Origin of the sequence: Streptosporangium canum (assembly GCF_900113865.1) — a bacterium.
Lineage (GTDB): Bacteria > Actinomycetota > Actinomycetes > Streptosporangiales > Streptosporangiaceae > Streptosporangium > Streptosporangium canum.
Window position 1 is genome coordinate 353,501 of sequence record NZ_FOQY01000004.1, and the last position, 57,671, is coordinate 411,171.

Genomic DNA, 57,671 nt, shown 5'->3' on the forward strand with positions numbered 1-57,671 from the left:
CGGGTTGTCCAGCTCCGGGGTGACCAGGCCGATCAGCCCGTTGCTGCGCTGACGCAACCGCTGCGGCCGCTCGTAACCCATCAGGTCCAGCGCGGTCAGCACCGCCTGCCTGGTCCCGTGTGACACGCCGGGCTTGCCGTTGAGCACCCTGCTGACCGTGGCCTCACTCACCCCCGCCTGCGCGGCGATGTCGGCCAGCCGGATACCCACGCCGTCGGGGCGGGACCGGGAGGTATGCGTGAGTTCACCGTCCATCAGAGGTACCCCACCATGCGGCTGAATTGGGCGCAAGCTGAACGACATTCGGCGCCCTGGAGTGAAATTCGTTTCCGAAACTTTTCGCAAACTGTAACATCCCCACTCTCCCGGACGGCCGTGGCGCTCATTTGGGAGGGCCGAACCCCTGATGCGCGACATAGCTACTCATCAGAAAAACTGAAGTAACCAGCAGATGTGCAATTTCCAACGACATCTATGGACACATGGGCAAGTGGCGCGATGTACTACCTCATCAATCACACGGCTGGATCCGGGCAGCGGAACCCGGGAGGAACGAGCGCGCATGAGTACCGTCGTCCTCGACAATGTGAGCAAGGTCTACCCCGGTGGGTACCTGGCGGTTGACCGCATGAACCTGCGCGCCGAAAACGGGGAGTTCCTCGTCCTGCTGGGGCCGTCCGGCTGCGGCAAGTCCACCCTACTCCGGATGATCGCGGGCCTGGAGGAGGTGACCTCCGGAGACCTCTGGCTGGGCGGCACGCTCGCCAACGACCTCGCCCCGCGTGACCGGGACGTCGCCATGGTCTTCCAGAACGGCGCGCTCTACCCGCACCGCACGGTACGCGGCAACATGGCCTTCCCCCTGGAGATCGCGAAGGCGGACCCGGCGATGGTCAGGGAACGCGTGACGGAACTGTCCAAGGCGCTGCACATCGACGAGACCCTCGAACGTCGCCCTGGAACGCTCTCAGGCGGCCAGCGCCAGCGCGTCGCGATGGGCAGGGCGATCGTCCGCCAGCCCTCGCTCTTCCTGATGGACGAGCCGCTGTCCAACCTCGACGCGGGCATGCGCACCGAGCTCCGCATGGAGATCTCCTCCCTGGTCCGCTCCCTCGGCGTGACCACGGTCTACGTGACGCACGACCAGGTCGAGGCCCTGACCCTGGCCGACCGGATCGCCATCATGAACCGCGGCGTGCTCCAGGACCTCGGCACCCCCGGCCAGGTCTACAACGACCCGGCCACCGCCTTCACCGCCGCCTTCCTCAGCTCCCAGCAGCTCAACCTGCTCGCGGCCACCGTGCGCACCCCGCAGAACCAGTTCATCCTGCTGGACTTCGGGGTGCACCAGATCACGATCCCCTGGACCGATCCCAGGGCCTACGCCATCTCCCAGCACGTCGGCCGCCAGATCATCGTGGGCCTGCGCCCGGACTGCCTGGCCCCGGTCCCCGAGACGTTCGAAGGCCCCGTCTTCCTCGGCCGTGTCCGGGCCCTGGAATACCACGGCCACGAGTGGCTCGCCTACGTCGAGAGCGGCATCCCCACCGTGCCCGTCCCCGAGCCTCCGGACCCCCGCCACAAGGCCCGCGACCTGGCGGCCACCGCTCCGGGCAGCCGGGCCCGCGCGGTCCTCAGGCGTCTGATCCCGGGCGCCGGGCTCGACCCCGCCCCCATTCAGGCGCAGGAGCAGGTCGGCGCCGGCACCCACCGCCGGGCCGACCTCATCGTCCGCGTCGGCTCCCGCCCCGTCTGGCGGGCCGGTGAGCCGGCCCGGGTGGGCGTCGACGTCACCCGCCTGATGCTCTTCGCCCTCGACGGCTCCCGCATCGACCCGCCGCACCGCTGACCGGCCGGCACGGCGCCGTACGCCCTCCGGCGCGGGCCCGCCGCGCGGATCAGCGGCCGAGGATGGCGACGATCTCCACGATGCGGATGGCACGGTCCAGCTCCGCCCGGTGGAAGGCCGGCCCGTCGGTGCGGGCGAGGATCAGGTGCAGGCCCGCGTCGGGCACGGGCAGGCTCATCAGGCAGTGCCGGCCCGCGGCGAGGGTCAGGGGGCGCAGGGGGGTGAGGTCGCCCGCCTTGACGCCGGCGAGGCCGCCGGTCTCGTCGAGCGAGGCGGGGGCCTGCCAGCTGCGATGGACGAGCTCACCGGTCCCGGAGGACACCGTGACCGCCCACTCGGCGCTCACCAGGCCGGGCGCGGCGTCCACGAGGGTGGCGAAGGCCCTGCCGGGGTCGGCCGCGACGTGCTTCAGCAGGTCGTAGTCGGGGGCGGCGCCGGGGATCTCACGGGTGGGCCAGACGGCCTCGACGCGTATGCCGGGGATGACCGACAGGCGGTCCCGGACCGTGTCGGCGTCGGCGGCGCCGGGCCAGGAGACGGTGAAGTCGTCCACGGCCCGGCCGGTCTCCCGTTCCAGCACCGTCACTTGGAGGATGTCCGCCCCCAGCGTGCCGAGCACCCGGGCGACCTGACCCAGGGCACCCGGGCGATCGGGAAAGGACACCCGTAGCCGCAACATCATTGTGGATCACCTCTCTTCGGACATCAGGGTGTCCTAGACAGGTTTCACGAAGGTTCCGGGGAGATGTCCAGGATAAGACCTGCCGCCGGAAAACATCAGCCCTGACATGCCTCCGCCCCGGTGTGGCGGGCCGTCGCGGGCAGCGGCGGCAGCGGGGAGCCGGGATCGGCCACGGCGGCCCGGACGTACTCCTGGAAGGCCCCGGCGAGCTCGGCGGCCGTCGCGGGGTCGTAGCCGTAGTGGTTGTAGACCACGGCGGCCAGCATGGAGCCGTCCCGCTGCTCCTCGACGATCAGCTCCGGGGCGCTGAGGTCGACCTCGCCCGGGTTGGCGCCCCACTCCAGCCCCTCCTGCTCACGGGGGAAGGGGAAGGCCTCGGACATGAGGCCGGGGAAGTGCGGGGCGCCGAAGCTCTCGTAGTGGATCCGCGAGGGGAAGGGCACCCGGAGCCGGGCGTCCTGGTAGGCGTGGAACTGGTGCGCCACCGCCCCCACGGACACCTCCCGGACCCGGTCGACCAGCTCGCCGTAGGAGGGGTCGCCCGAGGCGTCCAGGCGCAGGATGAGCGACTGGACCAGGCAGCCGATCAGCGTCTCGTGCTCGGGCGCGGTACGGCCGGGCACGGGCGACATCACCACCAGATCGGTCATCCCCGTCCACTGGCGCAGCAGCCAGGTCCAGCACGCGGCCACGGCCATGAACGTGGTCGCGCCGCGCGCCCGGGCGGTCTCCCGCAGCCGGCCGGCCAGCTCCGCGTCGATCTCGAAGGCGTGCCTGCGGCGGGAGAACAGGGTGGTCTCCCTGCGGCCGGGGAAGGGCGTCAGCTCGCGGGGGGCGCCCTCCAGGGCCTGGTCCCAGTACACCTGGTTGCGCGGCCACTGCTCGCGGGTGAAGGCGCAGTAGTCGGCGTAGGACAGGGGCAGCGGGCGCAGCGGGCTGGGGTAGCCCGTGCGCAGGGCCGAGTAGACGATGCCCAGCTCCCGGAGCATGACGCCCAGGGAGAAGCCGTCGAAGGCGAAGTGGTGCACGGCGAGGACCAGCACATGGTCGTCCTCGCCGAGACGCACGACGAGGGCCTGCACGAGGGGGCCGCGCAGAACGTCGTCGAGACGCATGCGCTCGTGCCAGACGATCCGCTCGGCGTCGCGCTCGCGCTCCTGCGGCGTCCGCCCCTCGGCTACGGCCTCGGCCACCTCGGGCGGCAGTTCGTCGGCGACGACCACCTCCCCCGACGCGGTGACGACGCTGCGCAGCGGCTCGTGCCGCGCGATCACCGCCTCCAGCGCGCGGGTGAGGACGGCCACGTCGAAGGCGTCGCGGATCCGGATCGCGGTGGCGCAGGACCCGATGTCGCGGACGGGCTCGCTCTCGAACATCCAGTACAGGAAGTCCTCCTGCTGGGTGCTGAGCGGCGCTCCCCCGCCGGTCGCGGGCCCGGCGGCGGCCGAGGGCCCCGCGGCGCGGGCGTCGTCGATCCAGCGGGCCTGCCCGGCCAGCTCCGGCCGGTCGAAGACGAGGGCCGGCGTGACGGGCACCCCCAGGCGGGCGCCGACCAGGCCGGCGAGCTGGGCGGCCCGGAAGGAGTCGCCGCCCAGCTCGAAGAAGTTGTCGCCGGGGGCGACGTCGGGCACGCGGAGCACCTGGCGCCACAGGGCGACGAGCTCCGTCTCGGTGGTCGGGGCGGTCACGGGGTGCTCCGTTCGATCAGGCTGGGGCCGTGGGCGGCCAGGTCGCGCCGGACGGCGCGGACGAGGTCGGCGCACTCCTTGAGCGCGGGCACCGACAGCAGCAGGTCGCCGGTGCCGGGGAAGCGCCACAGCAGGTCCTCCAGCAGGTAGCGCCAGTAGGCCGGGCGCAGCTCGGGGAACTGGCGCAGCAGCCGCTTCTGGTTCCAGGTGTGGTGGAAGCGGTCGGCGTAGGAGGGGCCGTCCCACTCCTCCGTCTCCACGATCCAGAAACGCTCGGTGACGGGGCGCAGGTCCACCCCGAGGGAGCGGGCGACCGCGGGGGCGATGCGCTGCTCGGCGAAGGTCTGGCGGACGATGGGGGCGGTGTCCGACGGCCCGGCGTTGCCGGTCATGAACGCCATGGACGCCTCGGCGTACTCGGCGCGGTGGCGGTCGTCGAGGAAGACCGAGACCGCCATGTTGGCCGCCGGGGTGTCGAAGGTCCAGCGCGACAGGTCCAGGCCGGCCTGGTTGGGGACCTCCGGGACCGGCGGGTAGACGGCGTTGCCCACCGACTCCCAGTGCGCGAAGACGAACCCGCCGCGTTCCAGCCCGTCGACGGGGCGGCGCAGGTAGAGGTCGGTGTCGACGACGGCGAACGGGGCGGCGCGCAGCCGGGCCGCGTAGCTCTTGCCCGCCGCGAAGTAGAACAGCGGGTCCACGTCGAGGGCGTCGAGGGCGTCGAGGGCGGTGTCGATCCGGTCGTAGAGCGCGTCCAGCCCCTGCGCCGCCGCGTAGGAGGCGCCCAGCTCGTCGGTCACCAGCTCGACGCCGCCGTGGAAGGCCCGCCAGGCGTGGGCGCTGTGGACGCAGGTGAGGATCTCCTCGACCGGCATGCCGTAGGGGCCGTTCTCCAGGACCCGGTCCCGGTGGCGGCGGAGGCCGGCCCGGTGCGGGCCGGTCCAGTTGACGTGGAGGGCGGGTACGGTCAGGGACACGGGACGGCTTCCTTCCGCTCGGTCGTGCCGGTTCTGTCGTTCAGCGCCTGGATCCCGACGAGATCGTCGGCGACGGCGTCGGGGACCTCGTCGTCGAACCGGGACAGCGTCCGGCTGCGCAGCGCGACGAGGGCGATCAGGGCGACCAGCAGGCCGCACACCACGTACATGAACGCGATACCGCGGCCGGGCCCGACGCCGACGACGGCGCCGGCCGTGCCGGCCAGGAGCCCGCCGGGCATGAACATCGGCTCCAGGAGACGCTCGCCGAGCGGCGCGATCACGGCCACGCCGAGCGGGATGGTCGACAGCGCGACCATCTGGTTGAGGGCGAAGACCCGCCCGTGGAAGCGCTGGGCCACCTTGACCTGGACGATGGTCGCGTAGACGCCGTTGACGAGCGCGAGCGAGCACGCCACCCCGAAGGCGCCGAACCCGACGAAGAGCAGTGACCCGTGCGCGCCGGTCACCAGGCAGCAGGCCGCGAGCGCCAGGGTCCCCAGGAGGACGCCGTGCATGCGCCGGTGCGCCGGTCCGCCCCACACGCTCATGACCAGCCCGCCGGTCACCGCTCCCGCCCCGCCGAGGAGCGCGACGTATCCGGCGTCGGCGAGCGTGCCGAAGGACAGCGTCAGCGGCGAGAACAGCAGGAAGACCGGCGAGAGCACCAGGTTGAAGAGGGCGAAGAAGACGAGCATGGCCCGGAAGCCGCGCTGTCCCATCTGGAGCCGGAACCCTCCGGCGATCTCCGCGCCGACGGACTCGCGGCGCTCGCCCGCCAGCCTGGCCGGGAAGCCGACGCACAGCAGCACGATCACCCCCGCGACGTATCCGGCGACGTCGAGCGCGAGGATCCCCTCCAGGCCGACGGCCGCCAGCAGTCCCACCGCGACGAGCGGCGCGACGAACTGCGCGACGCCGGTGGTCATCTGGACCACCCCGTTGGCATGGCCGAGATAGCGCTTGGGCACGAGCTGCGGTACGGCCGAGACGTAGGCCAGCCGCTGGAAGGTCAGCGCGATCGACAGGGCGGTGAGCAGCGGATACAGGTGCCAGACCGCCAGCTCGCCGGTCCACAGCAGCGTCCCGGTGAGCAGCTGCACGGCGAGCGCCGCGATGTTGCCGCCGAGCATGACCGCCCGCCTGCTCGCCCGGTCCACCACCGCCCCGGCCAGCGGGGCCACCAGGATGCCCGGGATCAGCGCGAGCACCTGGAGCACGGCGAACTGGGTGAGGGAGCGATTGTCCAGATAGGTGGAAATCGGGATCGCGAACTCGGTCAGCGTGGCGCCGACGATGGTGACGAGCTGGCCGATCGCGACCGCCAGGAACCGGCCCAGGCTGGGCTCGGGGGCCGCCGTCCCCCGCCGCGCGGGCGCGGAGGGGGCCGAGGAGTCGGAGCGGCCGGCCACGCGCCAGGTGGGGGTGGCGGGCTCCGGCACGGCGGGCGCGGTGAGAGCCGGATGGACCGTGGTGACGATCTCCGCCAGCTCCTCGGCCCGGTATTTGAGGAAGTAGTGGCCGCCCTCGTCGAGTACGGCCAGCGCCGTGCGCGGCGAGAGGAAGTCCCACTCGGTGTAGCGCTCGGCGTGGAACTCGGTGTTGGGGTCGCGCTCGCCGACCACCGAGATGATCGGGGCGCTCAGCGGCTCCGCGCCCTCCTCGACCAGGCGGGTGAAGTACTCCTCCGCCTGCCTGGAGTCGTGCCGCATGTTGCGCACGACGAACGCCAGCTGCTCCTCGGTCAGGCCGGACAGGTCGGCGCCCATGCCGGTCAGCCAGTTCACCTGGCCCCGGTCGCCGCGCAGCCGTTCCAGCCCGGTGAACCGCGCCCAGCGGCCCAGCACGCCTCGGGTGGGCCTGGCGAAGGGGAACAGGCCGCCGAGGTAGACCGCGTCGAGCAGCCGTCCGGCGGCCTCGACCCGGCGGGCGATCTCGACGGTGAGCGCGCCGCCCACCCCGCAGTGCCCATACAGCACCAGCGGCCCGGTCACCTTCCGGAGGATCTCCGCGGCGCACTCGGCGGCGACCTCGGCGAGGGGGCGCGGCTCCTCGGCCAGGCCGAGGTCGTGGCCCGGCACGGCCACCGCGTGCAGCGCGCATCCGGCGGGCAGGGCGTCGGCGAGCGGCTGGTAGACCACCGCGCTGCCGCCGCCGTACGGCACGCACACCAGCGTCAGCCCGGGTGCGGCGATCCTGGGCGTCAGCTCGTACAGCAGGCCGCGCGGCCCGTCGTCGCCCGCCGCCACCAGGGTGGCCAGGCCTCGCGCGGTCGGGTGCTGGAACAGGTCCATCACGCTGACCGGCCGCATCCCGTCCAGCCGGCGGCGCAGCCGGGCGACCACCTGCACGGCGAGCAGGGAGTGCCCGCCCAGGTCGAAGAAGTCGTCCGCGGCGCCGACCCGGTCCAGGCCGAGCACCTCGCCGAAGGCCGACGCGACGGCCTCCTCCACCATCCCGGAGGGCGCCTCGAACGCCGCCTCCCGGTCGGGCCGGGCCGTCTCGGGCTCGGGCAGGGCGGCGCGGTCGACCTTGCCGTGCGACTTCAGCGGCAGCCGGTCCAGCCAGACGTAGCGGGTCGGCACCATGTAGTCGGGCAGTACGGCCTGCAGCAGCCTGCGCAGCTCCCCCACCCCGGGCCGGGGCGCCGGCCCGTCGGCGGCGACCAGGTAGGCGGCCAGTTCCAGTGCCCCCGGCCCGCCGCGCGCGTCGACGACGGCGTGGGCGACGCCCGGCAGGGCGCGCAGGGCCTCGTCGACCTCGCCCAGCTCGACCCGGTAGCCGCGGATCTTCACCTGGAGGTCACGGCGGCCGAGGAACTCGAGGTTGCCGTCCGGCAGCCAGCGAGCCAGGTCGCCGGTGCGGTAGAGCCGGTCGCCGGGCCCGCCGTACGGGTCGGGCAGGAACTTCTCGGCGGTCAGGTCCGGGCGGCCGAGATACCCGCGGGCCAGCCGGTCCCCGCCGAGGCACAGCTCGCCGGCCACGCCGATGGGCACCGGCCGCATCCGCCCGTCCAGGACGTAGGTCCGCGCGTGGCCGAGCGGCCGCCCGATCGGGGTGACCGGCCCGCGGACGTCGTCGCCGGCTCCCACCTCGTAGGTGGTGACGCCGACCGTGGCCTCGGTCGGGCCGTAGTGGTTGACCACCCGGCAGACGCCGAGGGCGGCCAGCTCGCGGGTCCACTCCCAGGCCGACCCCTCGCCGCCGAGGATGAGCAGGCGGCGGGGCAGGAGCCGGCGCGGGTCGACCTCCGCGGTGAGGGCGCCCAGGTGGGACGGGGTGATCTTCAGGTAGTCGATCCGGGCCCGGTCCGCGTAGTCGGCGAGGTCGGGGCCGGAGATCCGGGACGGCACCAGGTGGAGGCACCCTCCGGTCGCCAGCGCCAGGTAGAAGATCGTGATTCCGAAGTCGAAGGAGAGCGACTGGAGCAGGGCGTACCCGGCCCCGTCCACCACCTCGAACCGCTCGTGCGCGTCGGCCAGGTAGTTGAGCACCTGCCGGTGCTGTACGGCCACGCCCTTGGGGCGGCCGGTCGAGCCCGAGGTGTAGATGACGTAGGCCAGGTCGTCCGGGCCCGCCTCCCCCGGCGGGAGGAGGCCGCTGATCTCCTCCCGCCCGTCGGGGAGGACCGCGGTCCCCTCCGCTCCGTCGAGGAGGACGGTGATCCCGGCGGACACGCGATCGGCCAGCGCGCGGGTGGTCACCAGCACCCCGGCCCCCGAGTCGGCGACCATGTGGGCCAGCCGGTCGGCGGGCTGTTCGGGGTCGAGAGGCACGTACGCGCCGCCCGCCTTCAGCACGGCCGGCACGGCCACGGCCAGGTCGAGCGACTGCTCCAGGCAGATCGCCACCCGGCGGCCGGGGCCGGCCCCGTGGCCGCGCAGGACCGCCGCCAGCCGGTCGGCGCGGGCGTCCAGCTCCCCGTAGGTCAGCGCGTCGTCGCCGAAGACGACCGCGACGGCCTCGGGCGTCCGGGCGGCCGCCCGCTCCACCAGCCCGTGCAGGGTGGTGACACCCCGCAACGGCCCGGAGCCCCGGAGCCCGCCGCCCTGAGGCGGGCCGGAGTCCTGGAGCGGGTCGGCGTCCTGGCGCGGGCCGGAACCGTCCGGGGACATCGGGCCGCCGGAGGCGTCGGCGCGCCCCGGAGGGCCGGGCCTGCTCCAGTGCTCCAGGATGAGCCGGCGCTCGTCGTCGTCGAGCAGTTCCAGCTCCGACAGCCGGGTGCCCGGGTCGGCGACGGCGCAGCGCAGCAGGGCCTCGAAGCGGGCGGCCAGCCGCTCGACCGTCGCCGGCTCGAACAGGTCGCTGTTGTAGGCGAAGTGCGCCCGCAGCTCCCCCTCTTCCTGCGCGATCTCCAGGGACAGGTCGAACTTGGCCAGGGCGAACCCGCCGTCGAACAGCTCGGTGGTGATCCCCGGCAGGGACGGGCCGGCCTGGGACTGGTTGTGCAGGACGAGCTGCGCCTGGAAGAGCGGGGTGCGCGACAGGTCCCGGTCGATGCCGAGCTCGTTCACCAGCGTGTCGAAGGGCGTGCTCTGCCGCTGGTAGGCCTCCAGCGCGGCGGCCCGGGTGCGGCGCATGAGGTCGCGGAAGGACGGGTCGCCGGACAGGTCGCCGCGGAGCACGAGGGTGTTGACGACGAAGCCGATCATCCCCTCCAGCTCGGGCCGGTCGCGCGCCGCGACCTGGGTGCCCACGCAGACGTCGTCCTGGCCGGTGTGGCGGGCCAGGAGGGCCTGGAAGGCGGCGGTGAGCGTCATGAACAGCGTGCATCGCTCGGTCCTGGCCAGCCGGGCGACCTCCGCCGCCAGCGGGCCGGGGATGCGGCGCGCGACGTAGGCGCCGTTGGCCGTCCGGACCCGGGGCCGGGGCCGGTCCGTGGGCAGCGCCAGCACCGGCGGGTCGGCGAGCCTGGTCCGCCAGTACGCCAGGTCCTCCTCGCGGCCGGGGTCCTGCCGGCATGCCAGCGCGTAGTCGGCGTACTGCAGGGCGGGCGGCGGGAGCGGCGAGGGCAGCCCGGCGGCGAAGGCCCCGTACAGGGCGGTCAGCTCCGCGCGGAGCACCCCCAGCGACCAGCCGTCCACCGCGATGTGGTGGATGACGAGGCACAGGACGTGGTCGTCGGCGGCCAGCCGGATGAGGGCGGCCCGCAGCACGGGACCGCCGTCGAGGTCGAATCCCCGGTTGGTCAGCTCGGCCACCAGGTCCCGGGCCCGTCGCTCCGGCCCGCCGGACGCGTCCCGGGCCTGCCCCTCCGGCCCGCCGGAGAGGTCCACGTACCGCAGGCCGGGCCCGGCCGGATCGGCGACCTGGACCGGGCGGCCGTCCTGGCTCGGGTATCGGGTCCGCAGCACCGCGTGCCTGGCCACGACCTCGTCGAACGCGCGGACCAGCGCGCCGGGGTCGAGCGGCCCGCGGAGCCGTTCGGAGACGTAGACGTTGTAGGAGGCGTCACCGGGGGTGAGCTGGTACAGGAACCAGAGCCGTTCCTGACCGGGTGAGAGCGGGACGCCGTCCGTGCGGGCGGCGTCGGGGAGTCGTGTCTGCACCGGCTCAGTTCTTCCCGGTCAGGCGCTCGACGGCGGCGGTGACGGCGCTGATCGTGGGCTCGTCGTAGTAGATGTGGAGCGGCAGGTCCGCGCCCAGGCGCAGGCGGACCCGGGAGGCGATCTGGGTGATGGTCAGCGAGTGCCCGCCCAGCTCGAACAGGTCCTCCTGCGGGCCGACGGCCTCGACCCCCAGCACGTCGCACCAGATCTCGTGGAGCTCGGCCGCCACCCCGGTGTAGGAGTGCGGCCCGGCCACGCCGGGCGCGGTCCCGTGCGGGCCGGCCCCGCTCTCCCTGAGGTCCGGCGCGGGCAGCGCGGACCGGTCGAGCTTGCCGTTGGGGGTCAGCGGCAGCCGGGGCAGGGCGACGAAGCCGGCCGGGACCATGTAGGAGGGCAGCGTCTGCGCGCAGTGCTCGCGCACGTCGCCGGGGACCTGCCCGCACTCCAGGTAGGCGACGATCCGCCGCTCCCCCTTGTCGTCCTCCCGGGCGACCACGGCCGCGCGGGGGATGCCGGGGTGTTCGAGCAGCCTGGACTCGATCTCCCCCGGTTCGATCCGGTGTCCGCGGAGCTTGATCTGGTCGTCGAGGCGTCCGATGAACTCGATCTGCCCGTCGGCCCGTCTGACCACCCGGTCACCGGTGCGGTACAGCCGCCCGGGCCCGAACGGGTCGGCGGCGAACCGCTCGGCGGTCAGCTCGGGGCGGTTGCGGTAGCCGTCGGCGACGCCGTCACCGGCGATGCACAGCTCGCCGGGCACGCCCAGCGGCAGCAGCCCGAGCCGCTCGTCCAGCACGTGCACCCGGGTGTTGGCCAGCGGAACGCCGATCGGCACGGTCGTGACGGGCTCGGCGATCTCCGCGCTCATCGACCAGATCGTCGTCTCGGTGGGGCCGTAGACGTTGATCAGACGGCCGGTCCGGCTGAGGATCTCGCGGGCCAGCGGGGCGGGGAGGGCCTCACCGCCGGCCAGGGCGGTCACCCGGCGCAGGTCGAACCCGGCGTCGAGCAGCATCCGCCAGCCGGACGGGGTCGCCTGCACGTGGCTCACCCCCTCGGCGGCCAGCCGTACGAGCTCGCGCCCGTCCCTGGCCGCGGCGTCCGGGGCGATGACGACCCGTCCGCCGGTCACCAGCGGCAGGTAGAGCTCCAGCGCCGAGATGTCGAACGACAGCGCGGTGTGGGCGAGCCAGCCGTCCCCCGGCCGGGAACCGAGCCGGTCACGCATGGCCAGCAGCAGGTTGGTCAGCGCCCGGTGCGGGATCTCGACGCCCTTGGGGCGGCCGGTGGAGCCGGAGGTGTAGATGACGTAGGCGAGGTCGCCGGGCTCCGGCCAGGCGAGTCCGCCCTCCCCCTGCCCTCCCGCGCCTTCCCCGGACCGTTCCGGGACGGAACCGTCCTCCCGTGGCTCTCCCGCGCTGGGCGCGCCTGCCCTGGACCGCGGGCCGGGGGCGTCGAGCGTGAGGACGGCCACGCCGGAGCCGGCCAGGCGGTCGTGCCCGCCGGGGCCGGCCAGGAGCAGGGCGGCTCCGGAGTCCTCCAGGACCAGGCGCAGGCGCTCGGTGGGATGGTCCGGGTCGAGCGGGAGATAGGCCCCGCCGGCCCGCGCCACGGCGAGCAGGCCGACCAGGGTGGTCAGTGAGCGTTCGGCGCGGACCGCGACCAGCGTCCCCCGTCCCACGCCGGCGCCGCGCAGCCGCCGGGCCAGGCCGTCCACGGCCGCGCCGAGCTCGGCGTAGGTCATCGTCTCCGCGCCGCACACGGCCGCGGTCGCGTCCGGGGTACGGCCGGCCTGGGCGGCCACCAGCTCGGGCAGGGTGAGCGGCGGATGGCCGGCGGCGGTGTCGTTCCACCGTGACAGCAGCCGCCCGGTCTCCTCCGCGTCGAGCATCGGCAGCTCGGCCAGCGGCATGTCGGGATCGGCGGCCACCGCGGCGAGCAGCGCGCGCCAGTGGGCGGCGACCCGCTCGGCGTCCTCGCGGGCCATGATCCGCGGGTTGTACTGGAGGATGACGCCGAACCGGTCGGGCCCGTCCACGATGTGCACGCGCATGGCGCCGCGGACGGTGTGGTTGAACAGCGCCCACTCCACGTGGGCGTCGACCCCGTGGAAGGCGGGCGCGGCCTCGCGCCTGCGGTAGCCGAGCGAGATCGGGGCGAGCGCGACACCGGGCTTGACCCCGCTGACCGCGCGCGACAGCGGCACCTCCCGGACCCGGAAGAGGCCGCGCAGGTCGGAGCGGAGCCCGTACCCGAAGCGCTGGTCCGCCACGAACCGGCGGAAGCCCCATTCGGGCCGGAGCCCGGCCGTGACGGGCAGCTCGTTGACGAAGGCGCCCAGGTGGTCGCGGGTCTCCGGCGAGCGGGTGCCCAGGTCGGCCGCGACCGTCGGCTCGGCGTTGCCGTACCGGTGCAGCAGCACGTGCAGCGAGGCCAGCACGATCTCGAACCTGCCGGCCCCGATCTCCTCCGACAGCCGGGCCAGCGCCTCCCGGGACTCCTGCGGCAGCGCGAACTCCACTGCCGCACCCTCGTCCACCGCGGGCACCGCTCCGGCCACGCCGGGCAGGATCACCTCGGCGGGCGGGCGCCACCGCGAGCTCCAGAACTCCCGGGCGAAGGAGAGTCCGGCCTCGACCCTGGCCGCGGCGCGCCCGGCGAGCCCGTCGTGGTCCAGCGCGGGCAGGTCGGCGGGGACTCCCGTCACCTCGGCCAGGTAGAGCTCGGCCAGGTCCCGTAGGAACACCGACGTGGACTCGCCGTCGAAGACGAGGTGGTGCGCCACGACCAGCAGCGTCGCCCGGCCCGCCGCCTCGACGTACAGGGTCATCCGCACGAGCGGACCGGCGGCCAGGTCGAAGGGGCGCAGGATCTCCGCCCTCATCAGGTCGTCACGCCGGGCGGCCGTGACGTCGGCGACCACCGGCACGGGCGGGGTGGCGGCGGGCACGACGTACGGCACGCCCTGCCGTTCCCGGACCGTGCTCGCCAGGATCGGGTGCCGGTCGATCAGCGCCCGGCAGGCGGCGGTCAGGGCGGGCACGTCGAGCGGGCCGTCGAAGGTGACGGAGAAGGGCATCGTGTAGACGGTCCCTACGCCGCCCAGCCGTTCGTTGAACCAGATTCCCTGCTGGGCGAGCGAGGCCGGGACGGGTGGGGAGTCGATCTCGGACGTCACTGACATCACTTCCGATCAGTGCTGAAAGCTCGGAGGGCCGAAAGGCCGCGGGAGCTCAGGAGACAGGGAGGTCGTCGCACAGGCGCTGGAACCGCCGGCCGAGACGCTCGGCGGCGGGTCCGGCGCAGACGCCGGACATGGATCCGTCCGGCTGTTCGGTGAGGGTGAGAAGGGGCCTGCCGTCGGCGGGTGCGGCCACCGGCAGCGGGTGGGGCTCGGACTTCAGGCCGGGCAGGTACGGCTCGGGTCTGAAGCCCTCGAAGAGGAAACGGGCGGTGTGCGGCCCGGACGGCGGGAACGGCCGGGTCGCGGCCGACTCCACCGTTCTCAGAAGGTCGGAAGGGTCGTCGAGGCCGCCGGGCAGCGCGATCCGGACGGGGACGTCCAGCGCGAGCGGGCCGACCATGCCGGCGTGGGCGGGCTCGGCCCGGCCGGGCTCGCGCACGAGCACCACCGGATCCGGCACCTCCCCCACCGGGGAGACCGCCGCCGCCCAGCAGACCAGCGCCACCGTGGCGGGCGTGGTCCGGCAGGCGGGAGGCGGACCAGGTCGGGCTCGATCTCCGGGGCGATCTCGGCGACGTGGGCGCCGCCGGCGGACGGGAAGGTCAGCCTGAGCGCCTCGTGGGCGGCGGCGACCTCGCGGAGCGCGCGCCGGAGCACCCCGGGGTCCACCGCGTCGCGGACCCGCATCGCCACCCGGACCGTCTCCTCCCGCGTCCGGGGTACGGCCAGGCGCGTCTCCTGGTCGGAGGTGAGCGGGACCCGCCGGCCCCGGGCGGCGAACAGGTCGCGCACCCCGGACTTGAGGATCTTGCCGATGTCGTTGCGGGGGAAGGAGTCGACCACGACGATCCGGGTGGGCAGCTCGTGGCGGGCCAGCCGGGTGGAGAGGAAGTCGCGGATCTCGTCCACCGGCACCGGGTGCGCCAGCCGTACCGCGGCGGCGGGCATGGCGCCCATCACCGGATGGGGCACGCCCACGACGGCGGCCTCGGCCACCGCCGGATGCTCGTGCAGGGCGGCCTCGATCTGGACGGTGGAGACCTTCAGCGCCCCTGACTTGATGACGTCGCTCTCCCTGTCGGACAGGTAGAGGTAGCCGTCGGCGTCGAGGTGACCGACGTCGCCCATCCGGACCCAGCCGTCGCGGAACACCAGCGCGCTGCCCTCCGGGTCGCCCACGTAGGAACGTGGGGCCGCCGGGGAGCGGAGCCAGACCTCGCCGGTCTCCCCCGACGGCAGGGTCCGGCCGTCGGGGCCGAGGATGCGCAGGTCGCCCAGGTCGGTGGCCCGGCCGAGCGAGGTGGGCCGGGCGGGATCGACGATCATGGTGGTCTGGGCGGGGACGGCCTCGGTCGAGGTGTAGTAGTTGACCAGGGTCGCCCCGGCGAAGGCCGCGGCGAGGTCCTGGGCCACCGACGGGTGAGCCGCCGGCGGTCTCGGGCGTCGTCGTCCACCAGCGGCCGGGGTCCTGGAGCGCCGGCGTGCCCGGACCGTGCAGCACGCCCGTGGCGGCGCAGCGTCCGAGGGTGTCGAGCACCTCGTGGCCGCTGAGGCGGGCGGAGAGCGGCACCGCCACGCCACCGGCCTTGAGCACCGCGCAGAAGGCGACCGCGAACTCGGTCCACTCGTCTCCGCCGAACAGCAGTCCGATCCGGTCCCCGTGACGGAGTCCCAGGTCGAGCAGGCCGCGGACGGCGGCGTCGGAGCGCCGTTCCCACTGGCCGAAGGTCAGGTCGCCGAGTCCGTCGGCGACGAGGGCGGGTCTGTCGGGATCGGTCTCCGCCCGCGCGGCGAGCAGCCGGGGGATCGTGAGCGGAGCCGGGTCGTGCACACTCATGCCGGCCTCCTGGGCGGGCGCGAGCGGGGGGGATCGAACGAGAGTGACGCCGGGCCGCGGGCGGCCCGGATGATCACCATACCGATGATGATCACCATACCGAGGAGAGCGACCGGCCGGATCGGCCGGTCTCCGGGAGGGGAAGGGGTCAGCGGAGGATCTTCGGGCCCGAGCCCGTCGAGCCCCGCACGATGAACTCCGGCTGGAAGATGAGCTCGGAATGCTGCATGGGCGCGCCGGAGACGGCCTCCAGCAGGGTGTGCACCGCGGCGGTCACCATCGACTGGACGGGCTGGCGCACGGTGGTCAGCGGCGGGTCGGTGAAGGCGATCAGCGGCGAGTCGTCGAACCCCACCACCGACACGTCCGCCGGAACCGACAACCCCCGATCCCGGCACGCCCGGATCGCCCCCAGCGCCATCAGATCCGAGGCGCACACGATGCCCGTACAGCCCCGCTCCAGCAACTGCGCCGCCGCCGCCTGACCCCCCTCCACCGAGAACAGCGAATGCGAGATCAACTCGTCCACCTCGCCCGCCCCCAGCAGCTGCGCCATCGCCTGCCGGTAACCCTCGATCTTGCGGATCACCGGCACGAACCGGCCCGGCCCGACGGCCAGGCCGATCCGCTCGTGCCCGAGATCCACCAGATGCTGTACGGCCAGCCGCGCGGCGGCCCGGTCGTCCGGGGAGATGAACGGCGCCGGGACGTCGCCGGCGTGCCCGTTGAGCAGGACGATCGGCACGCCCTGCCCGATGAGCTGGGTGTAGCGGTCGGAGCGCGCGGTGATGTCGGCGTGCAGCCCGGAGACGAAGATGATGCCGCTGACCCCGCGCTCCACGAGCAGCTCGGTGAACTCGTCCTCCACCGCCCCGCCGGGGAGCTGGGTGCACAGCAGCGGGGTGTAGCCGTGCTGGGTCAGCGCCTTCTCGAAGGCCTGGGCGAACGCCGGGAAGATCGGGTTGTCCAGCTCCGGGGTGACCAGGCCGATCAGCCCGTTGCTGCGCTGACGCAACCGCTGCGGCCGCTCGTAACCCATCAGGTCCAGCGCGGCCAGGACGGCCTGCCGGGTGACGGCGGAGACGCCGGGCTTGCCGTTGAGCACCCTGCTGACCGTGGCCTCACTCACCCCCGCCTGCGCGGCGATGTCGGCCAGCCTGGCCGCGCCGTTGCCCGGCGGTCCGCCGCTATACGCCATCGCGTTCCCACCAGACCGCGGAGTCGGGCGCGAGCCGTACCGCGTCGCCGTCGACGACCGGTTCCTCGCTGGCCAGCAGGACCCGTCCGGGCGCGGGCAGCTCGACCGGCTCGCCGGTCAGGTTGAGCGTGCAGGCGAAGCCGTCGCCCCGGGTGAAGGCCAGCGTGCCCTCGGGTGAGTCCAGCCAGGTCAGCGGCGCGTCGTCGAAGGAACGGCGGGCCCGCCTGATCTCCAGCGCCGTCCGGTAGAGGCGCAGCGTGGAGAGCGGGTCGCGGAGCTGGGACTGGACGCTGAGCGGGCCCCAGGAGGCGGGCATGGGCAGCCATGACTCCTCGATGCCCGGCAGGCTGAAGCCGAAGTGCGGCTCGACGTCGGCCCACGGGATGGGGACCCGGCAGCCGTCGCGGCCGTCGTCGGGGTTGCGCAGCCGCTGCGGGTCGCGCAGGAACTCCTCCGGCAGGTCGAGGACCTCCGGCAGGCCGAGCTCCTCGCCCTGGTAGAGGTAGGTGGAGCCGGGCAGGGAGAGCGTCAGCAGGGCCGCGGCGCGGGATCGGCGCAGACCGGTCTCGCCGCCGCCGTAGCGGGTCAGGTGCCGCTTGACGTCGTGGTTGGACAGCACCCAGGTGGTGGGCGCGCCGACCAGTCCGGCCGTGGCGAGCGACTCCTGGATCACCGTGCGGAACCTGGCCGCGTCCCACGGGGTGTTCAGGAAGTGGAAGTTGAACGCCTGGTGCAGCTCGTCGGGGCGGACGTAGTTGGCCAGCCGCTGCGGGGACGGCGCCCACGCCTCGGCGACGCCGATCCGCTCGCCCGGGTAGGAGTCGAGCAGCCTGCGCCAGCCGCGGTGGATCTCGTGCACGCCGTCCTGGTCGAAGAACGGGACCACGTCGGCGCCGATCATCCGGACCTGGTCGGGGTGGCCGACGTCGGGCAGGCCGTCGGCCTTGACCATGCCGTGCGCCACGTCGACGCGGAAGCCGTCCACGCCCAGGTCAAGCCAGAAGCGCAGGACCGATTCGAACTCCGCGTGAACCTCGGGGTTGTCCCAGTTCAGGTCGGGCTGTTCGGGGGCGAACAGGCGCAGGTACCACTCGCCGTCGGGCAGCCGGGTCCAGGCGGGGCCGCCGAAGACCGACTCCCAGTCGTTCGGCGGCAGTTCCCCGCTCTCCCCCTTGCCCTGGCGGAAGATGTACCGCTCCCGCTCGGGGCTGCCGGGCCCGGCGGCCAGGGCCTGCTGGAACCACACGTGCCGGTCGGAGGTGTGGTTGGGCACGACGTCGACGATCACCCGCAGGCCGTGCCGGTGCGCGTCGTCGATCAGGGCCTTGGCGTCGCCCAGCGACCCGAAGATCGGGTCGACGTCCCGGTAGTCCGCCACGTCGTAGCCGAAGTCGGCCATCGGCGAGGTGTAGAACGGGGTCAGCCAGACGGCGTCGACCCCCAGATCGGCCAGATACCGCAGTCGGCTCCGCACGCCCAGCAGGTCGCCGATCCCGTCGCCGTTGCCGTCGGCGAAGCTGCGCACGTAGACCTGGTAGATCACCGCGTCGCGCCACCACCGGGTGGCGGTCGCGCTGGCATGGTCCGCGTGGACGAGCTCGGTCATATTGGTCCCCCGATCAAGTGACATGTCAGGACGTGATAGCACGATGGTGTTACGACTTGGTGGCGCCGGCGGTGAGCCCGGCGACCAGGTGGCGCTGGACGAGCAGGAAGACGACCGCGGCGGGCAGCGCGATCAGCACGGCCGAGGCGGTCAGCAGGCCCCAGTCGGACCAGTGCTGGCCGACGAACTGCTGCAGGCCCGCCGCGAGGGTGCGCGTCTCCTCGCCCGTCATGAAGACCGAGGCGTAGGCGACCTCGCCCCAGGCGGTCATGAAGGAGTAGAACGCGGTGACCGCGATGCTGGGCCGGGCCAGCGGCAGGATGACCCGCCAGAAGGTGCCGAACGGGGTCAGCCCGTCGATCATGCCGGCCTGGTCGATCTCGCGCGGGATGGAGTCGAAGTAGCCCTTCATCATCCACGCGCAGAACGGGACCGCCACGGTCATGTAGGCGATGACCAGGCCCGGGATCTGGTTGAGCAGCCCGAGACCCGCCATCAGGTTGTAGAGCGGCACGATCAGGATCGCCACCGGGAACATCTGGGTGATCAGCAGCATCCACATGACGCCGCGGTAGCCGGGGAACCGGAAGCGGCTGATCGCGTACCCGGTCGTCGAGGCCAGGAACACGCCGATGACCGTGGTCAGCCCCGCGATGATCACGGAGTTGAGCAGCCAGTTCGGGAACTGCGTCTCGGTCAGCACCCGGGTGTAGTTGTCCAGCGACGAGTTGTCGAAGAACTTCAGCTCGCTGGAGAGCCAGCCGTCGCGTGGCTTGAGCGAGGTCAGGACCAGCCACACGATGGGGAACAGCGCGATGAGGGAGGCGACGATGAGCGTGCCGTGCAGCAGGATCGAGCTGCCGATGCCGCGCTCCTCGCGGCTGCGGGCGCGCCGGCGCCTCGCGGGACCTGCGGTGGCGGTGCTCACCAGACCTCCCCTTGCTTGCGCAGCGCGCGACGGTAGACCAGGGCCATCACGACGAGGAGCAGGAGGATGATCACTCCCCATGCCGCCGAGCCCGAGTAGTTGCGGATGCCGGTGAAGGCCTCGCGGTAGGCGTAGGTCACCAGGATCTCCGTGGAGCTGCCCGGGCCTCCGCCGGTGATCAGGAAGATCAGCGGGAACATGTTGAACGTCCAGATCGTGCCCAGCAGGACGACGGTGCTGGAGACGATGCGCAGACCGGGGACGGTGATGTGGCGGAAGCGCTGCCACGGCGTGGCGCCGTCCACCTCGGCCGCCTCGTAGAGCTCACCGGGGATCGACTGGAGCCCGCCGAGCATGGCCACCATCATGAACGGCACGCCCACCCAGACGTTGACCGCGATGACCGCGAGCTTCGCCGTGGTCGGGTCGTCGAGCCAGCCGACCGCGCCCAGGCCCGCCGCCTTCAGCATCGCGTTGATGACGCCGTAGTCGCTGTTGTAGAGGTAGCGCCAGATGAACGCGGCGACGAAGGACGGGATCGCCCACGGCAGGATCAGCATCAGCCGGTAGACCGAGCGCAAGCGCATCTTCCGGTTGAGCAGCAGGGCCAGGCCGAGGCCGAGGCCGTAGTGGAGCCCGACGCAGGCGACGGTCCAGACGACCGTCCAGATCAGCTTGTCCCAGAACAGGCCGCTGGTGAGGATGTCGACGTAGTTGTCGAGCCCGGTGAACCCGTAGGTTGAGGGGATCACGTTGACGCCGATCGTCCGGCCCATCGTGGCCTCGGTGGCGTCGGTCAGGGACAGGTAGACCCCCCGGACCAGCGGCCAGCCGATCAGCGCGGCGGTGACCACGACGACCGGGGCGACCATGGCCCAGGCGTACCAGTGCTGCGACATCGACCGCCGGACCGGGCCGGCCTTCTTGGGGCGGCCCCGGCCGCGGGCGCCGTCGGCGCCCGCGGCCCGGTCCCTGGCCGTGCCGGTCACACGCCCAGTGGAAGTCGCCACGGATCAGCTCCAGTCCTTGAAGATGCCGCGGTACTTCTCGTCCACCGTCTTGACCAGGTCCTCGGGCGAGGTCTTGCCGCCGACCAGGGACTGGTAACCCTCCAGGAGCGGCTGGAAGAGCTGGCCGCCCTCGGGAATCCACGGACGCGCGACCGCGGTGTCGATGATCGGCTTGAAGGTGGCGACGTCCTTGTTGCCCTGGACGTCGGGGTTGTCGTAGGCGGAGGCGCGGGTCGGCAGGAGGCTGATCTCCTTGGCGACCTTGGCCTGGGCCTCGGGGGTGCTCATGAAGCGGACGAACTCGTAGGAGGCGTCGAGGTTCTTGGAACCGGCGTAGATGGCGTAGTTCCAGCCGCCGGTGGGAGCGCCGGCCTTGACCGACCCCGCGGGGACGGGGGCGATGCCGAGGTTCTCCTTGTCCTTGAACTCCTTGCCCTGGTAGACCTCCGACAGCGCCCAGGGGCCGTTGTAGATCATCGCGGCCTTGCCGTCCTTGAGGGCGGTCATGGCGTTGGCGTAGCTGTCCTGGATCGCGGGCTTGGGCGCGGCGCCGGACTTGATCAGGTCGTCGACCGCCGCCATGGCCTTGACGTTGGCCGGGGAGTTGACGGCGATCTTCTTGTTCTGGACGTCGAGGAGGTCGCCGCCCTCGCCGTACATGAAGGGCAGCAGGAAGTAGGCGTCGACGTTGAGCGCGATGCCGTTGACGCCGGTCTTCTCCTTGACGTCGAGCGCGGCCTTCTTCAACTCCTCGACCGTGGTGGGCGCCTTGTCCCAGCCGGCCTCCTTGAGCAGCTTCTTGTTGTACAGCAGCGCCAGGGTGTCGGTGACCTGCGGTACCGCGTAGGCCTTGCCGTTGTACTTGGTGCTGCTCAGCGGGCTGGGCAGGAAGTCGGCCTCGTTCTCCACGGCGCGCGTGCCGTCCAGCGGCTGGAGGTAGCCGAGGGAGGCGAACTGGGAGGTCCAGGCGACCTCGGAGCGGATCACGTCCGGCGCCCCGGAGCCGGCCTGCGCCGCGGTCTGGAACTTGTTCTGCGCCTGGTCCGAGGGGACGTTGACGTACTTGACCTTGATATTGGGGTACTTCGCCTGGAACTCGTTGATGAGCGCCTGGAACGTCGGGCCCTCACTGTCCGGCCGGACGGTGTCCCACCAGGTGATCTCGCCGCTGATCTTCGACGGATCGGCCGCGGCGGACTGGGCGGGGGCCGCCGCCGAGCCACTGTCGCCGCCACCACAGGCGGAGACCGCCAGGGCGAGTGCCGCGACGATCGTCGCAGCCGGGAAGGCTCGCCGCATCATTTCTCCTCATAGCTCAGGGGACCGGTCCGGAGGGGGGAAGCCATCGGGCCGGGTTTGGAGTACGCCGGACGTTACGCCGACGTGAACCGCATTGGAAGAAGTTTCTGCAAGAGTCTGCAAAGTTGTTACATACTCCGCCAAGGGGACAGGAGGCGACAACCCCTCCATTGCCGGTGTCACTGAAGATACTTGCAGCTCAGACGGCACATCCGTCCCCGCGAGGGACTTCCGGCCGGGACGTTCCCCCTCTCTGACATCTCCCGAAATCATCACGATTCAGAAAATTTCGGCAAGGGATTGCATAGATCATGTCCAGTGAGTAACTTCCGGGCAACACCCTCGAAACAACTCAGCGGAGGCCCCCCGGTGGTCTGGCCACTCCTCCCACGACGCGCGAGAGCGACCCTCCTGTCGGGTGCCGTCCTCACCGCGGCCCTGATCATCCCCCTCACCGCACCCCTCTCCCCCGCCGCGGCGGCACGGCCACCGGCCCCGCCCGCCGGAGCCGTGGCGGCGCCCCAGCCGTCCGCCGCCCCCGTGATCTCCGAACTGAGCCGTACGGCGGCGCCCGCGGACCGCGACCTCGCCCGGGACGCGCTCCGCGCCGACCTGAGCCGCGAGCGCTTCTACTTCGCGATGACCGACCGGTTCGCCAACGGCGACACCGGCAACGACCGGGGCGGGCTGTCCGGCGACCGGAACGCCACCGGCTACGACCCCACGCACAAGGGCTTCTACCAGGGCGGCGACCTCAAGGGGCTGCTCGGGAAGCTCGACTACGTCAAGAACCTCGGCAGCACCGCGATCTGGATCACCCCGGCGTTCCGGAACCGCCCCGTCCAGGGCACGGGCGCGAACGCCTCGGCCGGCTACCACGGCTACTGGATCACCGACTTCACCCGGATCGACCCGCACCTGGGCACGAACGCCCAGATGAAACAGCTCGTACGCGAGGCGCACCGGCGCGGGATGAAGGTCTTCTTCGACATCATCACCAACCACACCGCCGACGTGATCGACTACCGGGAGAAGACCTCCTCCTACCGGTCGAAGGGGGCCTACCCCTACGTGGACGTCGACGGCAGGCCGTTCGACGACCGGCGATACGCCGGCGGGGACACCTTCCCCAAGGTCGGCACCGGCTCCTTCCCCTACACGCCGGTCGCGCCCGAGAACGCCAAGACCCCGTCCTGGCTGAACGACCCGACGATGTACCACAACCGGGGCGACTCCACCTTCAGCGGCGAGAACGACCAGTACGGCGACTTCTTCGGACTCGACGACCTGTGGACCGAACGGCCCGAGGTCGTCAGGGGCATGACCGACATCTACACGACCTGGGTGCGCGACACCGGTCTCGACGGCTTCCGCATCGACACCGCCAAGCACGTCGACATGGAGTTCTGGGAGAGGTTCTCCCCCGCCCTGCGCGGCTACGCGGCCGGACTCGGCAACAAGCGGTTCTTCATGTTCGGCGAGGTCTACTCCAGCGACCCTGCCTTCACCAGCCGCTACTCCACCCGCGGCGGGATGGACGCCACCCTGGACTTCCCGTTCCAGGAGGCCGCCCGCTCCTTCAGCGGCGGTACGGCCGGAGCCGCCAGGCTGGCCCGGCTCTTCGCCGGAGACGACCACCACACCGACGCCGACGGCAACGCGGCGTCGCTGCCGACCTTCCTCGGCAACCACGACATGGGCCGCATCGGCAGGTTCGTCGCCCAGGACAACCCCGGCGCCGCCGACTCCGAACTCCTGCGCAGGGACCTGCTCGCCCACGAGCTGATGTATCTCACCCGGGGCCAGCCTGTTGTCTACTACGGCGACGAGCAGGGCTTCACCGGCAAGGGAGGCGACCAGGACGCCCGCGCCTCCATGTTCGCCTCCCGGACCGGCAGCTACCTGAGCGACGACCTGATCGGCACCGACGCCACCCACGCCCAGGACAACTTCGTCCCCGGCCACCCGCTCTACCAGGGCATCTCCGCCCTGGCCAGGCTCCGTGACGCCCACCCGGCCCTGGCCGACGGCGCCCAGATCGAGCGCCTCGCCGAGGGCGGCGTCTACGCCTTCTCCAGGATCGACGCCAGGGCGCAGGTCGAATACGTCGTCGCGGTCAACAACGCCGAGCAGCCGGCGGCCGTGAACGTGCCGACCTTCTCGGCGGGCGCGGCCTTCACCAAGGTGTACGGCGAGGCCGCCGCGGCGCTCACGACGGGTGCGGACACCAGGCTGGCGGTGACCGTGCCGGCCCTGTCGTCGGTGGTCTACCGGGCCTCGGCACGGCTCGCCGCCCCGGCGGCGGCCCCGGCGGTCTCGATCGCCCTGCCCGGCGCCGAGATCAGGGGGACCGCCGAGGACGGCCGGATCCCCGTCACCGCGACCGTGCCGGGGACCGGCTTCGATCAGGTGACCTTCGCCGCCAAGGTGGGCGGCGGCTCCTGGCGGGTGCTCGGCACCGACGACGCGCCCAACGCCGTGCCGGGCGCGAGCCGTACCTTCCGCGTCTTCCACGACCTGCGCGACATCCCGGCGGGCACGGAGATCGCCTACAAGGCGGTCGTGAAGGACTCCGCCGGCAGGTTCGCCTCGGCGACCGCGACGGCCGCCGTCGGCCCCGAGCCCGCCCCGGAGGAGCCCGGCGCGGTCAAGCGCGACTGGCTGGTCGTGCACTACCAGCGCGAGGACGCGGACGGCTGGGGCCTGCACGTCTGGGGCGACGTCGACAAGCCGACCGAGTGGGGCAGCCCGCTCCCGCTGACCGGCGAGGACTCCTACGGCAGGTTCGCCTGGATCAAGCTGAAGCCCGGCGCCTCCAACGTCGGGATCATCGTCCACAAGGGCGACGAGAAGGACGGCGGCGACCGCGTCGTCAACCCGGCCAGGACCGGCGAGGTCTGGCTGGCGTCGGGCGACCCCGCCACCCACGCCTCCCGCGCGGCGGCCCAGGGCTACGCGACCGTCCACTACCGCCGCCCCGACGGGAACTACCAGGGCTGGGGCCTGCACCTGTGGGGCGACGGGCTCGCCGACGGAGTGCCCACCGAATGGGCCGCGCCGCGCCCGCCGGACGGCACCGACACCTACGGCGCGTTCTGGAAGCTCCCGCTGAAGAACGCCTCCGCCCCGGTGAACCACATCATCCACAAGGGTGACACCAAGGACCCCGGCCCCGACCAGACGTTCACCCCCGCCCTCCAGCCGGACGCCTACGTCGGCTCGGGCGTGGCGGAGGTCCATCCGACCCGGGCCGCGGCCGAGAACGTCGCGATACTGCATTACCACCGGCCGGACGGGAATTACCAGGGCTGGGGACTACACCTGTGGGGTGACGTGGCCACTCCCACCGAGTGGGCCACCCCGCTCCAGCCGGCGGGTGAGGACGGATTCGGAGTCCACTTCCGCGTCCCCCTGACCGATGGGGCGAAGAACGTGAGCTACATCATCCACAAGGGTGACGAGAAGGACCTGCCGGACAACCAGGCACTGGACCTCACCGCCGCGGGCCACGAGGTCTGGCGGGTGGCGGCCACCGAGGGCCACCTGCTGCCCCAGCCCCCGGCCCGCGGCGCGGACGCCGACCTGAGCAAGTCGGCGGCCCACTGGATCGACCGGGACACCGTCGCCTGGAAGGTCGAGCCGTCCGCCTCGCTCCACCACTCCCTGGCCTTCTCGGAGAAGGGCGACATCGCCTACGCCAAGGGGGACCTCACCGGCGACCTGCGGATCATCCGGCTGATCCCCGGCGCGCTCACCGACGCGCAGAGGGCCAAGTGGCCGCACCTGGCCGGCCACACCGCGCTGAAGGTGGACCCGCGCGACGCCGGCCTGATCGGCAAGGCGCTGCGCGGCCAGGTCGTGGCCGTCGAGCGGGACGCCTCGGGTGTCCTGCTCACCGCCACCGGCGTGCAGATCCCCGGCGTGCTCGACGACGTCTACGCCAAGGCGGCCGGCGCCGAGCTCGGCCCGGTCTGGCGCGGGACCCCCAGGCTGTCGGTCTGGGCGCCGACCGCCCGGAAGGTCGAGCTGGCGCTCCACCGCGACGCCGCGGGCGGCGGCCGTACCGTCCACGAGATGCGGCGCGACGACGAGACCGGCGTCTGGTCGGTGCGGGGCCTGCCCTCCTGGAAGGGGCGCTACTACACCTTCCTGGTCACGGTCTACTCCCCCGCGGCGGGCAAGGTCGTCACCAACGAGGTGACCGACCCCTACAGCCTGTCGCTGGCCGCCGACTCGGTCCGCAGCCAGGTGGTGGACCTGTCCGACCGGTCCCTGGCGCCCGGCGGCTGGTCCTCCCTGGCCAAGCCCGAGGCCGTGCCCCAGGACCGGGCGTCGGTCTACGAGCTGCACGTGCGTGACTTCTCCGCCTCCGACGCCTCGGTCCCGGCGGACCGGCGGGGCACCTACGCGGCGTTCGCCGGGGACGGCGCCGGGATGAAGGAGCTGCGCAAGCTCGCCGAGGACGGCCTGACCCACGTGCACCTGCTGCCGGTCTTCGACATCGCGACCGTCCCTGAGAGGAAGTCCGACCGCGCCGAGCCGGACTGCGACCTGGCCTCGATGCCCGCCGACTCCGACCAGCAGCAGGCCTGCGTCGCGAAGGTCGCCGCCAAGGACGCCTTCAACTGGGGATACGACCCGCGGCACTACACCGTGCCCGAGGGCTCCTACGCGTCCGACCCGGACGGCTCCGGCCGGATCAAGGAGTTCCGGGGCATGGTGGCGGGGCTGAACGGGGCCGGGCTGCGGGTGGTCATGGACGTGGTCTACAACCACACCCACGCCGCCGGCCAGGAGCCCACCTCGGTGCTCGACCGCATCGTGCCCGGCTACTACCACCGGCTGCTCGACGACGGCGCCGTGGCCGCCTCCACCTGCTGCGCCAACACCGCGCCGGAGCACGCGATGATGGGCAAGCTCGTCGTCGACTCCGTCGTCACCTGGGCCCGCGACTACAAGGTGGACGGCTTCCGGTTCGACCTGATGGGTCACCACCCGAAGGCGAACATGCTCGCGGTCCGCAAGGCCCTGGACGGGCTGACCCTCGCCAAGGACGGCGTGGACGGCAAGTCGATCATCATGTACGGCGAGGGCTGGAACTTCGGCGAGGTGGCCGACGACGCCCGCTTCGAGCAGGCCACCCAGCTCAACATGGCGGGCACCGGGATCGGCACCTTCAGCGACCGCCTGCGTGACGCGGTGCGCGGCGGCAGCCCCTTCGACGCCGACCCCCGGGTCCAGGGCTTCGGCTCGGGCCTGGCCGGCGCGCCCAACGGATCGCCGGCCAACGGCACGGCCGAGCAGCAGCGGGCCCGCCTCCTGGGCTACCAGGACCTGATCAAGGTGGGGCTCACCGGCAACCTGCGCGACTACACCTTCACCGCCTCCGGCGGCAGGCAGGTCAAGGGCTCGGAGGTCGACTACAACGGCTCCCCGGCCGGCTACACCGCCTCGCCCGGCGAGGTCGTGACCTACGTGGACGCCCACGACAACGAGACGCTGTTCGACGCCCTGGCCTACAAGCTGCCGCAGGCGACCACAATGGCCGACCGGGTGCGGATGCAGTCGCTCTCCCTGGCCACGGCCGTGCTGGCGCAGGGCACCTCCTTCGTCCACGCGGGCAGCGAGCGGCTGCGCTCGAAGTCGCTCGACCGCAACTCCTTCGACTCCGGCGACTGGTTCAACCGGCTGCTGTGGGACTGCTCGCAGGGCAACGGCTTCGGCGCGGGCCTGCCGCCCAGGGCCGACAACGAGGACAAGTGGGCCTACGCCAGGCCGCTGCTCGCCGACCCGGCGCTCCGGCCCGACTGCGCCTCGATCGGCTCCGCGCGGGCCAGGTACGGCGAGCTGCTGAAGATCCGATCCTCCTCGCCCGCCTTCGCGCTCGGCTCCCTGGCCGAGGTGCAGAAGCGGCTGACCTTCCCGACCAGCGGCGCCGCGGAGACCCCGGGTGTCGTCACCATGCACCTGGACGCCTCGGGCATCGACCCGCGCTGGAAGTCGATCACCGTCGTCTTCAACGCGACCCCCGAGGCGCAGCCGCAGACCGTGGCCGCGCTGAAGGACGCCCAGGTGACGCTCCACCCCGTCCAGACGGCCGGCGACGACGCCGTCGTGAAGCAGTCGACCTTCGATCCCACCACCGGCACGCTGACGGTCCCGGCCCGCACGGTGGCCGTCTTCGTGCGGTCCTGACCGGAGAAGAGCTCGGGCCGGGTGTTGCAGCACCCGGCCCGATCAAGGGAACCCGTCCACAACCCTGGAGGCCCCCGCATGAGATCCTACAAAGTCATTGTCACCACGGTGTTGAGCGCCCTGGCAGGCGCCGTCGTGGTGGTGCCCGCGGCGCTCAGCACCCCCGCCCAGGCGGCGCCGCCCACGCCCGGCCCGATCGTCAAGCTGTGGAACTGGAACTGGAACTCGGTCGCGCGCGAGTGCACCGACGTGCTCGGCCCCGCCGGGTACGGCGCGGTCCAGGTCTCCCCGCCCAGCGACTCGATGAGCAAGGGCGGCTCGGTCTGGTGGGACATCTACCAGCCCGCCCGCTACACCCTGACCAGCAAGTTCGGCGACGAGAACGCGTTTCGGAACATGGTGAACGCCTGTCACGCCGCGGGTGTCAAGGTCCACGCCGACGCGGTCGTCAACCACATGACCGGCCAGGGCAGCAGAAGCTACGGCGGCTACGACTTCGGCAAGTACAACTACCCCGGGCTCTACTCCTCCTGGGACTTCCACTCCCCCACCTGCGGGATCAACAACGGCGACTACGTCAACGACGGCTGGCGGGTGCAGAACTGCGAGCTGGTCGGCCTGTCCGACCTCAACACCGGCTCCGACTACGTCCGCGACCAGATCGCCGGCTACCTCAACAAGCTGACCGACCTCGGCGTGGACGGCTTCCGCATCGACGCCGCCAAGCACATCAACCCCGGCGACCTGGCGGCGATCAAGTCCAAGCTGAGGGGCTCGCCGTACATCCACCAGGAGGTCATCCAGGGCGACAACGAGGCGGTCACACCGAGCCAGTACACCGGCATCGGCGACGTGCACGAGTTCGTGTACGGCCGCAAGATGAAGGAGCAGTTCACCGGTCAGATCAAGTGGCTTTCGACCTTCGGCCAGAGCTGGGGCCTGTCGGTGCCCAGCGACAAGGCCGTGGTCTTCGTCGACAACCACGACACCGAGCGCAACGGCTCCACCCTCAACTACAAGTACGGCGCCGCCTACAAGCTGGCCAACGTCTTCATGCTGGCGTGGCCGTACGGCACGCCGCGCGTCTACTCCGGCTTCACCTGGAACAACAGCGAGGGCGGCCCCCCGTCGGCCAACGGCGGCTTCGTCACCGACGCCGACTGCGGCAACGGGCGGTGGACCTGCTTCCACCGCCAGATGAGCGGGATGGTCGGCTTCAACCGGGCCGTCGCGGGCACCCCGGTCGGCAACTGGTACGACAACGGCAACAACGTGATCGCCTTCAGCCGCGGCGGCAAGGGCTGGGTCGCGATCAACAACGAGGGCGGCTCCGTCACCCGGACCTTCAGCACCGGCCTGCCCGCCGGGACCTACGCCGACGACCTGGGCGGCGGCTCGGTGACGGTCGGCTCGAACGGCACCGCCTCGGTGACCGTCCCCGCCAAGGGCGCGGTCGCCATCCACACCGGTGGCGGCCCCGGCCCCAGCCCGACCCCGACGGTCAACCCGGGCGAGGTCGCCGCCTCCTTCAACGCGAACGTGACGACCTACTACGGCCAGAACGTCTTCGTCGTCGGCGACGTCGAGGAGCTGGGCGGCTGGGACCCCGCCAAGGCCGTGGCGCTGTCGTCGGCGAGCTATCCGGTCTGGAAGGCCACGGTGAGCCTGCCGGCCGGCACGGCGGTCTCCTACAAGTACGTCAAGAAGAACCCCGACGGCTCGGTGACCTGGGAGAGCGACCCTAACCGCTCCTTCACCACCCCGTCCGGCGGCGCCGTGACGCGCGACGACACCTGGCGCTGACCATCCGGCCGGGCCGCGGCCCGATCGGCCGTCCCGGGCTCCCGTAGAGCCCGGGACCACCCCCTCGCGGTCCCGGACTCCGGTGGAGTCCGGGGCCCCTCGCGGTCCCGTGCTCCGGTGAGCCCGGGACCGCCCCACCGCTCCGCACGGAGGAGACCCCATGCGCTCATCCCCCCGACGCGCTCTCCGGCTGCTCATCGTCACGGTCGTCGGCCTGGCCGGCGTCGCCGTCCCGCCGCTGGGCGGCGACCCGCGCGAGGACTCCATCTACTTCGTGATGACCGCCCGCTTCAACGACGGCGACACCTCCAACAACCGGGGCGGCGGCCGGCACACCGTCTCGGGCAACGCCAGGAACAACGACCCGATGTTCCGCGGCGACTTCAAGGGCCTGATCGACAAGCTCGACTACATCAAGGGCCTCGGCTTCTCCGCGCTGTGGATCACCCCGGTCGTGCTCAACCGCTCCGACTACGACTTCCACGGCTACCACGGCTGGGACTTCCACCGCGTCGACACGCGGCTGGAGACCCCCGGCGCGACCTACCAGGACCTGATCGACAAGGCGCACGCCAAGGGCATCAAGATCTTCCAGGACGTGGTCTACAACCACAGCTCCCGCTGGGGAGCCAAGGGGCTGTACGTCCCCCCGGTGTGGGGCGCGCGTGACGAGCAGTGGAAGTGGCTCTACAGCGAGAAGGTCCCGGGCAAGGAGTACGACCCGATGGAGGAGCACCAGGGCGACGACCCGGAGATGACGGCCAGGCAGAACGAGATGGCCAAGGGCAGGCCGTACAACGGCGACCTGTGGTCCACCGCGGCCCCGGCGGGCAACACCTGCAGGGACTACGGCACGCCCACCCAGTGGAAGAGCCCCGAGGGCTTCACCATCCACAACTGCCAGTGGCCCAGCCCCACCTCGGGCATGTTCCCCGCGCAGTCCTATCACCAGTGCTGGATCGGCAACTGGGAGGGCTCGGACTCCAAGAGCTGCTGGCTCCACGACGACCTGGCCGACCTCAACACCGAGAACAAGGCGGTGCAGGACTACCTGATCGACGCCTACAACAAGTACATCGACATGGGCGTCGACGGCTTCCGCGTGGACACCGCCGTGCACGTATCGCGGCTGATGTGGAACCGCCGCTTCCTGCCGGCCCTGCGGCAGCACGCCGTGGCCGCGCACGGGGACAAGGGCAAGGACTTCTACGTCTTCGGCGAGGTCGGGGCGTTCGTCAACGACAAGTGGAACCGCGGCTCGGTCAACCACTCCGCGCAGTTCTACACCTGGAAGGAGCGCAGGGAGTTCAGCCCCGACGACGCCAGGGCGGTCGTCGAGCAGTTCGACTACGAGAACCTGATGGGCACCGGCAACCAGCCCACCACCGACAACGCCTTCCTGCGCGGCAACGCCTACCACGCGCCCGACCGCTCGAAGTTCTCCGGCATGAACGTCATCGACATGCGCATGCACATGAACTTCGGCGACGCGCCCAACGCCTTCAACAACGGCAAGGACTCCGACGACAGCTACAACGACGCCACCTACAACACCGTCTACGTCGACTCCCACGACTACGGCCCCAACAAGTCCAACGAGCGCTACACCGGCGGGACCGACGCGTGGGCGGAGAACATGTCGTTGATGTGGACCTTCCGCGGCATCCCGACGCTCTACTACGGCTCGGAGATCGAGTTCCAGAAGGGGCAGCGGATCGACTGCGGGCCCACCTGCCCGCTGGCGACCACCGGCCGCGCCTACTACGGCGACCACCTCGCGGGCAGCGTCACCGCCTCCGGCTTCGGCGTCGTCTCCGCGGCCACCGGCGCGGTGGCGCAGACGCTGGACAAGCCGCTGGTCAAGCACGTGCAGCGGCTCAACCAGATCCGCCGGGCCATCCCGGCACTGCAGAAGGGGCAGTACTCGACCGAGGGCGTCACGGGCCAGATGGCCTACAAGCGCCGCTTCACCCAGGGGGCGGTGGACAGCTTCGTGCTGGTCTCGGTCTCCGGGGGCGCCACCTTCACCGGCGTCCCGAACGGCACCTACGTCGACGCGGTCACCGGTGACAGCAAGGCCGTGACCGGCGGGACGCTCACGATCACCGGCGGCGGCAAGGGCAACATGCGGGCCTACGTCCTGTCACTGCCCGGCAACCCGGCGCCCGGCAAGGTCGGTACGGCGGGGCCGTACCTGAGGTAGGTCATGGTTCGCCGGCCGCGACGGCGGCCGGCGAACTCCCGGGGGCCGCGTCCGCAGCACGGCACACGGGGCCGCCGAATCCCATCCATGGGTAATTTGTCCTAACCAATACCGTTAAGGTAACAAAACGATCTTTGCCCTACCTTGCCAGAACGCCCTTTGTCACCCTTGCCGTCGTACGGCCTATGCCCCCTTTTCCGTACGCCAAGAGGAGATCAGAGGTGGCTGGCAAACTTGCCCTGCTCGAACCTGTCCACAAGGCCTTCGAGCAGCAGGCGCGGCGGACCCCGCAGCGCACGGCGATCATCGCGGGGACGACCCGCACGACCTACACCGCCCTCAACGCCCAGGCCAACCGGATAGCACACGAACTCGCCTCCCGGGGAGTAAGGCGAGGATCGACCGTCGGCGTGTGCCTGAACCGCGACGAGACGCTGATCGCGGCGCTGCTGGGCGTCTGGAAGACCGGCGCCGCCTACGTGCCGCTTGACCCGGCCTATCCGGCCGACCGCCTGGAGTTCATCGTCGAGGACGCCGGAGTGTCACACGTGGTGACCTCCACGGCGCTGGCGGCGCGGCTGCCGGGGCGCGACCTCATCCTGGTGGACACGGTCGGTGACCGTCCGCAGGATGATCCGGACCTGCCGAGCGACCCGGCCGACCTGGCCTACGTCATGTACACCTCCGGCTCGACCGGCCGCCCCAAGGGCGTCGTGATCGAACACCGCAACGTGATGACGCTGCTGCGCTGGGACGCCGACCACTTCACCGCCGAGGAACTGGCCGGGTTCCTCGCCTCGACCTCGGTCTGCTTCGATCCGTCCGTCCCCCAGCTCTACCTCCCCCTGCTGCTGGGCGGCACGGTGATCATGGCGGAGAACCCCCTCGCACTGCACACCCTGCCCGCCAGGGACGAGGTCACGATGATCAGCGCGGCGGCCTCGGCGCTGACCGCGCTGCTGCGGGAACCGCTGCCCCCGGGGGTACGCACGGTGCTGTCCAGCGGCGAACCGGTGAGCCGGGCGCTGGCCGACCGCGTCTTCGCCAACCCCGGCGTGCGGCGCATGATGAACCTGTACGGACCGACCGAGTGCACCGTGCACTGCTGCGCTCACGAGATCGCCAGGGACCAGACGGGCGAGCCGCCGATCGGCACGCCGTACGCCTGGTCGGAGCTGTCGGTGCGCGGCGCCGGCGGCGAGGCGCTCGGCGACGGCGAGCTCGGCGAGCTGTGGGTGGCCGGTCCGCTGGTCGGCCGAGGCTACCTGAACCGGCCCGAGCTGACCGCCGAGCGGTTCGTGACCGACGCCGGAGGCGTGCGCCACTACCGCACCGGCGACCTGGTCCGCAGAGAGGGCGGAGTCCACTTCTACGAGGGGCGGATCGACGACCAGGTGAAGGTCGCGGGCTTCCGCGTCGAGCTGGGCGAGGTGCAGGGCAGGCTGGTACGCCACCCGCTGGTGAACCACGCCGTCGTGCTCGCCCCCATCGACGAGGAGGGCACCCGGCGGCTGGTCGCCTACGTCGAACCGGCCGGTCCCGGCCTCGACGACGGGCGGTTGCGGTCCTGGCTGCGCGACTGGCTGCCCGACTACATGATCCCCTCCAGGATCGTGTTCCTCGACGCCATCCCCGTGGGCCCCACGGGGAAGGCCGACCGCTCCCGGCTTCCCGCGGTGACCTTCTCCTCCGCCCCGGACTCCCCCACCCCGGCCTCCGCCGCCACCGTGGACGCGGCCCGGAAGGAGTACGTCGCCCCCCGCGACGAGACCGAGCGGCGGCTCGCCGCCATCACCGCCGAGGTGCTCGGCGCCGAACGGATCGGCGTCCACGACCACTTCCTCGACCTGGGCGGGCACTCCCTGGCCGCCGCCAAGATCTGCGCCAGGGTCGAGCACGCGCTCGGGGTCCACGTCCCGCTGACGACGTTCCTGGCACGGCCCACGGTCGCGGAGCTGGCGTCGTACGTCGCCGAGGCCGCCCCGGCCGCCGTGACGCCGCTGGTCCGCCATGCCGGGCGGATCCGCTACCCGCTGACCGGGGACCAGCGCGGCATGCTCCTGCTGCGCGAGGTCAGCCACAACCCCGGCGCCACCGCCATCGCCTTCCGGCTCGGGCTGCGCGGCCTCACCTCTGCGGAGCCGCTGCGGGCCGCGTTGGACGCGATCGTGCGCCGCCACGAGGCGCTGCGCGCCGTCGCCGTGGACAACGCGACCGTCGAGATCGGGCCGCCGGTGGCGGTGCCGCTGGACGAGCACCGCCCGGCTTCGGCGGAGGAGGCCGACGCGCTGCGGCGGGCCGCGGTCGCCCATGACTTCGACATCACCCGGGTGTCGCCGCTGCTGCGGGCCACCCTGTTGTGGTCGGGACCGGACAGCGCGGAGCTGGTGCTCCTCACCGACCACACCGCGTTCGACGGCTGGTCGCTGGGGATCGTCATGCGGGAGCTCCTCGACGGGCTCACCCACTCCGGCGGCGTCCCGGAACCGCCGCTCCAGCTCGGCGACGTCGCGCTGCGCGAGCAGGCGACCGCCGGAGACGCCGAGGCGTTGCGGGCCTTCTGGGCCGAGGAGCTCGCCGGGGCGGTCCCGCCGTACGAGCTGCTGCCCCGCCCGGACGACGGCCCCAGCCGCCTGCGCGGCGAGCGCCTGGTGCGCCCGATCGACCCGGCGACGGTCGCGCGGGTCGGCGAACTCGCGGCCGACTGCGGCGCCACCCCGTTCGCGGTCTACCTGACCGTGCTCGGCATGCTGGTCGCCGGGCTGACCGACCGGCGGGACGTCGTCCTCGGCGCCGCCGTGGCCGATCGCGCCGAGCCCGGCCTGGAGGCCGTGGTCGGCGTGCTGGTCGACGTGCTGCCGGTGCGGCTGCGCCTGGAGGACGGGCTGTCGCTGCGCGCGGCCGTACGGCACGCGGGAGCCGTGACCGCCCGCGTGATGGACCACCGCGCGCTGTCCGCGTGGGAGCGGGCCGAGGCCAGTGGCGTCGAGCGCCCGCCCGGCGCGGTGCTGACCCCTGTCACGCTCTCGATCCAGCCGTCGGAGGTCCCCCTCTCCCTGGAGCGCGAGGGCGTGGGCGTGGACCTGATCGGCGAGCTGGACGCGGGCAGCGCCCAGGCGCCGCTGATCGTTTACGTCAACGCCACGGCGGCCGGGCCCGAGCTCCAGGTCGAGTACGACGTGGAGTATCTGGACCGGGCCGGGGCCGAGGTCCTCACCGACCGGCTGGTCCGCCTGCTGGTGGACGCGCCGGCCCACCCCGACCGGCCGCTGTCGGCGTTCGAGGTGGTCGGCGCCGAGGAGCGGGCGGCGCTGCTGGCCGCGGGAACCGGCGTGCCGCTGCCCGCCGACGTGCCGCGGACCGTGGTGGAGGCGGTGCTGGAGCAGGCGGTACGGCGCCCGCACGCCCCGGCGGTCGTCGACGCCGGCGGCGTCCTCACCTACGGCGAGCTGGCCGGCTGGTCGCGACGGGTGGCCGCGGCGCTCGGCCCGGCGGCCGCGGGCGCCTGCGTGGGCGTGTGCCTGCCCCGCGACCGGTACCTCCCCGCGGCGCTGCTGGGCGTGCTGCTCGCCGGTGCCGCCTACGTTCCGCTCGACCCCGGCCACCCGCTCCAGCGGCTCCGCCACCAGGTCGACGACGCCGGCATCAAGGTGATCATCGCGGCGGGCGAGGGGCTGGCGGTGGCCGGGAAGCTGGGCGACACCGTCGTCGATCTGGCCGGACTGCCCTCGGCGGAAGCCGTACAGGACGGGACGGATCCCGATGATCCCTCCCGGGTGGAACCCCGCGACCTCGCCTACGTCCTCTACACCTCCGGCTCCACCGGCAGGCCCAAGGGCGTCGAGGTCACCCACGCCAACCTCGCCGCGTTCGTCGCCTCGATGACGATCGCCCCGGGGATCAGGCCCGACGACGTGATGCTCGGCCTGACCCCGTTCTCGTTCGACGTGTTCGGCTTCGACCTGTGGGTGAGCCTCTGCCACGGCCTGCGGCTGGAGCTGCTGGGCCGTGACGACGCGCTTGACGGGCGGGCCGTCGCGCGGCGGATCGAGGAGGCGGGGGTCACGCTGATGACCGCGACCCCGACGACGCTGCGCATGCTGGTCGCCTCCGGCTGGCGCGGCGGGGACGTGCGCGTGGTCAGCATCGGCGAGGTGCTCGACCCCGCCCTCGCCGGCGACCTGCTGGAGCGGGTCGCCGAACTGTGGAACGCCTACGGCCCCACCGAGACCACGATCTACTCCACCATGCTCCAGGTCACGGCCCCGGTCGGCGACCAGGTGCCGATCGGCACGCCACTGGCCGGGGAGCGGGCCTACGTGCTCGACCGGGCGGGCCGCGTGCTGCCCGCCGGAAGGCCCGGCGAGCTGTGGGTCGGCGGCGCCGGCGTGGCCAGGGGCTACCGGGGCCGGCCGGAGCTGACCGCCGCGGCCTTCACCGAGGACCCGCTGGGCGGGCGCCGCTACCGTACCGGCGACCTGGCCCGCTGGCGGCCCGACGGCACGCTCGACTTCCTCGGCCGCCGGGATCAGCAGGTGAAGGTCCGCGGCCACCGGATCGAGCTGGGCGAGATCGAGACCGTGCTCCGCGAGAACGTCGCCGACGCGGCCGTGACCGTGTACGGAGGCGACCACCTGGTCGGCTACCTCGTCGCGCCGCCGGGGACCGGCACCGATGAGCTGGAGCGGCGTCTGAGCTCCCGGCTCCCCGACTACATGGTCCCCCGCCGCTGGGTGCTCCTGGACGCCCTGCCCGTCACGGCCTCCGGCAAGGTGGACCGCACCGCTCTGCCCGAACCCGGCGGTGCGGCCTCGCGGGTGTCGCCGAGCACCGAGGCCGAACTGCTGGTCGCCGAGGTGTGGGCCGCCGTGCTGGGCCGCTCCGACCTCGGCGCGCACGACGACTTCTTCGCGCTCGGCGGTCACTCCGTGGCCGTCGCCCTCGTGACGGCCCGGCTGAGCGCCGCCCTGGACCTGCGGGTGCCCGTGCGCCTGCTGTTCGAACGGCGGAGGCTGGCCGACTACGCCGCGCGACTTGAGGCCCTGCTGCTGGCCGACCTGGAGGCGGACTCATGACCGAGCTTGTCGAGACCATCAGCAGACACCGCACCTTGGTCGCGGAACCGGCGAAGGAGATCTCATGACCGTCAGCGACGAGCGCCGGAGCGCCCTCGCGGCCCGGCTGTCGACCGCGCGCCGCACCGCCGCCCAGGCCGCCCCGGCGATCCCCGTCAGGGAGGCGGCCGGCGGCCCCGCTCCGCTGTCACCCGCCCAGGCACGGCTGTGGTTCCTCGCCCAACTCGACGACCGGGCCGCCTACAACGTGCCCGCCGCCGTACGGCTGCGCGGCCCGCTGGACACCGCCGCGCTGCTGGGCGCCGTACGCGACCTCGCGGACCGGCACGAGGTGTTGCGCAGCCTGGTCACCGACGAGGGCGCCACCCCGGTCGACGCCGACCGGGTCCCGATCACGGTCGAGGACCTCGACGACCACGATCTGCTGGAGGCGCGGCTGCAGGAGGAGCTCGCCCGCCCGTTCGCGCTGGACTCCGAGCCGCCCGCCCGCGCCCTGCTGCTCCGCCTCACCGGCGCCGACGAGCACGTCCTGGCGCTGACCGTGCACCACATCGCCTTCGACGCCTGGTCGCGGAACCTGGCGCTGGCCGAGCTGGCCGCCCTGTACGCGGCACGGCTCGGCATGGCCGAGCCGCCCGCACCGCCGAAGGTGCAGTACGCCGACTACGCGGCGTGGCTGGCCGGGCGGCCGGAGGGCGACCTCGCCTGGTGGGCCGGACGGCTGGCCGGGCTCGAACCGGTCCTGGACCTGCCCGTGGACCGGGCCCGGCCGTCGATCGCCGACTGGTCGGGCGCCGCCGTCCCGGTACGGCTGGCGCCTGCGCTGACCGCCCGGATCCGCGGGGTCGCCGCCGAGACCGGCTGCACCCCGTTCATGGTGCTGCTGGCCGCCTGGCAGGAGCTGCTGGGCCGGATCTCCGGCACCGACGACGTGCCGGTCGGCGTGCCCGAGGCGGGACGGCTCCACCCCGACACCGCGCACATGCTCGGCTGCTTCGTCAACACGCTCGTCCTGCGCGGTGACAGGTCCGGCGAGCCGACCGGCCGCGAGCTGCTGGCCCGGACCAACGGCGCCGTGCTGGACGCCCTCACCCACCGCGACGTGCCCTTCGAGCGGATCGTGGAGCACCTGCACCCCGAGCGCAGCCTCGCCACCACGCCGATCTTCCAGGCGCTGCTCAACGTCCTGGACGACCGCCCCCGGGCGCTGGACTTCCCCGGCCTGGTCGTGGAGCACGCGCCACCCGCGCCGCGCACCACCAAGTACGACCTCAATCTCGCCTTCGTCAACGAGGGCGAGGAGTACGACGGCGAGCTCACCTACCGCACCGACCTGTTCGACGAGCCGACCGTGCGGCGCATGGCCGGCTGGTACCTGAACCTGCTGGAGGGCATGCTCGCCGACCTGGACGCGCCCGCGGCGGCCGTACCGCTGGAGCCGGTGACCGGGCCCGTCGCCGCGGGCGCGCGGATACCGATGGACCTGACCCGGCCGCTGCACGCGGTGGTCGGCGACCGGGCGCGGCGCACGCCGGAGGCGATCGCCGCGGTGGACGCCTCCGGATCGCTCACCTACGGCGAGGTGGACCGGCTGGCCAACCGCCTGGCCCGCCACCTGGTCGCGGCCGGGGTAGGGCCGGACGTGCCGGTCGGCGTGCTGGTCGACCGGCACGCCGGGCTGGTCCCCGCGCTCCTCGGCGTGCTGCGGGCGGGCGGCGCCTACATGCCGATGGAGCCCGTCTACCCCGACGACCGCCTCGCCTACATGGTGGAGACGGCCGGCGCGCGGGTCGTGCTGGCCGATCGCGAGCACGCCGGCCGGGTCCCCGGCGCACTGGTCCTGCCCGACCTTTTGGCCGCCGGGCCCGACGAGCCCCTGGAGGTCGACGTCACCCCCGGCCACCTCGTGCACGTGATCTTCACCTCCGGCTCCACCGGGCGGCCCAAGGGCGCCGCGATCGAGCACCGGTCGGCGCTGCACTACCTGTACGGCCTGACCGAACTGGTGCCCGACGCCTACGAGTCCTACGGCCTGGTCTCCACGATCGCCTCCGACCTGGTCATGACCTGCCTGTACGGCGCGCTCATCCGGGGCGCCTCGGTCCATCTGGTGGACCAGGAGGCCGCCACCGACCCGGTGGCGTACGCCGCCTATCTCGCGACGCATCCCGTCGATGTGATCAAGATGGTGCCCAGCCATCTGGAGCTGCTGGCCGCCCACGGCGACCTGGCCCGGATGCTGCCGCGCCGGCTGCTGATCCTCGCCGGTGAGGCGACGTCGTGGGAGCTGGCCGAGCGGATCCGCGTGGCCCGCCCCGACCTGGAGGTGCAGATCCACTGCGGGCCGACGGAGACGACGGTCTCGGTGCTCGGCGGCCGGGTTCCCGACCCGCCGTCGGGGGCGGGGTCGGTCCCGCTGGGCCGTCCGCTGCCCGGCGTCGACTGCTACGTGGTCGACCCCGCGGGCCGTCCGCTGCCCGCCGGGGTGCCGGGCGACCTCTGGGTGGCCAGTCCCAGTCTGGCCCGCGGCTATCTGAACCGCCCCGACCTGACCGCCGAGCGGTTCGTCCCCGACCCGGTGACCGGAACCGCCCGCTGTTACCGCACCGGCGACCGGGTCCGGCTCAACTCCGCCGGGCTGGTGGAGTTCCTCGGCCGGGTCGACGACCAGGTCAAGATCAGGGGCTTCCGGGTGGAGCTGGGCGAGGTGAAGGCCGCGCTGCAGGAGCAGCCCGGGGTCCGGGAGGCCGCGGTGCTGCCGGTCGGCGAGGGACGCTCCCGGCGGCTGGCCGCCTGGATCGCACCCGCCTCGGTGGACCTCGCCGTGATCCGGGCGGGGCTGCGCGAGCGGTTGCCCGACTACATGGTCCCGTCCGCGATCGTCGTCCTCGACGAGCTGCCGCTCACCCCGCTGGGCAAGGTCGACCGGGCCCGCCTGCCGATCCCCGAGGCGGCGCCCGCCGCGGAGCGGGTCGCGCCGAGCACGCCGACCGAGGTGCGGATCGCCGCGGTGTGGGCGGACGTCCTGGGCGTGGCGGACGTCGGCGTCGACGACGACTTCTTCACGCTGGGCGGCGACTCCTTCCGGGCGGTGCGGGCGGTCCGGGAGATCGACCCGGCGCTGCGGGTGATCGACCTGTTCACCCGGCCCACGGTCCGTGAGCTGGCCGCCCACCTCGACGGCGGCGCCGAGGCCCCGGCCGGGCTGCTGCACCGGCTGGCCGGTCCGCGCACGGCGAGCCGTACCGTCGTCTGCCTGCCCTACGGCGGCGGCTCGGCCGCCGCCTACCAGCCGCTCGCCACCGCGCTGGCCCGCACCTCCCCCACCACGGCGGTGCTCGCCGTCGAGCTGCCGGGGCACGACCCGGCGCGGCCCGACGAGGCCATGCTGCCGATGCCGGAGCTGGCCGACCGGATCGTGGCCGAGCTGGCCGGGATCTCCGGCCCGATCGTGCTGTACGGCCACTGCGTCGGCTCGGCCGCCGCGACCGAGCTGGCGCTGCGGCTGGAGGCGTCCGGGACTCCGGTCGCCGGCGTCTTCGTCGGCGGCAGTTTCCCCGACGCTCGACTGCCCGGACGGCTGTCGGCCTGGTGGAACCGGAGGTTCCCCGCCCACCGCTGGGCCTCCGACCGCACCCAGCGCGACTTCCTGCGCACGCTGGGCGCCCTGGACGAGGACTTCGGCGACACCGAGATCATGCTGCGCGGCCTGCGGCACGACGTTGAGGAGGCGCAGGTCTGGTTCAGCCGCCACCTCGACGCCCCCGCCGGCGAGGAGCGCAGGCTCAAGGCGCCGCTGCTGTGCGTGATCGGCGAGCGGGACCGCGCGACCGAGCTCTACCAGGAGCGCTACCGGGAGTGGGGGGCGTTCGCCGACCGGGTGGGGCTGGCCACGATCCCCCGGGCCGGCCACTACTTCATCAAGCACCAGGCCGAGCCCCTGGCCCGGCACATCTCCGAGCACCTGGACCGCTGGGCCGGCGGCGACCTGCCCGAGCCGGTCGGGGAGGTCGAGGTCGCGGGCCGGAGCGCCCGCCGGGACCTGCGCCGCTTCTACACCGTCGCGGCCGGGCAGACCGTGTCGCTGCTCGGTGCCGCGCTGACCTCCTTCGCGCTGGGCGTGTGGGCCTACCAGGAGAGCGGCCGGGTGCTGGACTACGCCCTGGTCAGCATGCTCGCGCTGCTGCCGTCGCTGCTGGCGGCGCCGCTGGGCGGCGCGGTCGCCGACCGGGTGGACCGCAGGCGGGTCATGCTGGTGTGCGACGGCGTCTCAGCCGCGGCCACCGCGATCCTGGTGATCCTGCTGTGGCTGGGGCGGCTGGAGGTCTGGCAGGTCGGGATCATCGCCGGGTTGCTGTCGCTGGTGACGGCCTTCCACCGGCCCGCCTACCTGGCGGCGGTGGCGCAGCTGGTCCCTAAGCCGTACCTCATGCAGGCCAACGCGGTGGCGAACCTCGGTACCGGTCTGGGCATGCTCATCGGCCCGCTGGGCGGCGCCGCGCTCATCGCGCTGGTCGGGCTGCACGGCGTGGTGGCCGTGAACATCGTCACGTTCCTCGCCGGGCTCGGCACGCTGCTGCTGGTCCGCTTCCCCGACCGGCTGTTCCACCGCCTGGAGGAGTCCTTCGGGCAGGCCATCATCGGCGGCTGGCGCTTCCTCGTACGGCGCCGCCCCCTGATGATCATGATCGGGTTCTTCGTCGTGATGAACTACCTGAACATGCTCGCCCTGGCCGTGACCGTGCCCGCGGTGCTGTCGTTCGGCGACGTCGCGGGCGTGGGCGCGGTGACCGCGATGCAGGGCGTGGGCGCGGTGCTCGGCTCGCTGGTCATGGTGTTCTGGGGCGGCACCGAGCGTCGCGCGATCGGCATGGTCGGCTTCGTGATCGGTTTCGGGGCCGGGGTGCTGTTGGTCGGGCTGCGGCCCTCGCTGGCGCTGGCGGCCTTCGGCGGGCTGATGTCGTGGGTGTTCCTCACCGTGCTGAACGCGCACTGGCTGGCGCTCATCCAGCTCAAGGTCGGCCTGGAGCTGCAGGGCCGGGTGCTGGCCACCAACCAGATGCTGGCGGTGTCGATGACGCCGGTGGCGTTCCTCACCGCGCCGTCGCTGGCCGACGACGTCTTCGGCCCGCTGCTCGTCCCGGGTGGCCCTCTCGCGGACACGGTCGTCGGTGACATCGTCGGAGTGGGGCCGGGGCGCGGCGTCGGGCTGCTGCTGGTCGTCTGCGGTGCGCTGCTGATGCTCTGGGGCGCGCTGGGGCTGTGGTACCGGCCGCTGCGGCGCATGGAGGACGCGCTGCCCGACGCGGTCGCGGGCGCCGAGATCGCCGATGACCTGGACGCGGTCCAGGTCGAGGCGGACGCCGTCCTGCTGGAGGGTGCCGGCCGGAGAGGGTAAGGGGCCGTCAGGGGGCGACGAGCTTCGCCAGGCCCGGGTAGTCGGTGACGATGCCGTCGGCGTCGAAGGTGAGGTCGGCGCCGAAGCCCTCGCTCTCGTAGCGCACCGCGCCGGCGCCGAGGTGGGTGTAGCGCTGGGGGTGGCGGATCACGTGCAGGTGCGGGACCTGGACCCAGGCCATGACGAAGTCCATCCGCCCCTCGCACTTGTCGAGGCCGTGACGGAGCACCGGCATGGTGTTCGTCAGCGGCGAGAGCCCGAGGTCGCAGTCGAGCGCGCCGTTCAGGACGTTCATGTCCCCGCCGGGCGGCGGCCCGCCGAGACGCCCCTCCTCCTTCGTCTCGCACGACCAGCTGCCGTGGGCGGAGCGGCGCAGGTCGAGCGCCCGGTGCCAGCCCGCGCCATGGGCCCGTACGGAGAGCAGCTCGGTCATGTATCCGGGGAGGGTCCGCAGGGTGTACTCCAGGCGGTAGGGCGCGGGGTCCGTCCCGATCGCCACGCCGACCGCCGTCAGCTCCGACGCGAGGCTCACCTCGGCGTATTCGGCGCCCCCGTCCTTCATCCACACGAGTCCGCGCATCCCTCTCCCCCTTCGCCCGCCCCTTCCCACCCCCGTGCGAGGTGGCCGGCGGCACCGACGTACCCCGGGGAGGGGCGCGCGAACCGCCCGCGGCCCCGGAAGGGGGCCGGGGGGCGCGGCCCGTCCCCGTGCCGGTCTCCGGCGCCCCGATCCAGTTGTCCGCCGCCAGCAGCGGCGCGCCTACTCCAGCCGCAGCAGCGCGTTGACCGACCGCACCAGCTCGGCGGGCAGCTTGAGCGTCTCGCGGTCGTAGGTGAGCAGCCCGTTCAGCTCGTCCTCGACGTCGGAGAGCTGGGTGTAGACGGTCGCGCTCAGGCCCCGCCGGATGGCTGGGACGATCTGCTCGGCATGCAGGCGGCTGAACGCCTCGCCGAGCTGCTCGGCCGAGCCGTACCGCCGGTAGCCGAAGTCCTTGTCGTTGAACGCGTGGCCGTCCACCCGCAGGTTGTACCCGCCGTACTCCGACAGCACGAGGACCCGCCGGTCGCCGCGGCGCCGGCGCGGCACGCGGAAGCGGCGGAAGTAGACGTGCAGGCTCTTCAGATCGCCCCCGCCCTGGTCGTGCCAGCCGCTGGCGTGGTCGACCGTGCGGGTGGGGTCGAGTTCGGCGACCTCGGCGGCGATCCGCGCCGCGTCGAACTGCCCCCAGCCCTCGTTGAACGGCACCCAGACGGCCAGGCTCACCACATTGCGCAGGTGCTCCACGGTGTCGCGGAGCTCGGTGCGGAAGCGGGCCCGGCCCTGGGCGTCGGCACGCCCGAACCACCGGTGACGGCGGTCGCCGAGCCGCAGCGGGGTGAGCACGGGCGCGGTGATGGCGTACTCCCAGCGGCCGTTGAGGTTGAGATAGAACGTTTTAGTATCATCTATTTGGTCTTACCGCAGCTCTTCTCCTTCGGATTGAGTGTCCGGTCAGCGAACCTCCGGTGCCGGACATCCGGCCGGCGGACGGCCGGCCCGCCCACGCGGCGGCGGGCGGCGGGCAGGGCGGCGCGGGATCACGCGGCCAGGTGGCGGGGCATCCCTTCCGGCGGGAAAACACCCCGGACCGCCGTCTCGCCCGCCGCAATTCGGGCATATCCGGGGGAGAGCAACGGACCACGCCGATCGGCGGCGGATCGGCCTCCCCGCCCCGGGGGCGGGGACGGGTCCCCTCATCCGAGGGAGGACACCATGAACGCCGTCCGGATGAACCTTGAGCGCCTGGAGATCCCGGCCGCCGACGTCGTGCTGGAGGCCGATGTCGTGGTGCCGCGACCGGCGCACGGAATGGTGCTGTTCGCGCACGGCAGCGGCAGCAGCCGCCACAGCCCGCGCAACCGTCACGTGGCGGGCGAGCTCCAGAGGGCCGGTCTGGCCACGGTCCTCGCCGACCTGCTCACACCGGAGGAGGAACGGGCCGACGCCCGCACGGGTGAGTTCCGCTTCGACATCGGCATGCTCGCCGTCCGGCTGGTGGCGCTGACCGACTGGCTGGTGCGGCACCCGCCCACCGCCGGCCTCCGCACCGGGCTCTTCGGCGCCAGCACGGGCGCGGCGGCCGCGCTCGTCGCCGCCTCGGCGCGGCCCGCCCTCGTCAAGGCGGTCGTCTCCCGTGGCGGGCGGCCGGACCTCGCCGGCGAGGCGCTCCGCTCGGTCCACCAGCCCACGCTGCTGATCGTCGGCGGGCACGACCCCGTCGTCGCCGAACTCAACCGCGAGGCGGCCGCCAGGCTGGGCGGCGAGACGCGGCTGGAGACGGTTCCGGGCGCCTCACACCTCTTCGAGGAGCCCGGGACGCTGGAGCAGGTAGCCCGGCTGGCCCAGGAGTGGTTCCTGCGCCACCTGACACCGGAACCCGGTCCCGAGGGCGAGGGCGAGGGCCCGCGGGTCCCGGGGATGCGCCCGCGCTGACCCCCGGGACCGGCACGCCGACCCCGGGCATCCGGTCGACGGTCCGGGCATCCGGTCGACGGGTTTGCCCGGGATTCGGCCCGCACCGATCCCGGGGATCCCGTCGACGGGCTTCACGGGGCACCGATGAAACGCCAGGATTGGGCGTGTGAACCGCACAGCCGTACGCCTGGGAGTGCTCCTGCTGGCCGGAGCGGCGGTGACGGCCGTGCTCGTCGCGCTGCTGACACCCTTCTCGTCCGGACCCTCCGGCGACCTGCCCGGCGGTGACGGCCGCGGCGGATCGCCCGGCGTCGTGGTCGAACGGCTGAGCGAGCGCGACCACGTGCTCACGATCTCCTCCGCCGCGCTCGGCCGCGAGGGCATGGTCCGCGTGCTGCTGCCCGAGGGCTGGCGGCCGGGCTCGGGGCCGTGGCCGGTGCTGTACCTGCTGAACGGCTGCTGCCAGTCCGAGTATGACGCGTGGGTCACCCGGGGGGAGGCCGCCAGGCTCACCTCGCGCTACCCGGCGGTCGTGGTCGTGCCCGAGGGCGGCGAGGTCGGTTTCTACTCCGACTGGCGCGATGGGCCCGGGTGGGAGAGCTTCCACCTGACCGAGGTCCGCCGGATCCTGGAGCGCGACTACGGCGCCGGGGACCGCCGCGCGGTGGCCGGGCTGTCCATGGGCGGGTTCGGCGCGATGTCCTACGCGGCCCGCCATCCGGGCATGTTCCAGGCCGCCGCCTCCTTCTCGGGCGTGCTGCACACCCGCGACGGCAACGGCGGCGTCGACTGGCTGCTCGGTCGCAGCGGCGAGGACTCCGGGAAGCTCTGGGGCGATCCGGGCGATCCGGAGTGGGCCGCGCACAACCCGTCCGACCTCACCGGGAGGCTGCGCGGAGTGCGGCTCTTCGTCTCCTGCGGGGACGGCTCCCCCGGCCCGCTGGACTCCCCCGCCGCCTCCGTGGACGAGGGGGAGACCTCCCTGCTCCGCCAGGCCGTCACCTTCACCGAGCGGGCCAGGGCGGACGGCGCCGAGGTGGCGGTCGACTTCTACGGCCCCGGCACGCACAGCTGGCCGTACTGGCAGCGCGGCCTGGAACGCGCGCTCCCGATGCTCATGGGCTCCATCGGCGTGACAGCCTGACCCCCATCGCATTCCGTCACCATGAGTAGGCATTTCGTCACTTAAAGTTAGTTAAGTGACGGTTAGTGACCTCATATCTGGCTATGAGAGGAAATAACCAATCGGTCCTGAACTACGGGGGAGCAAGATGACGAACTTCGACCAGATCAAGGGCAAGGTCAAGGAGACCGCGGGGGAGGCGGTCGACAACGAAAGGCTGGCCGACAAGGGCCGGGCCGACCGTGCCAAGGGTAAGGCGAAGGAGGCGGCGGACAAGGCCAAGGACAGGGCCAAGAAGGCCTCCGACGACGCGCGGAGCCGCTTCGCCGAGTAGGGACCGCCCCGGATGACGGGCGCCGCGGACAGCACTCACGCCGTCCGCGGCGCCTTCCGTGTCGGAGCTCCCACCTCGCCCGGAAAGTTCAGGCGGGCGACTCTGGACGTTCAGCTCAGGCACCCCTGTCCGGCCACCCCCGTGACTAGCGTTCCTCAAACACCCCAGTTCAGGGGCGTTCGCCGTATGTCATGAGGAGCCACCTTGCGAGTCCTGGCCGTTGTCCCCGCCCGTGGAGGTTCGGTGGGCGTCCCGCTGAAGAACCTGGCCGCGGTGGGCGGCACTCCCCTGGTCGCCCGCGCGGTGAAGGCCTGCGTGCGGGCCGAGCTGATCGACGAGGTGGTGGTCAGCACCGACCACGCGGAGATCGCCGCCGTGGCCCGCGAGGCCGGAGCGACCGTGATCCACCGGCCGGAGGAGCTGAGCGACGCGACCGCCTCCAGCGAGTCGGCCGTCCTGCACGTGCTCGACCACATGTCCGACAGCCCCGACGTGGTCGTCCTGGTGCAGTGCACCAGCGCCTTCATCGACCCCGCCGACCTGGACACCGCCATCGTCAAGGTCCTCGACGGCACCGCCGACGTGGTGTTCTCCGGGCTGCGGACGCACGAGTTCCTCTGGAGCGCCGCCGGCGCGGGCGTCAACCACGACCCGTCCTTCCGGCCGCGCCGGCAGGACCGCGAGCCGCACTTCCGTGAGACCGGCGCGTTCTACGTGATGCGCGCCGAGGGCCTGCGCGAGCACGGCCACCGCTTCTTCGGCGCCGTCGCCGTCCAGGAGGTGCCGCCGCGGCACGCCGTCGAGGTGGACACCGCCGAGGACCTGGAGATCGTCCGGGCGCTGGCGCCGTTCGTGGACCGGCCCGAGCCGATCGACGTGGACGCCGTGATCACCGACTTCGACGGCGTGCACACCGACGACCGCGCCTACGTCGACCAGGACGGCCGCGAGATGGTCGCGGTCAGCCGCTCCGACGGCATGGGCGTCGCGCTGCTGCGCCGGTCCGGCGTCAAGCTGATGATCATGTCCACCGAGCACAACCCGGTGGTCGCCGCCCGCGCCCGCAAGCTGGGCGTGCCGGTCCTGCAGGGCCTGACCGACAAGCGGACCGTGCTGCGCGACTGGCTGACCATCGAAGGGCTGGACCCGGCCCGCGTCGCCTACATCGGCAACGACGTCAACGACCTGGGCCCGATGAGCGACGTCGGCTGGCCCGTCACGGTCCCCGACGCCCACCCCCTGGTCCGCGCCGCCGCCCGGACCGTGCTCACCAGGCCCGGCGGGGCGGGAGCCGTACGGGAGCTGTGCGACCGGGTCCTCGCGGCCCGCCCGGAGACCGCGGCCGTGCCCGCTCCCGCGCCCCGCGCCGAGCTGCGGCTCACCCCGGTCGCCAGGCCGGTCCAGATCGGCGACGCGCTGGTCGGCGCCGGCCGGCCGGTCTACGTGATCGGCGAGATCGGCATCAACCACAACGGCGACCTGGACATCGCGCGCAGGCTCATCGACGTGGCGGCCGAGGCGGGCTGCCAGGCGGTCAAGTTCCAGAAGCGCACCCCGGAGATCTGCGTGCCGCTGGAACAGCGCGACCAGATCCGGCAGACGCCGTGGGGCGAGATGACCTACATGGAGTACAAGCTCAGGACCGAGTTCGGCCTGGACGAGTACACCGAGATCGCCGCCCACTGCCGGGAGCGGGGCCTGCACTGGTTCGCCTCGCCGTGGGACGTGCCGTCGGTGGACTTCCTGGAGTCCATGGACGTGGTCACCCACAAGATCGCCTCAGCCGGCGTGACCGACCTGGAGCTGCTCCGCGCGCTCGCCGCCACCGGCAAGCCGCTCATCCTGTCCACCGGCATGTCCACGCTGGAGGAGATCGACCGGGCGGTGGAGATCCTCGGCACCTCCAAGCTCGTGCTGATGCACGCCACCTCCACCTACCCGCTCCCCCCGGAGGAGGCCAACCTCCGCACGATCGTCACCCTCCAGGAGCGGTACGGCGTGCCGGTCGGCTACTCCGGCCACGAGCGCGGCCTGCAGATCTCGCTCGCCGCGGTGACCCTCGGCGCGGTGACCGTGGAGCGGCACATCACGCTGGACCGCACCATGTGGGGCTCCGACCACGCCGCCTCGCTGGAGCCGGCCGGCCTGGAGCACCTGGTCCGCGACATCCGCATCATCGAGACCGCGCTCGGGGACGGCGTCAAGCGGGTCTTCCCCGGCGAGGAGGCCCCCAAGTCCCGCCTGCGCCGCGTCACCGTGTGATCCGCGCCGGAGGCGGCGCCGCTTGTCCTCGCGGAGGACCGGATTCCGGATGGGAAAGAGAAACTTGATCAAACTGTCCGTCGTCGTCCCGGTGCGGGACGTCGAGCTCTACATCTCCGACGCGCTGACCTCGCTCATCAGGAACGCGCACAGGGACTTCGAGTTCATCGTGGTGGACGACGGATCGGCGGACGCGACCGGGCAGATCATCGAGGACTTCCGCGAGGACCTGCCCGGCCTGGTCGTCCTGCGCAACGAGAGGCCGGTGGGGCTGGCCGACGCCCGCAACCTCGGGGTGTCGCTGGCCTCGGGCCGCTACCTGACCTTCATGGACGGCGACGACTGGCTGGCGCCCGGCTACCTCACCGACCTGGTCGGGGCGATCGAACGGCTCGGCTGCGACTTCGTCCGGGTGGACCACGTCCAGGTGGAGGGCCGCAGGCGGGTGATCCACCGGGCGCCGCCGGCCCCCCGCGAGGTGGTGCTCAAGCCGCGCGACCACATCCTGCCCGCCGAGGTCAGGACCATGGTCGACTACCCCTACGCCTGGGCCGGGATCTACCGCCGCGACCTCGGCGACCTGCTGACCTTCCCCGGGCACCTGCACACCGCCGAGGACCGGCCGTGGATCTGGCGGCTGCACCGTCAGGCGAGCTCGTTCGGGGTGGTCTCGCTGGCCGGGCTCTTCTACCGGCGGATGGTGCCCGGCTCGCTGACCCGGATCGGCGACGCCCGGCAGCTGCACTTCTTCGACGCCTTCGACCTCGTCTTCGCCGATCTGGAGGACGAGTTCGCGCCCAAGGCGGCACGCACCTTCTGCGCCCTGCTGGCCCACCACCTGGAGCTGGCCGACCGCTTCTCCCCCGAGCTCCGCGCCCGCTTCGAGCGGCGCGGCGTCGAAGCCCTGCGGCGGCTGCCCGGGGACCTGCTCGCCGGGACACGCCTGGACCCGGAACGCGACCAGATCCTGCGGCGGCTGTTGGAGGCCCGGTGACGCAGCTTTTCTACGCCTCGACCCTGTTCGGCGCGATGACGCTGGCGGCGGCGATCGACGACGGCCGCTTCGGACCGCGCGACGGCCGCCGGATCCTGCTGGTCTCCAACAACGCGGCCATCCCGGAGATCACCCCGTCCCTGGACCAGGTCCCCGGCTTCGCCGCGCTGCGTCCGCGCTTCGACGAGGTCCGGTCGTGGAACGACGTCGTGGCCCCGCTGCACCCGTCGGACTGGAGAGCCCGGATCATCGAGGTCCCGATGCTGGGCCGCCTGCTGCTGTCCCATCTCTCCCTGGACGGCGGCCCGGACGAGCTGATCCTGGAGTCCGTCGCGGTCCCTCCGTCGCGGACCCTCGCCGGTCTGGTCAAGGACTGCCCGATCACGGTCTACTCCGACGGCCTGATGAGCTACGGTCCCACCCGCGACCCGCTCCCGTCGGAGATCTCCGGCCGGATCACCCGCCTGCTCCACCTCGACCTCGTGCCGGGCCTGTCCCCGCTGCTGCTGTCGGAGTACGGCGTGCCCGCCGAGACCCTTCCGGACCGGGCCTTCCTCGACGTGATCGCGCAGAGCGGCGCGGCCGGGGAGGAGACCCGGGACCTGCCCGCCGGGCCGCCGATGATCCTCGGCCAGTACCTGTCCGCGCTGGACATCGTCACCCCCGAGGAGGAGGCCGGGCTCCACGCGGACATGCTGCGCGGCCTGGCCGCCCGGGGGTTCGGCACCGTGCTGTTCAAGCCCCACCCGGCCGCCGGGCGGCGGCACGCCCAGCGCCTCCGCGAGACGGCCGCAGAGCTGGGCGTGCGGCTGGCGGTGGCGGGAGAGGGCGTCGCGGCGGAGTCGTGCTTCGCCGCGCTCAGGCCCGCCCTCGTGGTGGGGTGCTTCTCCACCGCCCTGATCACCGCCAGGCGGCACTTCGGCCTGCCGGTGGCGGCGATGGGCGGGGAACTGGTCCTGGAACGGCTCTCGCCGTACGAGAACAGCAACCGCATACCCGCCACCATCACCGACGCCCTGCTCCCCCGGCTGTCGGCCGACGGGACGCTGGAGGAGCCGCCGCCGGTGGACCTTCAGGCCCTGGTCCGCGCCGTCGGCTACTGCATGCGGAGCGAGACCCACCCCGGCCTGCGCGAGCAGGCCGCCGCCTACCTCGACGCCCACGGGCCCGCCCGCTACTTCAAGCGGCAGCGCCTGGCCGCCCTGGGGCTGGCCCCCGCGCCCTCCGCCCGGCAGCCCGGCGCTCTGGACAGGCTCCGCCACCGCCTGTCCCGAGCGCTTTCCTGACCCGTACGGCCCACCGCCCCCGATCAGGCTTCTCTCCGGATGGTTCCAGCGGGAAATCAGGGCTCGGCACAGAACACCACACCGCGCACTCGTATGACGGTCTCCGCCGCCGACGCGGCCAGAGCGTCGACCGTGGACCCCGACGCCGGCAGCGACACCACGTCCTTCAGCCCGGGGCCCCAGCCGTTCGACGAGCATCGCGGCCTGCTCCGGCGGGCGGAACCCGGCCAACCACGTGCGAGTCCGTCAGCCCAGCGCCCTGAGGTAGCGGCGCATCCGGCGCTTGGCCCGGTAGCCGACGCGCAGCACGTTGGGCGGGACCTCGACCCGCAGGCGGGCGCGGCGCCGGGCGGCGACGTGCTGCGGGCCGTCGAGCAGCGACCGGGCCGGGGCCCGGCGTCCCGCACGGACCTGGGCGACCAGCGTGACCATCTGGGACACCCAGTCGCTCTCCCCACGCGGGTGGAAGTAGTTGGCCTGGCACCAGGCCTCGTCCGGGGTACGGAAGCGGCTCTCGGACAGGTCGTCCAGCGTGCCGAGCAGGCCGCTGTCCTCGAAGACCAGGTTGATCATCTCGGCGCCGACCCCGAAGTCCGACAGCACCAGCAGGGGCACCGACTGGGCGATCGCCTCCAGCGCGGCGGTCGAGCTGACCGTGACGAATCCGGCAGCGTGCGCCAGGTGCTCGTGCATGGGCCCCACGGCGAACCGCACGGCGCCGGGACTGACCCGGCCGCCGTCGGCCAGTGACTGCCACAGGCGCTGGTAGTGGTGGCGCTCGTTGTGGGTCTGCCGCTCGGTGTCCAGGGCGCGGAGCTTGACCACCACGTCGAGGTCGGGCCGCCGCTCGGCCAGCGCGGCCAGCGCGAGCAGGATCCGCTCGCGCTCCTCCCTGCGCCTGGGCACCTTGGCCTGGGTCGCGAACACCACCCGGTCGCGCGGGCCGGTGACGGGGACCTCCTCGCCGCCGTGGAGGAACGGCAGCCGGGTCAGGCCCACCGCCCCGCCTCCGCCCAGCTCCCGGCCGAGCGCCGAGAACTCCTCGACCTCCCGCTCGCTGTGCAGGACGAACAGGTCGCATCCGCTGCGGAACACCCATGCCTTCTCGGTCGCCGGGATGGAGATCCCCGGCAGCCCGGAGATGAACACCGGTCTCGGCGTCAGACCGGCGAGCACCTCGCTGACCAGCACGTCCACCACGGGCCCGGTGCAGGCGACGAGCACCACGTCCGGCCTGAACCGCTCGGCGGCCCGGCGCAGCGCACGGGCCGACAGCACGGGCGGATCGGCTGCCGCACCCGCGACGGCCGCGTGGATCTGGGCCGGGGAGGGCGTGATGGGCGTACGGATCACCGTCAGCTCCGCCGTACAGCTCGAAGGCAGGTCCCCGAGCAGGTGGGCGGCCCACTTCAGGTAGGAGTCCGAGTCGGCCACGGCCAGGACCTTCACGCTGTAGCTCCAGTGTCGTGATGGGCGAACATCGACAGGTGGGAACGGAGTGAGGGCGCCGCCTGGGCGGTCCACCACTCCTCGGGGACGTCCACCGTCTCCACGGCCACGCCCCGGGCCGAGAGCAGGACCCGCAGGGAGGTGACCGCGGTGGACGGCAGGCTCAGCACCCGCTGTTCGGCGGCGAGTCCGCGCAGGGTCATCTCGGCGGGGATCCCGCCGTCGTAGACGGTGATCCCGGGCTGTTCCCCGACCCGGGCGAGATCATGGGGGTCCTCCCTGCGGTGCGGGAAGTACGCGACCGGCTCGGACGAGCCGAGCCCGGCCAGCCAGGTGAAGTAACGGTCGCGGTGGATCAGGCCGTTGCGCACCAGCGAGGTGCCGAGCACGACGGTGCGCTCCTCGGGACGGGGCCTGCGCAGGGGCTGCGACCGCAGCCAGGCGAAGTCGTGGGCGACCAGCTCCGCGCCCCTGTCCCGTACGGCCCGCGCCAGCTCGGCGGGGACGGGCAGGGCCGTGAAGATCGACAGCCGGCCGGATCGGGCGGCGGCGCGCAGCCGCAGGCCGGCCGCCGTTCCCAGCGCGCTCCTGAGCCCGGACCCGAGCGGGCGCGCCGTGGCGCGGGCCCGTAGCAGCGGCGTCCAGATCCGCCCGGTGAGCAGTTCCAGGAGCCTGATGGTCGCCAGGCCGTCGTCGACGATCACGATGCGTCCCGGCAGGGCGGTCAGCCAGCCGAACTGCACCTTGCCGGAGAAGGCGTCGCCGACCACCCAGGTCGTGCCCCGGCGGGGTCTGGGCATCTCGGGCTCGGGGGCGGCCAGTTCCAGGCCGCCGGGGAGGCCGAGCCGGGAGATCTCGCGGCGGGTGACGACAAGAGGGCGCAGACCGGCGCGGGGCAGCACCCGGGTACGGGCGCCGAGCAGTCCGGCGTGGTGGGCCTCCACGGCGCAGAGCATCTGCAGCGGGGACTCCACCCAGGCGACGGCCGAACCCTGCTCCCGCGCGTGGTCCCGGCCGTTCTCCACGCCGGACGATGACCCGTTCACGACCGCCTCACCGTAACCCGGATGTCTTACACGTCCAGGAACTGCGGGTGAACACCCGAATACGCCCACTTGCGCGCCCGGTGCGGAACGATCTACCGTGGTGTACGGAACGGTTTCGTACACCACGCCTCCCATCCCGATCGCCCACCTCAGAGGAGACAGGCCATGTGGACTCCGGACGACATCCCCGACCTGACCGGTTCCACCGCGGTGGTCACCGGCGCCAACGGCGGCATCGGGCTGCCGACCGCGGCACGACTGGCCGGGCGCGGCGCCCGGGTGATCATGACCGCGCGCGACCTCGCCAGGGGGGAGGCGGCGGTGAAGGCGGTCCGGGCGGAGGCACCGGGCGCGCGGATCGAGCTGAGAGCGCTGGATCTCGCCGACCTGGGCTCGGTGCGAGGATTCGCGGCCGGCTTCGACGGACCGATCGACATATTGGTCAACAATGCAGGAATCGGCATGATTCCTCGGCGGACCACCGCCGACGGCTTCGAGATGCAGTTCGGCACCAACCATCTGGGCCACTTCGCGCTGACCGGGCTGCTGCTGCCCCATCTGCTCGCCAGACCGGGCGCCCGGGTCGTCACGGTCTCCAGCGACGCGCACAGCCTGGGCAGAATCGACTTCGACGACCTGGGGCTCGAGCGCGGGTACGGACGGTTCTCGGCCTACGGCAGATCGAAGCTGGCCAACCTGCTGTTCACGCTGGAACTGCAGCGCCGGGCGGGGGGACGGCTGCTCAGCGTGGCCACCCACCCCGGCGCCACGGCCACCGGCATCATGAAGCTGGGCGTGCTCACCCGGCCGGCCAACGCCCTCATGCGGCTGGCGCTCCAGTCTCCCGACAGGGGCGCGGCCCCCTCCCTCTACGCCGCCACCTCTCCCGAGGTGACCGGAGGCCAGTTCATCGGTCCCGGCCCGAAGGCGCTGACCCCTTCGCCCAAGGCGCTGGACGAGATCGTGGCCCGGCGGCTGTGGGAGACGTCGGAGGAGCTCACAAGCGTACGATTCGAGACGATCACACAGCACTCGTAGCCCACCGGAGGCATCTTGCGGCTCGACCCCAGGCGAGAGCGGGCGATTCTCGACGCGACCATGGAACTGCTCTCCGAGGTCGGATTCGACCGCATGTCCGTCGACCAGATCGCCAAGCGCGCCAGCGCGAGCAAGGCCACGATCTACCGCCGCTGGCCGGGCAAGGAGGCCCTGGTCGTGGACCTGGTCTGCAACCATCTGGAGATCGACGTCGCACCTCCGCCCGACACGGGGTCGATGCGCGGCGACCTCGTGGCGGTGGTGGCCGGATTCTGCCGGACCCTGGAGCAGCAGCACGGCCTGGTCTTCGCGCTGGTCCCCGCCCTGCTCACCGCCCCCGGCCTGGCGGCCGCCCTGCGCGCCAACGTGCCGCGCCCCGACATCACCGGCACCGTCCCGCTCCTCGACCGCGCCCGCGAGCGGGGCGAGCTGCCGGGCGGGGCCGACCCCGGCGAGATCAGGAAGGTCACCGAGGCGCTGGTCTGGCACCGGCTCCTCATCACCGGAGAGCCACTGGACGACGCCTTCGCCGAGGAGACGGTCGACCGGGTGCTGCTGCCGCTGATCCACGCCTGGTCCACGGCCACCACCTGATCAAATCGGGTGTTTTCGCAGGTAAAACAGGGTCAAGACAAAAGATCTACGATGATGGTGAAACCGGGGGGCGGGGAAAGACCGGCCCGGCGGCTCCCCGCCGGCGCCGACGCCCGCAAATGCCTGCTCCGCAGGCGTTCCCGGCCCCGCACCGGCCGCCGGACGCCTCGCCGAGGATCTTGAGTGCGGCCAAGTCTTCCCCCTCGATTCAGACGTATTCCCAAGTCAGGGCAATGTGCCGGACTTGTAATCGTTTGTCCGGTTCACGTAGCTTCTACTCATTCCTGGTGAACGCCTAGGACCAACCAGTCCTACGCATTGCCAATACATTGCCCGACCGTGCTGCACCCAAGCGGATCGCTCCGCCCGGTGATCACGGCCGCCGAATCCGCGAATCTCGCGGAACCGGGGAACCACCGTTCTTGGGGTGAATCGGCGCCTCCGCGCGCCGTAGGGCACTTCCCAGCCCGAACCCGTCAGCTAACCCGGTAGGCGGAATGAGAAGCGAAGCAAGGAGTCACACCCCCGCATGGCCAAGAACCGCCTCACCCCCAAGACCCGTCACCTGACCCACCTCGTTCTGGGCGCCTCCATCGCCCTTGGTGGCAGCCTCGTAGCGGTCCCCTCCGCCCTGGCGGACACCCCTGGACAGAGCCACCTCAACCCCTCCCCCGCCGAGGTCGCCCAGCCGGTCAACGCGAACAGGACCCCCCTCCAGGTCGCCGCCGAGGGCCTGCCCAAGGTCACGGCCGCGCAGGTCCTGGCCCTCGCCGCCAAGCAGGTCGGCATCTCCGAGAACTCCCAGGGCGGCGGGACCAAGTTCCAGTCCTGGTATGTGGCCTCTCCCCGCGCCAAGGAGACCGTCGCCCGTGACGGCGGCAGCCCGCGAGCCTACGCCAACGCCCCCTGGTGCGCGATGTTCGTCTCCTGGGTCGGCGAGCAGGCCGGCATCCGGCCCACCATGGGCTGGGACGCCTACACCGTCGCCCACGCCCAGTGGTTCAAGGACAACAAGCACTGGGGCACCGTCGCCAAGCCCGGCGCCGTCGTCTACTTCGACTGGAACGGCGGCAAGCGCATCAGCGGCATCGACCACGTCGGCTTCGTGAAGAAGGACAACGGCGACGGCACGATCAGCACGATCGAGGGCAACACCGGAAACGGCAAGGTCGAGCACCGCGTCCGGCCCAAGTCCCAGGTCGTCGGCTACGGCTACCCGGTCTACGCGGGCTGATCGACAGCCGGCTGACTCACCGACCACCGAAAAGGGGTCCGGCTCACCGAGCCGGACCCCTTTCGGCGTCCCCCCTCCCCCGAGCCTCCCTTCCAGCCGTCCCTCCCCCGAGCGGGTGCCACCGGCCGGGGTGGTCGCGGTCTCGGCCGAAATTCCACCGAACCGGCTCCGGCCGGTGTTTTCCGAACCCCGGCGCGAGTCGGTCCGCCGACCCGCGGCTGCGGTCAACAAGGCGGAGCCGCGGACGTAGGCACTCAGCGCGCGGCGCCCAACGCCGTGAGGGCGGCAGCGAGGTGCGGGTCCGCCTGCCCCGCTTCCTCCACGGCGGCGTTCAGCGTCTCCTCATAGGTGCGGCTCGCCTCGGCGTATCTCGTCCGGCCCGTCTCGGTGATGACCGTGTAGACGCCGCGTTTGTCGTCCGGGCACAGATCCCGGACGGCGAAGTCCGCCGCGCTCAGCCGGGCGACCAGGCGGGTCACCGAGCTCTGGTTGAGCCCGATCTTGTCGGCCAACTCCTGCATGCGCAGCTCGGCGGTGGGGGAGGCGGCCAGATGGCCCAGCGCACGGAACTCCGACAGGCCGACGCCGTGCCTTCGCTGCAGCGCGGCGGCGAGTCTGCTCTCCACGCGGGCGTGCAGCAGGAGGATGTGCTGCCAGGTCGCGGCGAGGTCCGAGACGGGCGGGGCGGCAACCGGGGCGGGGACTGCGGCAGGCATGAGACCTCCTCGTTCGTACGGCCTTCCCGATCTTTCCTGGGACCGGCTTGACAGAAGCATACATGTACATGCAACATTCTGTCTCGTCAGAACTTGCACATACATGCAAATAGGAGCGTCTCCCATGGCCTGGATCTACCTGCTCATCGCCGCCGTCTTCGAAGTCGTCTTCGCTCTGGCCACCAACGCCACCGAGGGCTTCACCCAACTGGGGCCGTCCCTGCTCACAGCCGCCGCGGCAGCCGTCGGAATCTTCTTCCTCAGCCTGGCTCTCAAAACACTGGACGTCGGCGTCGGCTACACCATCTGGACCGGCATCGGCTCGGTCGGCACGGTCGTGCTCGGCTCCGTGATCTTCGGCGAGGAGTTCACCATCTGGAAGGTGCTCGCCTTCACCCTGATCATCGGCGGCGTACTGGGCCTCAAGCTCTCCGACCGCCCGACCGCCGGCAAACCGTCCGCGGCCTGACCACCCCGCCCTGCCACTTCACACCCCCCGTCACTTCATACCTCCCGTCACTTCACACCTAAGGAAACGTCACCATGGCCTGGATCTACCTCTCCATCGCGATCGTCTTCGAGATCGGCTTCGCCCTCGGCACCAACGCCACCCAAGGCTTCACCCGGCTCTGGCCGTCGGTCTTCACACTCCTGTCGGC

At 72.4% G+C, this 57,671-nt stretch carries 34 protein-coding genes, 1 pseudogene and 1 riboswitch (1 of these 36 cut by a window edge); of the genes and pseudogenes, 17 read left to right on the plus strand and 18 right to left on the minus strand.

What is annotated here, in order from left to right; all coding sequences use genetic code 11:
- The coding region (locus BM085_RS45815; protein WP_245789197.1) for a LacI family DNA-binding transcriptional regulator at positions 1-255 on the minus strand (255 nt) is incomplete at its 3' end.
- A gap of 307 nt (positions 256-562) precedes the next feature.
- On the opposite strand from BM085_RS45815, the gene BM085_RS08280 reads away from it, so the two are divergent.
- Positions 563-1,849 carry an ABC transporter ATP-binding protein gene (locus tag BM085_RS08280; protein ID WP_093886408.1) on the plus strand — a complete coding sequence of 429 codons (1,287 nt, stop codon included), beginning with the start codon at positions 563-565 and terminating at the stop codon, positions 1,847-1,849.
- Positions 1,850-1,898: 49 nt separating this feature from the next.
- Here BM085_RS08280 and BM085_RS08285 read toward each other — a convergent pair whose 3' ends face one another.
- The 12 genes and pseudogenes from BM085_RS08285 to BM085_RS08335 all read right to left on the minus strand — a co-directional run bounded on the left by BM085_RS08285 (position 1,899) and on the right by BM085_RS08335 (position 21,810).
- The gene (locus BM085_RS08285; protein WP_093886409.1) at positions 1,899-2,531 is read right to left on the minus strand and encodes an ACT domain-containing protein; all 633 of its coding nucleotides are present in this window, start codon (positions 2,529-2,531) and stop codon (positions 1,899-1,901) included.
- 95 nt (positions 2,532-2,626) lie between these two features.
- Complete coding sequence (locus BM085_RS08290) at positions 2,627-4,219, minus strand: condensation domain-containing protein (protein ID WP_093886410.1); 1,593 nt, start codon at positions 4,217-4,219, stop codon at positions 2,627-2,629.
- The gene (locus BM085_RS08295) at positions 4,216-5,196 is read right to left on the minus strand and encodes a DUF6734 family protein (protein WP_093886411.1); all 981 of its coding nucleotides are present in this window, start codon (positions 5,194-5,196) and stop codon (positions 4,216-4,218) included. Before BM085_RS08295 ends, BM085_RS08290 begins: the two co-directional genes overlap by 4 nt.
- Positions 5,187-10,745, minus strand: coding sequence for a non-ribosomal peptide synthetase/MFS transporter (locus tag BM085_RS08300; RefSeq protein ID WP_093886412.1), 5,559 nt, complete (start codon positions 10,743-10,745; stop codon positions 5,187-5,189). The genes BM085_RS08295 and BM085_RS08300 overlap by 10 nt, the downstream gene beginning before the upstream one ends.
- Positions 10,746-10,749: 4 nt before the next feature.
- On the minus strand, positions 10,750-13,929 hold the full coding sequence (locus BM085_RS08305; RefSeq protein ID WP_093886413.1) for a non-ribosomal peptide synthetase: 3,180 nt from the start codon (positions 13,927-13,929) through the stop codon (positions 10,750-10,752).
- Between the two features lie 321 nt (positions 13,930-14,250).
- Positions 14,251-15,342 (minus strand): ANL family adenylate-forming protein, encoded by a 1,092-nt coding sequence (locus BM085_RS08310; RefSeq protein ID WP_245789198.1) that lies wholly within the window; start codon positions 15,340-15,342, stop codon positions 14,251-14,253.
- A 142-nt stretch (positions 15,343-15,484) separates the two neighbouring features.
- A pseudogene (locus BM085_RS45820) lies at positions 15,485-15,766 on the minus strand (AMP-binding protein); the annotation flags it as partial.
- A gap of 148 nt (positions 15,767-15,914) precedes the next feature.
- A complete protein-coding gene (locus BM085_RS08315; protein WP_093886414.1) occupies positions 15,915-16,964 on the minus strand; it encodes a LacI family DNA-binding transcriptional regulator in 1,050 nt (349 codons plus the stop codon).
- Entirely contained in the window at positions 16,954-18,570 is a 1,617-nt protein-coding gene (locus tag BM085_RS08320) for a glycoside hydrolase family 13 protein (protein ID WP_093886415.1), read from the minus strand. Before BM085_RS08320 ends, BM085_RS08315 begins: the two co-directional genes overlap by 11 nt.
- Positions 18,571-18,619: 49 nt before the next feature.
- Entirely contained in the window at positions 18,620-19,498 is an 879-nt protein-coding gene (locus BM085_RS08325; RefSeq protein WP_086578543.1) for a sugar ABC transporter permease, read from the minus strand.
- Entirely contained in the window at positions 19,495-20,508 is a 1,014-nt protein-coding gene (locus BM085_RS08330) for a carbohydrate ABC transporter permease (protein WP_093886416.1), read from the minus strand. Before BM085_RS08330 ends, BM085_RS08325 begins: the two co-directional genes overlap by 4 nt.
- Before the next feature lie 3 nt (positions 20,509-20,511).
- The gene (locus BM085_RS08335) at positions 20,512-21,810 is read right to left on the minus strand and encodes an extracellular solute-binding protein (RefSeq protein ID WP_245789199.1); all 1,299 of its coding nucleotides are present in this window, start codon (positions 21,808-21,810) and stop codon (positions 20,512-20,514) included.
- 366 nt (positions 21,811-22,176) lie between these two features.
- On the opposite strand from BM085_RS08335, the gene pulA reads away from it, so the two are divergent.
- The 5 genes from pulA to BM085_RS08370 all read left to right on the plus strand — a co-directional run bounded on the left by pulA (position 22,177) and on the right by BM085_RS08370 (position 42,481).
- Positions 22,177-28,002, plus strand: a complete 5,826-nt coding sequence (gene pulA, locus BM085_RS45195; protein WP_218158648.1) for a pullulanase-type alpha-1,6-glucosidase — start codon at positions 22,177-22,179, stop codon at positions 28,000-28,002.
- Between the two features lie 78 nt (positions 28,003-28,080).
- On the plus strand, positions 28,081-29,805 hold the full coding sequence (locus BM085_RS08355; RefSeq protein ID WP_093886418.1) for a carbohydrate-binding module family 20 domain-containing protein: 1,725 nt from the start codon (positions 28,081-28,083) through the stop codon (positions 29,803-29,805).
- A 160-nt stretch (positions 29,806-29,965) separates the two neighbouring features.
- Complete coding sequence (locus tag BM085_RS08360) at positions 29,966-32,008, plus strand: alpha-amylase family glycosyl hydrolase (RefSeq protein WP_245789200.1); 2,043 nt, start codon at positions 29,966-29,968, stop codon at positions 32,006-32,008.
- 221 nt (positions 32,009-32,229) lie between these two features.
- Entirely contained in the window at positions 32,230-37,083 is a 4,854-nt protein-coding gene (locus BM085_RS08365; RefSeq protein ID WP_177245002.1) for a non-ribosomal peptide synthetase, read from the plus strand.
- 64 nt (positions 37,084-37,147) lie between these two features.
- Positions 37,148-42,481 (plus strand): non-ribosomal peptide synthetase/MFS transporter, encoded by a 5,334-nt coding sequence (locus tag BM085_RS08370; RefSeq protein ID WP_093886420.1) that lies wholly within the window; start codon positions 37,148-37,150, stop codon positions 42,479-42,481.
- Between the two features lie 7 nt (positions 42,482-42,488).
- On the opposite strand, the gene BM085_RS08375 is transcribed toward BM085_RS08370, so the two are convergent.
- Both BM085_RS08375 and BM085_RS08380 read right to left on the minus strand, forming a co-directional pair.
- Positions 42,489-43,061, minus strand: coding sequence for a putative glycolipid-binding domain-containing protein (locus BM085_RS08375; protein WP_093886421.1), 573 nt, complete (start codon positions 43,059-43,061; stop codon positions 42,489-42,491).
- A 180-nt stretch (positions 43,062-43,241) separates the two neighbouring features.
- Entirely contained in the window at positions 43,242-43,865 is a 624-nt protein-coding gene (locus BM085_RS08380) for a hypothetical protein (RefSeq protein WP_245789201.1), read from the minus strand.
- A 369-nt stretch (positions 43,866-44,234) separates the two neighbouring features.
- On the opposite strand from BM085_RS08380, the gene BM085_RS08385 reads away from it, so the two are divergent.
- The 6 genes from BM085_RS08385 to BM085_RS08410 all read left to right on the plus strand — a co-directional run bounded on the left by BM085_RS08385 (position 44,235) and on the right by BM085_RS08410 (position 50,935).
- On the plus strand, positions 44,235-44,954 hold the full coding sequence (locus tag BM085_RS08385) for a dienelactone hydrolase family protein (RefSeq protein WP_093886422.1): 720 nt from the start codon (positions 44,235-44,237) through the stop codon (positions 44,952-44,954).
- 148 nt (positions 44,955-45,102) lie between these two features.
- Complete coding sequence (locus BM085_RS08390) at positions 45,103-46,080, plus strand: alpha/beta hydrolase (protein WP_218158649.1); 978 nt, start codon at positions 45,103-45,105, stop codon at positions 46,078-46,080.
- 127 nt (positions 46,081-46,207) lie between these two features.
- Positions 46,208-46,393 carry a CsbD family protein gene (locus tag BM085_RS08395; RefSeq protein WP_093886423.1) on the plus strand — a complete coding sequence of 62 codons (186 nt, stop codon included), beginning with the start codon at positions 46,208-46,210 and terminating at the stop codon, positions 46,391-46,393.
- Between the two features lie 204 nt (positions 46,394-46,597).
- Complete coding sequence (locus tag BM085_RS08400) at positions 46,598-48,655, plus strand: N-acetylneuraminate synthase family protein (protein WP_093886424.1); 2,058 nt, start codon at positions 46,598-46,600, stop codon at positions 48,653-48,655.
- Between the two features lie 64 nt (positions 48,656-48,719).
- Positions 48,720-49,649 carry a glycosyltransferase family 2 protein gene (locus tag BM085_RS08405; protein ID WP_093886425.1) on the plus strand — a complete coding sequence of 310 codons (930 nt, stop codon included), beginning with the start codon at positions 48,720-48,722 and terminating at the stop codon, positions 49,647-49,649.
- Positions 49,646-50,935, plus strand: coding sequence for an alpha-2,8-polysialyltransferase family protein (locus BM085_RS08410; protein ID WP_093886426.1), 1,290 nt, complete (start codon positions 49,646-49,648; stop codon positions 50,933-50,935). Before BM085_RS08405 ends, BM085_RS08410 begins: the two co-directional genes overlap by 4 nt.
- Positions 50,936-51,181: 246 nt before the next feature.
- Here the strand turns inward: BM085_RS08410 and BM085_RS08415 are convergent, their stop codons facing one another.
- Positions 51,182-52,384, minus strand: coding sequence for a DUF6716 putative glycosyltransferase (locus BM085_RS08415; protein ID WP_093886427.1), 1,203 nt, complete (start codon positions 52,382-52,384; stop codon positions 51,182-51,184).
- Positions 52,381-53,430, minus strand: a complete 1,050-nt coding sequence (locus tag BM085_RS08420) for a hypothetical protein (RefSeq protein WP_093886428.1) — start codon at positions 53,428-53,430, stop codon at positions 52,381-52,383. The genes BM085_RS08415 and BM085_RS08420 overlap by 4 nt, the downstream gene beginning before the upstream one ends.
- A gap of 165 nt (positions 53,431-53,595) precedes the next feature.
- Here BM085_RS08420 and BM085_RS08425 point away from each other — a divergent pair, with 165 nt between their 5' ends.
- From BM085_RS08425 to BM085_RS08435, 3 genes are all read left to right on the plus strand, one after another.
- The gene (locus BM085_RS08425) at positions 53,596-54,468 is read left to right on the plus strand and encodes an oxidoreductase (protein ID WP_093886429.1); all 873 of its coding nucleotides are present in this window, start codon (positions 53,596-53,598) and stop codon (positions 54,466-54,468) included.
- A gap of 15 nt (positions 54,469-54,483) precedes the next feature.
- Positions 54,484-55,062: a TetR/AcrR family transcriptional regulator gene (locus BM085_RS08430; RefSeq protein ID WP_093886430.1), complete on the plus strand. Its 579-nt coding sequence runs from the start codon at positions 54,484-54,486 to the stop codon at positions 55,060-55,062.
- A gap of 370 nt (positions 55,063-55,432) precedes the next feature.
- A riboswitch (cyclic di-AMP (ydaO/yuaA leader) is annotated at positions 55,433-55,571 on the plus strand.
- A gap of 20 nt (positions 55,572-55,591) precedes the next feature.
- The gene (locus tag BM085_RS08435; protein WP_093886431.1) at positions 55,592-56,296 is read left to right on the plus strand and encodes a CHAP domain-containing protein; all 705 of its coding nucleotides are present in this window, start codon (positions 55,592-55,594) and stop codon (positions 56,294-56,296) included.
- 254 nt (positions 56,297-56,550) lie between these two features.
- Here the strand turns inward: BM085_RS08435 and BM085_RS08440 are convergent, their stop codons facing one another.
- Entirely contained in the window at positions 56,551-57,012 is a 462-nt protein-coding gene (locus BM085_RS08440; protein ID WP_093886432.1) for a MarR family winged helix-turn-helix transcriptional regulator, read from the minus strand.
- Positions 57,013-57,136: 124 nt separating this feature from the next.
- Here BM085_RS08440 and BM085_RS08445 point away from each other — a divergent pair, with 124 nt between their 5' ends.
- Both BM085_RS08445 and BM085_RS08450 read left to right on the plus strand, forming a co-directional pair.
- Complete coding sequence (locus BM085_RS08445) at positions 57,137-57,481, plus strand: DMT family transporter (protein WP_093886433.1); 345 nt, start codon at positions 57,137-57,139, stop codon at positions 57,479-57,481.
- Between the two features lie 74 nt (positions 57,482-57,555).
- Positions 57,556-57,671, plus strand: the 5' end (the start) of a protein-coding gene (locus BM085_RS08450; RefSeq protein WP_093886434.1) for a DMT family transporter. 205 nt of this gene lie beyond the right edge of the window; only the first 116 of its 321 coding nucleotides appear in the window; the start codon lies at positions 57,556-57,558; its stop codon lies beyond the right edge, outside the window.

What these genes read in the sequence shown, in the direction of transcription:
- BM085_RS08280 (WP_093886408.1), top strand. Translation starts at nt 563, where the DNA reads ATGAGTACCGTCGTCCTCGACAATGTGAGCAAGGTCTACCCCGGTGGG.
- BM085_RS08285 (WP_093886409.1), bottom strand. Translation starts at nt 2,531, where the DNA reads ATGATGTTGCGGCTACGGGTGTCCTTTCCCGATCGCCCGGGTGCCCTG.
- BM085_RS08305 (WP_093886413.1), bottom strand. Translation starts at nt 13,929, where the DNA reads ATGTCAGTGACGTCCGAGATCGACTCCCCACCCGTCCCGGCCTCGCTC.
- BM085_RS08315 (WP_093886414.1), bottom strand. Translation starts at nt 16,964, where the DNA reads ATGGCGTATAGCGGCGGACCGCCGGGCAACGGCGCGGCCAGGCTGGCC.
- BM085_RS08320 (WP_093886415.1), bottom strand. Translation starts at nt 18,570, where the DNA reads ATGACCGAGCTCGTCCACGCGGACCATGCCAGCGCGACCGCCACCCGG.
- BM085_RS08335 (WP_245789199.1), bottom strand. Translation starts at nt 21,810, where the DNA reads ATGATGCGGCGAGCCTTCCCGGCTGCGACGATCGTCGCGGCACTCGCC.
- BM085_RS08355 (WP_093886418.1), top strand. Translation starts at nt 28,081, where the DNA reads ATGAGATCCTACAAAGTCATTGTCACCACGGTGTTGAGCGCCCTGGCA.
- BM085_RS08360 (WP_245789200.1), top strand. Translation starts at nt 29,966, where the DNA reads ATGCGCTCATCCCCCCGACGCGCTCTCCGGCTGCTCATCGTCACGGTC.
- BM085_RS08370 (WP_093886420.1), top strand. Translation starts at nt 37,148, where the DNA reads ATGACCGTCAGCGACGAGCGCCGGAGCGCCCTCGCGGCCCGGCTGTCG.
- BM085_RS08375 (WP_093886421.1), bottom strand. Translation starts at nt 43,061, where the DNA reads ATGCGCGGACTCGTGTGGATGAAGGACGGGGGCGCCGAATACGCCGAG.
- BM085_RS08385 (WP_093886422.1), top strand. Translation starts at nt 44,235, where the DNA reads ATGAACGCCGTCCGGATGAACCTTGAGCGCCTGGAGATCCCGGCCGCC.
- BM085_RS08395 (WP_093886423.1), top strand. Translation starts at nt 46,208, where the DNA reads ATGACGAACTTCGACCAGATCAAGGGCAAGGTCAAGGAGACCGCGGGG.
- BM085_RS08425 (WP_093886429.1), top strand. Translation starts at nt 53,596, where the DNA reads ATGTGGACTCCGGACGACATCCCCGACCTGACCGGTTCCACCGCGGTG.
- BM085_RS08435 (WP_093886431.1), top strand. Translation starts at nt 55,592, where the DNA reads ATGGCCAAGAACCGCCTCACCCCCAAGACCCGTCACCTGACCCACCTC.
- BM085_RS08440 (WP_093886432.1), bottom strand. Translation starts at nt 57,012, where the DNA reads ATGCCTGCCGCAGTCCCCGCCCCGGTTGCCGCCCCGCCCGTCTCGGAC.
- BM085_RS08445 (WP_093886433.1), top strand. Translation starts at nt 57,137, where the DNA reads ATGGCCTGGATCTACCTGCTCATCGCCGCCGTCTTCGAAGTCGTCTTC.